General features: G+C 73.6%; 44 protein-coding genes and 3 tRNA genes (2 of these 47 running past the window's edge). 20 read left to right on the top strand and 27 right to left on the bottom strand.

Features of this window, described 5'->3' with window-relative positions:
- The 4 genes from ACIOHG_RS20545 to ACIOHG_RS20530 all read left to right on the top strand — a co-directional run.
- Positions 1-49 (top strand) — tRNA-Lys (locus tag ACIOHG_RS20545); it begins 125 nt to the left of the window's first position.
- 124 nt (positions 50-173) lie between these two features.
- Positions 174-247: transfer RNA gene (locus ACIOHG_RS20540), tRNA-Lys, on the top strand.
- A 241-nt stretch (positions 248-488) separates the two neighbouring features.
- On the top strand, positions 489-2,771 hold the full coding sequence (locus ACIOHG_RS20535) for a transglycosylase domain-containing protein (protein WP_400952524.1): 2,283 nt from the start codon (positions 489-491) through the stop codon (positions 2,769-2,771).
- A 40-nt stretch (positions 2,772-2,811) separates the two neighbouring features.
- Positions 2,812-3,822, top strand: coding sequence for an EamA family transporter (locus tag ACIOHG_RS20530; protein WP_400952522.1), 1,011 nt, complete (start codon positions 2,812-2,814; stop codon positions 3,820-3,822).
- Positions 3,823-3,836: 14 nt separating this feature from the next.
- Here ACIOHG_RS20530 and ACIOHG_RS20525 read toward each other — a convergent pair whose 3' ends face one another.
- The 3 genes from ACIOHG_RS20525 to ACIOHG_RS20515 all read right to left on the bottom strand — a co-directional run bounded on the left by ACIOHG_RS20525 (position 3,837) and on the right by ACIOHG_RS20515 (position 5,316).
- A complete protein-coding gene (locus tag ACIOHG_RS20525; protein ID WP_400952519.1) occupies positions 3,837-4,136 on the bottom strand; it encodes a YciI family protein in 300 nt (99 codons plus the stop codon).
- Positions 4,137-4,177: 41 nt separating this feature from the next.
- Positions 4,178-4,894, bottom strand: a complete 717-nt coding sequence (lepB, locus tag ACIOHG_RS20520; RefSeq protein ID WP_400952516.1) for a signal peptidase I — start codon at positions 4,892-4,894, stop codon at positions 4,178-4,180.
- 83 nt (positions 4,895-4,977) lie between these two features.
- Entirely contained in the window at positions 4,978-5,316 is a 339-nt protein-coding gene (locus ACIOHG_RS20515; RefSeq protein WP_400952513.1) for a chorismate mutase, read from the bottom strand.
- Between the two features lie 297 nt (positions 5,317-5,613).
- On the opposite strand from ACIOHG_RS20515, the gene ACIOHG_RS20510 reads away from it, so the two are divergent.
- Both ACIOHG_RS20510 and ACIOHG_RS20505 read left to right on the top strand, forming a co-directional pair.
- The gene (locus ACIOHG_RS20510; RefSeq protein ID WP_400952511.1) at positions 5,614-6,039 is read left to right on the top strand and encodes an OsmC family protein; all 426 of its coding nucleotides are present in this window, start codon (positions 5,614-5,616) and stop codon (positions 6,037-6,039) included.
- A gap of 442 nt (positions 6,040-6,481) precedes the next feature.
- A complete protein-coding gene (locus ACIOHG_RS20505; protein WP_400952509.1) occupies positions 6,482-8,281 on the top strand; it encodes a putative bifunctional diguanylate cyclase/phosphodiesterase in 1,800 nt (599 codons plus the stop codon).
- Here the strand turns inward: ACIOHG_RS20505 and ACIOHG_RS20500 are convergent.
- Positions 8,271-9,401 (bottom strand): LLM class flavin-dependent oxidoreductase, encoded by a 1,131-nt coding sequence (locus ACIOHG_RS20500; RefSeq protein ID WP_400952506.1) that lies wholly within the window; start codon positions 9,399-9,401, stop codon positions 8,271-8,273. The two genes, ACIOHG_RS20505 and ACIOHG_RS20500, sit on opposite strands and share 11 nt — an antisense overlap.
- 470 nt (positions 9,402-9,871) lie before the next feature.
- On the opposite strand from ACIOHG_RS20500, the gene ACIOHG_RS20495 reads away from it, so the two are divergent.
- The gene (locus tag ACIOHG_RS20495) at positions 9,872-10,480 is read left to right on the top strand and encodes a VTT domain-containing protein (RefSeq protein ID WP_400952503.1); all 609 of its coding nucleotides are present in this window, start codon (positions 9,872-9,874) and stop codon (positions 10,478-10,480) included.
- A gap of 246 nt (positions 10,481-10,726) precedes the next feature.
- Entirely contained in the window at positions 10,727-11,977 is a 1,251-nt protein-coding gene (locus ACIOHG_RS20490; protein ID WP_400952500.1) for a hypothetical protein, read from the top strand.
- Positions 11,978-12,007: 30 nt separating this feature from the next.
- On the opposite strand, the gene ACIOHG_RS20485 is transcribed toward ACIOHG_RS20490, so the two are convergent.
- The 6 genes from ACIOHG_RS20485 to ACIOHG_RS20460 are packed head-to-tail and all read right to left on the bottom strand — an operon-like array spanning position 12,008 to position 17,528.
- Positions 12,008-12,862 (bottom strand): alpha/beta fold hydrolase, encoded by an 855-nt coding sequence (locus ACIOHG_RS20485; RefSeq protein ID WP_400952498.1) that lies wholly within the window; start codon positions 12,860-12,862, stop codon positions 12,008-12,010.
- Positions 12,859-13,932, bottom strand: a complete 1,074-nt coding sequence (locus tag ACIOHG_RS20480) for a branched-chain amino acid ABC transporter permease (RefSeq protein WP_400952495.1) — start codon at positions 13,930-13,932, stop codon at positions 12,859-12,861. The genes ACIOHG_RS20485 and ACIOHG_RS20480 overlap by 4 nt, the downstream gene beginning before the upstream one ends.
- A complete protein-coding gene (locus ACIOHG_RS20475) occupies positions 13,929-14,795 on the bottom strand; it encodes a branched-chain amino acid ABC transporter permease (RefSeq protein WP_400952493.1) in 867 nt (288 codons plus the stop codon). Before ACIOHG_RS20475 ends, ACIOHG_RS20480 begins: the two co-directional genes overlap by 4 nt.
- Positions 14,792-15,523, bottom strand: coding sequence for an ABC transporter ATP-binding protein (locus tag ACIOHG_RS20470; protein ID WP_400952490.1), 732 nt, complete (start codon positions 15,521-15,523; stop codon positions 14,792-14,794). Before ACIOHG_RS20470 ends, ACIOHG_RS20475 begins: the two co-directional genes overlap by 4 nt.
- Entirely contained in the window at positions 15,520-16,287 is a 768-nt protein-coding gene (locus ACIOHG_RS20465; RefSeq protein WP_400952654.1) for an ABC transporter ATP-binding protein, read from the bottom strand. The genes ACIOHG_RS20470 and ACIOHG_RS20465 overlap by 4 nt, the downstream gene beginning before the upstream one ends.
- Entirely contained in the window at positions 16,284-17,528 is a 1,245-nt protein-coding gene (locus ACIOHG_RS20460) for a substrate-binding domain-containing protein (RefSeq protein ID WP_400952488.1), read from the bottom strand. Before ACIOHG_RS20460 ends, ACIOHG_RS20465 begins: the two co-directional genes overlap by 4 nt.
- A gap of 262 nt (positions 17,529-17,790) precedes the next feature.
- On the opposite strand from ACIOHG_RS20460, the gene ACIOHG_RS20455 reads away from it, so the two are divergent.
- Both ACIOHG_RS20455 and ACIOHG_RS20450 read left to right on the top strand, forming a co-directional pair.
- Positions 17,791-18,558 (top strand): CoA transferase subunit A, encoded by a 768-nt coding sequence (locus tag ACIOHG_RS20455; protein WP_400952485.1) that lies wholly within the window; start codon positions 17,791-17,793, stop codon positions 18,556-18,558.
- Positions 18,558-19,214, top strand: coding sequence for a 3-oxoacid CoA-transferase subunit B (locus ACIOHG_RS20450; RefSeq protein ID WP_400952482.1), 657 nt, complete (start codon positions 18,558-18,560; stop codon positions 19,212-19,214). Before ACIOHG_RS20455 ends, ACIOHG_RS20450 begins: the two co-directional genes overlap by 1 nt.
- Before the next feature lie 66 nt (positions 19,215-19,280).
- Here ACIOHG_RS20450 and ACIOHG_RS20445 read toward each other — a convergent pair whose 3' ends face one another.
- Complete coding sequence (locus ACIOHG_RS20445; RefSeq protein ID WP_400952480.1) at positions 19,281-19,991, bottom strand: uracil-DNA glycosylase; 711 nt, start codon at positions 19,989-19,991, stop codon at positions 19,281-19,283.
- Between the two features lie 361 nt (positions 19,992-20,352).
- Between ACIOHG_RS20445 and ACIOHG_RS20440 the strand changes: the two genes are divergently transcribed.
- The 6 genes from ACIOHG_RS20440 (at position 20,353) to ACIOHG_RS20415 (ending at position 26,753) form a co-directional block, all read left to right on the top strand.
- Positions 20,353-20,934, top strand: coding sequence for a hypothetical protein (locus ACIOHG_RS20440; protein ID WP_400952477.1), 582 nt, complete (start codon positions 20,353-20,355; stop codon positions 20,932-20,934).
- 40 nt (positions 20,935-20,974) lie between these two features.
- Positions 20,975-22,633: a WXG100 family type VII secretion target gene (locus tag ACIOHG_RS20435; protein ID WP_400952474.1), complete on the top strand. Its 1,659-nt coding sequence runs from the start codon at positions 20,975-20,977 to the stop codon at positions 22,631-22,633.
- Between the two features lie 108 nt (positions 22,634-22,741).
- Entirely contained in the window at positions 22,742-24,187 is a 1,446-nt protein-coding gene (gene mycP, locus ACIOHG_RS20430; RefSeq protein ID WP_400952471.1) for a type VII secretion-associated serine protease mycosin, read from the top strand.
- A 197-nt stretch (positions 24,188-24,384) separates the two neighbouring features.
- The gene (locus ACIOHG_RS20425) at positions 24,385-25,164 is read left to right on the top strand and encodes an HAD-IIA family hydrolase (RefSeq protein WP_400952468.1); all 780 of its coding nucleotides are present in this window, start codon (positions 24,385-24,387) and stop codon (positions 25,162-25,164) included.
- Between the two features lie 168 nt (positions 25,165-25,332).
- On the top strand, positions 25,333-25,593 hold the full coding sequence (locus ACIOHG_RS20420; RefSeq protein ID WP_400952465.1) for a hypothetical protein: 261 nt from the start codon (positions 25,333-25,335) through the stop codon (positions 25,591-25,593).
- A gap of 71 nt (positions 25,594-25,664) precedes the next feature.
- A complete protein-coding gene (locus tag ACIOHG_RS20415) occupies positions 25,665-26,753 on the top strand; it encodes a Gfo/Idh/MocA family oxidoreductase (RefSeq protein WP_400952463.1) in 1,089 nt (362 codons plus the stop codon).
- Positions 26,754-26,793: 40 nt separating this feature from the next.
- On the opposite strand, the gene ACIOHG_RS20410 is transcribed toward ACIOHG_RS20415, so the two are convergent.
- The 10 genes from ACIOHG_RS20410 to ACIOHG_RS20365 all read right to left on the bottom strand — a co-directional run bounded on the left by ACIOHG_RS20410 (position 26,794) and on the right by ACIOHG_RS20365 (position 36,522).
- Positions 26,794-27,849 (bottom strand): adenosine deaminase, encoded by a 1,056-nt coding sequence (locus tag ACIOHG_RS20410; RefSeq protein ID WP_400952460.1) that lies wholly within the window; start codon positions 27,847-27,849, stop codon positions 26,794-26,796.
- Positions 27,850-27,956: 107 nt separating this feature from the next.
- Positions 27,957-28,763 carry a hypothetical protein gene (locus ACIOHG_RS20405; RefSeq protein ID WP_400952457.1) on the bottom strand — a complete coding sequence of 269 codons (807 nt, stop codon included), beginning with the start codon at positions 28,761-28,763 and terminating at the stop codon, positions 27,957-27,959.
- Between the two features lie 127 nt (positions 28,764-28,890).
- Positions 28,891-30,195, bottom strand: coding sequence for a DUF445 domain-containing protein (locus ACIOHG_RS20400; protein ID WP_400952454.1), 1,305 nt, complete (start codon positions 30,193-30,195; stop codon positions 28,891-28,893).
- Between the two features lie 63 nt (positions 30,196-30,258).
- Positions 30,259-31,566, bottom strand: coding sequence for a nucleotide sugar dehydrogenase (locus tag ACIOHG_RS20395; protein WP_400952652.1), 1,308 nt, complete (start codon positions 31,564-31,566; stop codon positions 30,259-30,261).
- A 49-nt stretch (positions 31,567-31,615) separates the two neighbouring features.
- Positions 31,616-32,824, bottom strand: a complete 1,209-nt coding sequence (locus ACIOHG_RS20390) for a glycosyltransferase family 2 protein (protein WP_400952452.1) — start codon at positions 32,822-32,824, stop codon at positions 31,616-31,618.
- 96 nt (positions 32,825-32,920) lie between these two features.
- Complete coding sequence (locus ACIOHG_RS20385) at positions 32,921-33,889, bottom strand: ATP-binding cassette domain-containing protein (protein WP_400952449.1); 969 nt, start codon at positions 33,887-33,889, stop codon at positions 32,921-32,923.
- 22 nt (positions 33,890-33,911) lie between these two features.
- Positions 33,912-34,745 carry an ABC transporter permease gene (locus tag ACIOHG_RS20380; RefSeq protein WP_400952447.1) on the bottom strand — a complete coding sequence of 278 codons (834 nt, stop codon included), beginning with the start codon at positions 34,743-34,745 and terminating at the stop codon, positions 33,912-33,914.
- On the bottom strand, positions 34,738-35,538 hold the full coding sequence (locus tag ACIOHG_RS20375; RefSeq protein WP_400952445.1) for an ABC transporter permease: 801 nt from the start codon (positions 35,536-35,538) through the stop codon (positions 34,738-34,740). The genes ACIOHG_RS20380 and ACIOHG_RS20375 overlap by 8 nt, the downstream gene beginning before the upstream one ends.
- 117 nt (positions 35,539-35,655) lie before the next feature.
- Positions 35,656-35,958, bottom strand: a complete 303-nt coding sequence (locus ACIOHG_RS20370) for a GroES family chaperonin (protein ID WP_400717929.1) — start codon at positions 35,956-35,958, stop codon at positions 35,656-35,658.
- A gap of 213 nt (positions 35,959-36,171) precedes the next feature.
- Positions 36,172-36,522: a DUF3618 domain-containing protein gene (locus tag ACIOHG_RS20365; RefSeq protein WP_400952443.1), complete on the bottom strand. Its 351-nt coding sequence runs from the start codon at positions 36,520-36,522 to the stop codon at positions 36,172-36,174.
- 146 nt (positions 36,523-36,668) lie between these two features.
- On the opposite strand from ACIOHG_RS20365, the gene bcp reads away from it, so the two are divergent.
- A complete protein-coding gene (bcp, locus tag ACIOHG_RS20360; protein ID WP_400952441.1) occupies positions 36,669-37,142 on the top strand; it encodes a thioredoxin-dependent thiol peroxidase in 474 nt (157 codons plus the stop codon).
- Positions 37,143-37,213: 71 nt separating this feature from the next.
- Here bcp and ACIOHG_RS20355 read toward each other — a convergent pair whose 3' ends face one another.
- A complete protein-coding gene (locus ACIOHG_RS20355) occupies positions 37,214-39,583 on the bottom strand; it encodes a chitinase C-terminal domain-containing protein (RefSeq protein WP_400952650.1) in 2,370 nt (789 codons plus the stop codon).
- A gap of 290 nt (positions 39,584-39,873) precedes the next feature.
- Positions 39,874-42,195, bottom strand: coding sequence for a glycosyl hydrolase family 18 protein (locus ACIOHG_RS20350; RefSeq protein WP_400952439.1), 2,322 nt, complete (start codon positions 42,193-42,195; stop codon positions 39,874-39,876).
- 253 nt (positions 42,196-42,448) lie between these two features.
- On the opposite strand from ACIOHG_RS20350, the gene ACIOHG_RS20345 reads away from it, so the two are divergent.
- Positions 42,449-42,532, top strand: a tRNA-Leu gene (locus ACIOHG_RS20345).
- 83 nt (positions 42,533-42,615) lie between these two features.
- Here ACIOHG_RS20345 and rdgB read toward each other — a convergent pair.
- The 4 genes from rdgB to ACIOHG_RS20325 all read right to left on the bottom strand — a co-directional run bounded on the left by rdgB (position 42,616) and on the right by ACIOHG_RS20325 (position 45,024).
- On the bottom strand, positions 42,616-43,221 hold the full coding sequence (rdgB, locus tag ACIOHG_RS20340; RefSeq protein ID WP_400952436.1) for an RdgB/HAM1 family non-canonical purine NTP pyrophosphatase: 606 nt from the start codon (positions 43,219-43,221) through the stop codon (positions 42,616-42,618).
- Between the two features lie 26 nt (positions 43,222-43,247).
- The gene (locus ACIOHG_RS20335; protein WP_400952434.1) at positions 43,248-43,643 is read right to left on the bottom strand and encodes a hypothetical protein; all 396 of its coding nucleotides are present in this window, start codon (positions 43,641-43,643) and stop codon (positions 43,248-43,250) included.
- Positions 43,644-43,936: 293 nt separating this feature from the next.
- Positions 43,937-44,662, bottom strand: coding sequence for a ribonuclease PH (gene rph, locus ACIOHG_RS20330; RefSeq protein ID WP_400952431.1), 726 nt, complete (start codon positions 44,660-44,662; stop codon positions 43,937-43,939).
- A 128-nt stretch (positions 44,663-44,790) separates the two neighbouring features.
- Positions 44,791-45,024 carry a glucose PTS transporter subunit EIIB gene (locus tag ACIOHG_RS20325; protein WP_099899415.1) on the bottom strand — a complete coding sequence of 78 codons (234 nt, stop codon included), beginning with the start codon at positions 45,022-45,024 and terminating at the stop codon, positions 44,791-44,793.
- A 371-nt stretch (positions 45,025-45,395) separates the two neighbouring features.
- Between ACIOHG_RS20325 and ACIOHG_RS20320 the strand changes: the two genes are divergently transcribed.
- Positions 45,396-46,688, top strand: a complete 1,293-nt coding sequence (locus tag ACIOHG_RS20320; protein WP_400952428.1) for a PTS transporter subunit EIIC — start codon at positions 45,396-45,398, stop codon at positions 46,686-46,688.
- A gap of 223 nt (positions 46,689-46,911) precedes the next feature.
- Positions 46,912-48,096 carry the 5' portion of a PTS transporter subunit EIIC gene (locus tag ACIOHG_RS20315; RefSeq protein ID WP_400952426.1) on the top strand. 66 nt of this gene lie beyond the right edge of the window, so only the first 1,185 of its 1,251 coding nucleotides appear in the window; it begins with the start codon at positions 46,912-46,914; its stop codon lies off the right edge, out of view.

Here is a 48,096-nt window from a genome sequence, read left to right as displayed (position 1 = left end):
CAGCTGACTCTTAATCAGCGGGTCCGGGGTTCGAGTCCCTGGCGGCGCACAGACGGTCGAAGGCCCCTCGCGGAAGCGGGGGGCCTTCGGCGTTCCCGGGCCGGCCGGGCGGGCTCCCGGAAACCGGGTTTCACCGCAGGTCGGGGAGCGTGTAGTGTTCTCTCCGTCAGCAGGCGCCGCTAGCTCAGTTGGTTAGAGCAGCTGACTCTTAATCAGCGGGTCCGGGGTTCGAGTCCCTGGCGGCGCACAGACGGTCGAAGGCCCCTCGCGGAAGCGGGGGGCCTTCGGCGTTCTCCGGCCATGTCCCCGTGCGGGGTCCGCTCGTTGAGGAGGGGGAGGGAACGAAACCAAGCAGGATTTAAAGATCGTCTTAGGAAAAATGGGACATAGTTCCCTAACATCTGACAAGTCGATCAGTCAGGCTGGCGAGGTCCGTCGTCCTCGTCCCCCAGTGAGCAGCCCGTCCGGGGCCTGCGGGAAGGTCTCCGTTGCCTCGAAAACCGCGTGAGCGCAGGAAGCGGACCGGCTGGCGCAGGCTGATACCCACCTGGCGGATCACCCTGCTCGGCCTGGCCGGCTCGACGGTCCTGGGGATCGGGCTGTTCGTGCTCGGCATCACCCTGGTGAAGGTGCCGGACGCGCACGCCACGGCCACGGCGCAGTCCAACACCTGGCTCTACTCGGACGGCTCGCTGCTGGCCCGCACGGGGCAGACCAACCGGCAGAACGTCCCGCTGGACAAGGTCTCCCCCGCCGCGCAGCACGCCGCGCTGGCCGCCGAGGACCGCAACTTCTACTCCGAGGGCGCGGTCAACTTCAAGGGCATGGCCCGGGCCGCCCTCAACACCGCCTCCGGGGGCTCCACCCAGGGCGGGTCCACCATCACCCAGCAGTACGTGAAGAACGCGTACCTGAACCAGAAGCAGACCGTCACCCGGAAGGTGAAGGAGGTGTTCATCGCGTTCAAGGTGGACGCCACCGAGAGCAAGGACGACATCCTCTCCGCCTACCTGAACACCTCGTACTACGGGCGCGGCGCGTACGGCGTGCAGGCCGCGGCGCAGGCGTACTTCGGGGTGGACGCGAGCCAGCTGACCGCCGCCCAGGGCGCCTACCTGGCGACGCTGCTGAACGCGCCGAGCGCCTACGACGTGTCCTCGGCCACCGAGACCGGCAAGCAGCGGGCGGTGGCGCGCTGGAACTACGTGATGGACGGCATGGTCGCCAAGAAGTGGCTGGACCCGGAGGAGCGGCGCAACACCGCCTTCCCCGAGGTGCAGGCGCCGAAGTCCGCGCCGGGCCTGTCCGGGCAGGCCGGGTACCTGGTGGCCGCGGCCACCTCGTACCTGACCGACCGCGGCATCGTCTCGGACGCGCAGCTCGCCCAGGGCGGCTACACCATCACGCTGACCGTCGACTCCGGGAAGCAGCAGCAGCTGCAGGACGCGGTGCAGTCGCAGCTGACCGACAACCTGAAGCCGGACGTCCGCAAGGTGGACGCGGCGGCGCAGGCCGGCGCGGTCTCGGTGGACCCGGCGACCGGGCAGGTGCTGGCGCTGTACGGCGGCGCCGACGCCACCAAGCACTGGGTCGACAACGCCACCCGCACCGACTACCAGGCGGGCTCGACCTTCAAGGCGATCGCGCTGGCCGCCGCCCTGGAGTCGGGGGCGCGCACCCAGTACGGCGAGCGGATCACCGCCGACACCGTGTACGACGGCACCAACCGGCGGGCGGTGCGCGGCGCCAAGGGCACCCCGTACGCCCCGCCGAACGAGGGCGAGCGCTCGTACGGGCAGATCACCCTGCAGCAGGCCACCGACTGGTCGGTGAACACGGCGTTCGCCCAACTCGCCCAGGACACCGGACTGGAGAAGGTGCGGGCGACGGCGGTGGCGCTCGGCCTGCCCGCCGACACCCCCGGCCTCGGGGCCGTCCCGTCGATCCCGCTCGGCACCGCCACCCCCAGCGTGCTGCAGATGGCCGGGGTGTACGCCGCCCTGGACAACGACGGCCGGCAGATCACCCCGTGGCTGGTGAAGTCGCTGGCGCACGGCGGCGAGCAGGTCCAGCTGCCCGGGCACGAGGCCACCCAGGCGGTCTCCAAGGAGACCGCGCGGGCCACCACCGCGATCCTCCGCGGCGTCGTCGACGACCAGGGTGGCACCGGCTACCGGGCCGCCGCGCTGAACCGGCCGGCGGCCGGCAAGACCGGCACCTCGGACGAGTCCCGGTCGGTCTGGTTCGCCGGGTACACCCCCGAACTGGTCACCGTGGTGGGCCTGTTCGGCCAGGAGCCGGGCAGCGGCAAGCAGATCGGCCTGGACGGGGTCGGCGGCGCGGGCAACGCGGCCGGCGGCAAGTTCCCGGCCCAGATCTGGACGGCGTACATGAAGGCGGCGCTGGCCGGGCAGCCGGTCAACGACTTCGCCGGGCCGAGCCGCACCCCGTCCGCGGGGTCCTCGGCGAGCACGCCCAGCAGCCCGGCCGCGCCCAGCCAGAGCCCGTCCGCGGGCGACGGCGCCGACACCGCCACCGGGCGGCCCGGCGACGGGAGCACCGGCGCGGCCACCGGCACGCCCAGCCCGCGGCCCACCGGGGACGGTGCCGCCCGGCCGACCCGCAGCCCGTCGGCGCGGCCGACCGGGGGCCCGAGCCGGACGCCGAGCGCGCCGGCCGAGTCCGGGATCGGCGGGGTCGGCGGGGTCCTCGGCAACCAGCCGAACCAGCAACCGAACCAGCAGCCGAACCAGCAGCAAACCGCGGAATAGCACCTTACGGCGGAGGGGTCCGAGCTGGCACAATGCGGCGGTGCACAGCAGCTCGGACCCCTCCGCCGTTCCCGTGGACGTTCCCGTGGGCCTTCCCGTGGACGCCCCTGCCCCCTCCCCCGTCGCCACCGCGGCCGGCCCGGCCCCGGCCCGGCGGGCCGCCACGGTCGGGCTGGCGCTGGCGCTGGTCTCCGCGGTCGCCTTCGGCGGGTCCGGGACGGCCGCCAAACCGCTGATCGAGGCCGGGCTCTCGCCCGCCCACACCGTCTGGCTGCGGGTGACCGGCGCGGCCGCGGTGCTGCTGCCGGTCGCCTGGCGGCACCGGGACGCGGTGCTGCGCCGGCCCGGGGTGCTGTTCGGCTTCGGCCTGCTGGCCGTCGCGGGCGTGCAGGCCTGCTACTTCGCGGCGATCTCGCGGATACCGGTGGGCGTGGCGCTGCTGATCGAGTACCTGGGCCCGCCGCTGCTGATCGGGTACGTCCGGCTGGTGCAGCGCCGCCACGTCCCGCGCCGGGCGATGGCCGGGGCGGGCGTCGCGGTGGCCGGCCTGGCCTGCGTGGTCGAGGTCTGGAACGGCCTGGGCTTCGACGCGCTCGGCGTCCTGTTCGCGCTCGGCGCGGCCTGCTGCCAGGTCGGCTACTTCGTCCTCGCCGACGCGGGGCGGCGCGGCGAGCGCCCGGTCGACCCGCTGGCGGTCTCCGCGTACGGACTGCTGATCGGCGCCGTCCTGCTCACCGCGTTCACCCGCCCCTGGCGGGCCGACTGGTCCCTGCTCGGCCGCACCGTCACCATGGACGGCCACCAGCTGCCGGCCCTGCTCCCCGCGCTCTGGATGGTCCTGGTCGCCACCGTCCTCGCCTACCTCACCGGCGTGGTCTCCGTGCAGTACCTCTCCCCACCCGTGGCCGGCGTGGTCGCCAACCTGGAGGCCGTGGTCGCCACCGTCCTCGCCTGGTTCCTCCTCGGCGAACACCTCGGCACCCCCCAACTCCTCGGCGGCACCCTCGTCCTGGCCGGCGCCTTCGCCGCCCAGTCCGCCAGCCGGAGCTAACCGGGCCGGTGCCGTCAGGCCGGGAGGGTTTCGCGGTGCGGGGCGAGGGCGGGGCCGGTGGTGGTGGCGACGAACTCGGTGATGCGGTAGGTGGCGGCGGCGGCCGGGACGAAGGGGTCGGTGGCGGCGAGGGCCTCGACGGTGGGGCGGTCGGGGGCGACGGCGAGGATGATGCCGCCGTCGCGCGGGACCTTGCGGCCGGAGGCGAGGAAGGTGCCGTCGGCGTAGTGCTCGTCCAGCCAGGCGAGGTGGGCGGGCAGCAGGGCGTCGATCCGCTCCAGCGGGGCGGTGTAGGTCAGCTCCAGGATGAACACCCGATCATCGTACGCCCGGGCGGGAGCGGGCTGAGGGGGCGTCAGCGGCCGGTCCAGCCGAACCAGTCGAAGTGGCCGAGCGGCCAGACGACGGCGCTGGCCGGGCCGACCAGGTTGCCGACCGGGACGGCGCCGCCGTTGGCGTCCTCGCGGTGGTAGCGGGAGTCGGCGGAGTCGCTGCGGTGGTCGCCCTCGACCCAGACGTGGCCGGCCGGAACGGTGACCGGGCCGAAGTCCATGCCGGCGCAGGAGTCGTCGCCGGGGTGCAGGTAGGGCTCGGCGACGGTCCGGCCGTCCACCGTGAGGGTGCTGCCGTGGCAGGCGACGCGCTGGCCGCCGGTGGCGATGACCCGCTTGACCAGGTAGTCGTCGCCGGGCGGGAGCAGTCCGACCGCGGACAGGCCGGAGTGGAGCGCCCCGCTGACGGGGTTGCCGCCCTTCGGAGCGGGCGGCAGCCAGCCGCCCGGGTCCTTGAAGACCACGGGCTCGCCGGGCTCGGGCCGCCAACCGGTGTGGGCGGCGAGCTTGTTGACGGCGACCCGGTCGCCGACCTGGAGGGTGTTCTCCATCGACCCGGACGGGATCGAGAACATCTGGAACAGGAAGGTCTTGATCAGCACGGCGATCACCAGACCGACCGCGATCATCACGGGCAGCTCGACGTACCAGGGCCGGCGCCGGCGCCGGTTCTGCTCCCGCGCAGGCCCCTCGTGCACCGCGACCGCCACCGACACCGCCTCCTCCGGAAGAACCTGCACGCTAACCCGCCCGGGCGGCGGCGCGAAATCCGGTCTTTAACCGGAGCGGACAACCCGCGGGCGGAGCGGCCGGGGCCGGCGGGTCAGCGCTCGGGCTGGGCGTCGTTGGCGATGGCCTCGTGGTGGCGGATCACCTCGGCGATGATGAAGTTCAGGAACTTCTCGGCGAAGACCGGGTCGAGGTTGGCGCTGACGGCGAGTTCGCGCAGCCGGGTGATCTGGCGGCGCTCGCGCTCGGGGTCGGCCGGGGGCAGCCGGTGCTCGGCCTTGAGCCGGCCGACCTGCTGGGTGGCCTTGAAGCGCTCGGCCAGCATGTGGACGACGGCGGCGTCGATGTTGTCGATGGACTCGCGCAGGCGGTTCAGCTCGGCGCGCACGGCGTCGTCGATCCCCGCCGGGGCGGCGGTGGGCTGGTCCGTCATGTGGGGTGGCTCCGATGCGGGGTGCGGGTGGGCGCTCGGGCGCGGCGAACGGCCAATCTAACAGGGCGCACCGGCCGGACCGGCCCCGTTCGCGGGGGCGTTCCGGCATGTGGGACGCGGTGCGGCGGCCCGGTCGGGGCGGGCCCGCCGCGCGCCCCGGCGCACGCCCGGTCCGTGGCGCGGCGTTCGCCCACCCGGCCCGGTCGGGGGCCGTAGGCTGGGCGGGTCGCGGCCGGAAGTCCGGTCGCGGGCGCAGCAGTTCGACCGGCAGTTCCCCTCAACAGGAGGTACCTGATCGTGGCAACGACCCGCACCGCGCACACCGAGTGGGAGGGCAACCTGCTCGACGGCAAGGGCCTGGTGACCTTCGACTCCTCGGGCATCGGCGCGTACCCGGTGTCCTGGCCGGCCCGGGCGGAGACCCCGAACGGGAAGACCAGCCCGGAGGAGCTGATCGCGGCCGCGCACTCGGCCTGCTTCTCGATGGCGCTCTCGCACGGCCTGACCGGCGCCGGCACCCCGCCGACCGCACTGGACACCAAGGCGGACGTGACCTTCCAGCCGGGCACCGGCATCACCGGCATCCACCTGACCGTGGTCGGCACCGTCCCGGGCCTGGACGAGGCGGGCTTCGTGAAGGCCGCCGAGGACGCGAAGGCGAACTGCCCGGTGAGCAAGGCGCTGGCGGGCACCGAGATCACGCTGTCCGCGAACCTGGGCTGACCGTCCCGGAGCCGTCGGGTTGACGCTCCGTCACCCGAGGCCCCGTCCACTCACGTACCGCTACGGTGCGTGAGCAATGAGGTACGTCCCCGGCGGGCGCCGCCGGTGCCGCCGGGGGCGCCGTCCGGGATGTAGCGGACATCTGCGGACATTCCTCACGCATCACTCCTGCGGCGGTCGCGCACAGTCACAACGGCGGCCTATGATCGACAAGCGTGGCCCGAGGCCGCCGACAGCTCCCGGCCACCGGGGCCGCCGGACGGCGGGCCGCGGGGCCGGCCCGCCCGCGGGGGCAGCCGGTCCGACCAGTCGCAGCAGCGGACGGGAGCGTGCCGTGCCGGGCCGGAACCTCGGGACCGACGCACACCTTCGGGGTGGGCGGCCCGGAACGCCGCGCCCCGACACCGGTCCGCGGGAGGTCTGCGCGGCCTGCGGGCACCCGGTGGGCGGCGATCCCGGGCAGCTCGCCGAGGCGCTGCGGGCCAGCGAGTCCCGGTTCCGGTCGGCCTTCTCCGACGTCGGGATCGGCCTGCTGCTGGTCGGCACCGACAACCTGCTGATCGAGGGCAATCCGGCGTTCGCGGCGATGCTCGGCCGGGAGAGCGCCGAGCTCCCCGGCATGCACATTCGCGACATCATCGACCCCGAGGAGCCCTCCGGGCGGCGCTACCGCGAGCTGGTGCGCGGCGAGCGCGAGCGGATGAGCGCCGAGAAGCGGCTCAAGCACCGCGCCGGGCGCGAGGTCTGGGGCCGGGTCACCGCCTCGCTGGTCCGCGACGACCGGGGCGCCCCCTCCTACACGCTGGTCACCGTCGAGGACATCACCGAGCAGCGCAAGCTCGGCGACCGGCTCGCCTACCAGGCGCTGCACGACCCGCTGACCAGGCTGCCGAACCGGACGGCCTTCTACGAGCGGCTGGAGGCCGCGTTCAAGCCGGACGGCCAGGACCGGCCGGAGGCGGGCGAGGAGCGCCGGGTCGGTCTGTGCTACGTCGACCTGGACGGCTTCGCCGCGATCAACGAGACGCTCGGCCACCACGTCGGCGACCAGCTGCTGGTGGCGGTCGGGGCCCGGCTGGAGCGCGACTTCGGGCACGCGGACGGGCGGCTGGTGGCCCGGCTGGGCGGCGACGAGTTCGCGGTGCTGGTCACCGCGAGCGGCGGCGACCGGCAGCTGACCGAGCTGGCGGCGGCGCTGATGGCGGCGCTGGAGCGGCCGTTCGAGGTGGCCGGGCACCGGCTGACCGTCACCGCCTCGATCGGCGTGGTGGAGCGCCCGGTGCACGGCTCGACGCCCACCGACCTGATCCGGGACGCCGACTCCACACTGTACTGGTCGAAGTCCGACGGCCGGGCCCGCTGGACGCTGTACGACCGGGACCGCGGCGCCGACCAGCTGACCAGGCACCTGCTGGCGACGGCGCTGCGCCCGGCGGTGGAGCGCGGCGAGTTCCTGGTCGAGTACCAGCCGCTGGTGGGCCTGGCCGACGGCACCGTGCACGGCACCGAGGCGCTGGTGCGCTGGCGCCACCCCCGGCTGGGGCTGCTGTCGCCGGACCGGTTCATCCCGATCGCCGAGGAATCCGGGGCGATCGTCCCGCTCGGCAAGTGGGTGCTGGAGGAGTCCTGCCGGCAGGCCCGGCGCTGGCTGGACGAGTTCCCCGCGGCCGAGGCCTTCGTCTCGGTGAACCTGGCGGCCCGGCAGATCTGGGACTCCGACGTGGTCGCCGACGTCGCCGAGGTGCTGGAGCGCACCGGGCTGCCCGCCCGGCTGCTCCAGCTGGAGATCACCGAGAGCGACCTGCTGGGCCCGGGCGGGCGCCCGCTGCAGGCGCTGCAGGCGCTGGCCGACACGGGCGTGCGGATCGCCATCGACGACTTCGGCACCGGGTACTCCAACCTGGCCTACCTGTCCCGGCTGCCGGTGCACACCCTGAAGCTGGACGCCACCTTCGTCGAGGCGTTCCGGGAGACCACGCCGGGCGCGGACGGCCGGCGGGCCGCCGACGAGCAGATCGTCGGCGCGGTGGTGCAACTCGCGCACGCCCTCGGACTGACCGTCACCGCCGAGGGCATCGAGAACGCCGCCCAGGTCGAGCGGCTCCGGCAGACCGGCTGCGACACCGCGCAGGGCTGGTACTACGCCCGGCCCGGGGCCCCGGAGGCGATCACCGCGATACTGCGCGACCGGGGCCGGCGGGGGCCGGGCGGGCTCGACGGCCCCGGCGGGCTCAGCCGGTGAGGCCGTACGCCTCGGCGATCAGGCGGTAGGACTCCAGCCGGTTGCGGTGCCCGTGGATGTGCGAGGTGACCATCAGCTCGTCCGCGCCGGTGCGCCGGCGCAGCGCCTCCAGGCCGGCCGCGACCTCCTCGGGGGTGCCCAGCACCACGTTGGCCAGCCAGGAGTCCAGGAAGTCCTCCTCGACCATGGTGTAGGGGTGCGCGGCGGCCTCCTCCGGGGTCGGGATCGGGCCGGGCCGGCCCTGCCGCAGCCGGAGCATCGCCAGGCCCGCAGACCGGGCCAGCCAGAGCGCCCGCTCCCGGCTCTCGGCGGCGACGGCGCTGACCCCGATCAGCACGTACGACTCGGCCAGCACGGCGGACGGGGTGAAGCCGTCCCGGTAGAGGTCGAGCGCGGGGACGGTGTTGGCGGCGCTGAAGTGGTGGGCGAAGGCGAACGGCAGGCCGAGGCCGGCGGCGAGGCGGGCGCTGAAGCCGGAGGAGCCGAGCAGCCAGGTCGGCGGGCGGGAGGCCGAGCGGGGGACGGCCGCCAGCCGGGCGTAGGGGTGGCCGTCGGGGAAGTCGCCGTCCAGGAAGTGGATCAGTTCGGCGAGCCGGCGCGGGAAGTCCTCGGCGCCGTCGGTCGCGCTCTGCCGCAGGGCGCGGGCGGTGGCCTGGTCGGTGCCGGGGGCGCGGCCGAGGCCGAGGTCGATCCGGCCGGGGTGCAGGGCCTCCAGCATGCCGAACTGCTCGGCGATCGCCAGCGGGGCGTGGTTGGGCAGCATCACGCCGCCGGAGCCCAGGCGCAGCGTGGAGGTGTGCGCGCCGAGGTGGGCGAGCAGCACGGCGGGGACGGAGGAGGCGATGCCGGGCATGCCGTGGTGCTCGGCGACCCAGAACCGGTGGTAGCCCCAGCCCTCGGCGGCCCGGGCGAGCTCGGTGGTGGCGGCCAGCGCCTCGCCGGGGGTGTGGCCGGTGCCGATGGTGGCGAGGTCGAGGACGGAGAGCGGGGCGGGGGCGCCGCCGGAGGCGCGGCCGCGGATCCGGTCCCCGGGCTGCGGGGCGGGGGCGGCGGCCGGGACGGGGGCCGGGGTGGCGGTCTCGGCGGGCTGCGGGGCGGTCGGCTCCGGTGCGGTGCTCATGCGGTGCGTCCTCCTGGTGCCCCGGCCGGGCGCCCGGGCGTTCGTCGGGGGACAACCAGCGGGCCGCGGCGCCTTGTTCCCGGGCCCGGCGGCGGGGTGCCGGGGCGGGGGCGGCGGCGGGCTGACGGTCCGACAGCAGGCAACACTGCGTGGCGACTTCACGCCAGCGCGAGAACCCGCCAGGTGGAACGGCCGTCGCGGGCCGTGCGGTGCGGCAGGCTGGTGATCGGCGGGGAGCACGTACCGGCTCCGCGCACCTGCGACAGATCGGCGGGCTGGACCAGCGCCGTTCGATCCCACGAGCCCCCGGAGCGGCACCCCGCCCGGGGGCTCTCGCGTGCGCACCGCGCGTGTGCACCGCGCGTGTGCGGTGCACCACAGGGGGTGCTTCATGACATGAAATGTGCCCGCGCTAGCGTTGTCCCCCGTACAGTCGCCTCTCCCCCGGGCGCGCTGGAGGGAGAACCACCTTGGACGCCAATGCCGTGATCGGCCCCGCCTGGTACTGCGGGCTCGCCCTGGCCGCCGTCCTGGGCGACGCCTTCCTGCCGTTCCTGCCCAGCGGGACGCTGGTGATCCTGGCCGTGCTGAAGACCGGGCAGATGGGCGGCTCGCCGTTCCTGCTGGCGGCCGGCGTGGCGGTCGCCTCGTTCCTGGGCGACCTGCTGCTGCTGCACCTGGCCCGGCGCGGCGCCCCGGCGGTGCACCGCCGCCTGGCGCGCCGGCCCCGGCTGGCGGCCGGCGTGGAGCGGGTGCAGCGGGCACTGGCCGGGCGGGCGGGCCGGGCCGCGGCGGCGATCGTGATCGTGGCGCGCTTCGTGCCGGCCGGGCGGACGGTGCTGGACCTGGCGGTCGGCCACTCCCCGCACCGGCCGTGGACCTTCCTGCGCTGGTCGGCGGTGGCGGCCGTGGTGTGGGCCGGGTACATCGTCAGCCTGGGCTGGCTGAACCTGCACTGGTTCGACACCGCCTGGCTGAGCTTCGCGGTCTCCTGCGCGGCCGCGACGGCGGTCAGCTCCGTCGTGGTGCAGCTGGTGCGGCGGCGGCGCAAGCTCGCGGTGCTGGTCGAGGGCGCCTGAGCGTTCCCCTCCGGGGCGGCCGCTCTGTCCCAGGACAGCAACAAGGCGGGCTCCGCGGGAGCCGTTCCGGGCCCGGTCGCGTGATGAGTGGTTGGCGGGCGGGCGGGTTGGTACGCACCACCCCGGACGTGCCATCCTGGGATGGCGATACCGTCAAATTGTCCGATTTTGCCAGAAGTTGACCTCCGGGGCCGCGTGTCGGCCGCCGGAGCTTCTTTCGGCCGGGCCCACGCGGCAGGGGAGACCATGAGCACCATCTCGCGCAGGACAGTGCTGACCGCCACCGCGGCCACTGCGGCCCTCGGGGCCGTCGCCGCCTGTTCCAGCGGGGGTGGCGGCGGCAGCGGCTCGGACGCCGGGGGGACCGGCGGGGGCGGGGGCGGCAAGGGGGGCTCGGCGCAGCCCACCGTCAAGGGCACCCCGATCGGCGACGGATCGACCGCCGACACCGGCGCGCAGCCGAACCAGCCGGTGCCCGAGAAGCTCAAGCCCGGCGAGGCCCCGCCGCAGTTCGTGGTGCTGTCCTGGGACGGCGCGGGCGCCACCGACGACGGCCAGTTCACCCGCTTCCTCAAGCTCGCCGAGGAGCACAAGGCGACGATGACCTTCTTCCTGTCCGGCATCTACGCGCTGCCGAAGGAGAAGTCCTCGCTCTACCACCCGCCGAAGCACTCGGTCGGTGCCTCGGACATCCCGTTCCTGTCCGCGAACGCCGTCCGCAACACGCTGAAGCTGATCAGCCAGGCCTGGCTGGCCGGACACGAGATCGGCACCCACTTCAACGGGCACTTCTGCTCGACCCGCTCCGACGGCAACGGCGTCAACAAGTGGACGCCGGAGGACTGGGAGAGCGAGATCGAGCAGGCGGTCGGCTTCGTCACCCAGTGGCGGACCAACACCGGCTTCACCGACCTCGACCCGCTGCCCTTCGACTACAAGAAGGAGCTGATCGGCGGCCGCACCCCCTGCCTGGAGGGCCAGAAGGCGCTGCTGCCGACCGCCGCCAAGCTGGGCTGGAAGTACGACGCCTCCTCCCCCGGTGGCCTGCAGATCTGGCCGCAGAAGGTCCAGGACGGCAAGATCTGGGACTTCCCGCTGCAGGGCATCCCGTTCCCCGGCCACAGCTTCCAGGTGCTGTCGATGGACTACAACATCCTGGCCAACCAGTCCGGCGGCTCCACCAAGGGCGACGCCGGCAAGTACGGCCAGTGGCGCGACCAGGCCCGGGACTCCTACCTGGCGGGCTTCAACCGCGCCTACACCACCAACCGGGCGCCGTTCTTCATCGGCAACCACTTCGAGCAGTGGAACGGCGGCATCTACATGGACGCCGTCGAGGAGACCCTGAAGCAGATCGCCGGCAAGCCCGACGTCCGCCTGGTCTCCTTCAAGCAGCTGGTGGAGTGGCTGGAGGTGCAGGACCAGGCCGTGCTGCGCAAGCTCCGCACCCTGAACGTCGGCCAGGCCCCGGCCGGCGGCTGGCAGACCTTCGTCTGAGCCGGGCCGGGGCCCTCGGTGTGAAAGCGCTCAGTTGCCGAGCAGGAGCGCCGCCAGGCGGGGGGCGGCGATGATCGAGTAGTGGTTGGTGTCCGGCACGAGCTCGGTGGGGACGGCGAGGTCGGCCGCCGCCAGGCGCCGGGCGTCGTAGAGGGCCTGCGGTTCGTCGAGCAGGCCGCGGGCGGCGTACAGCAGGCGGGCGGGGACGGTGAGGCGGTGGATCGCGGCGGCGGCCTCCGGGTCCAGCAGGACCTGGGTGCCGTCGGTGTCGATCGCCGCGTGGACGCAGGAGGAGACCAGGGCGGGTTCGGTGCCGACCAGGTCGCGCTGGGTGTAGGCGTCGAGCTCGTCGGTCCACGGGTCGAAGGCGGGGTGGGCCTGCCAGAAGGCCCGGTAGGCGGCCCGGGACTCGAAGACGGCCGAGAGCCGGGCCAGCGCGGGGCCGAGCACGGCGGCGAGCGCGTCCTCGGGGCGGACCCCGGCCGGCAGCGGGAAGCTCACCGCCCCGTCCACCAGGGTCAACTCCCGTACCAGGGAGGGGTGGTGGACGGCCATCAGGGCGGCGACCCAGGCACCCATCGAATGGCCGACCAGCCGGACCGGGCCCGTGTCCAGGGCGGTGATCAGCGCGGCCGTGTCCTCGGCGTGCCGGGCCAGGCCGTACGGGCCGGGCAGCTCGCGGCTGGCGGCCCGGCCGCGCAGGTCGGGGGCGTACAGGGCGGCCCGGCCGTCGAGCAGCCGGGCCAGCGCGCCCCAGGCGAGCGCGTTGGCGGTGATGCCGTGCACGGCGACCAGCACGGGCGCGCCGGGGGCGGTCGCGGGCCAGTGCAGGACGGCGAGGTCGCCGCCCTCGACGGGGACGGCGAGTTCCTGAGGGGATGTCATGCGGCGCCTTCCGGGACGGCGGTGACGGGAGCGGCGGCCGACCGTGCGGTGCGGCCGGCCCGCAGGCGGGCGGGGAGCCGGGCGAGCCCGCCGGGGAGCAGGTACACCACGGCGACGAAGAGCGTACCGAGCAGGAACAGCGGCTGGGAGAGCGGAACCCGCAGCACGGCCGGGAGTTCGGCCACCGAGGCGGAGTTGGCGAGGTCGCCGAGCCGGTGCGCGGCCCAGGTGTAGAGGACGCCGCCGAGCAGCGGGCCCCAGCGGGTGCCGGAGCCGCCGAGCACCACCATCACCAGCAGCGCCAGGGTGGCGTCGGAGCTCGCGGCCTGCGGGGTCGCGCCGCCGGTGAGCAGCAGGTACACCACGCCGCCGGCCCCGGCGAGCGCGCCGGAGACGGTGAACGCGACCAGCTTGAAGCCGTACGGGCGCAGGCCCAGCACCTCGACGCGGCGTTCGTTCTCCCGGATGCCGGCCCAGATCCGGCCGGTCGGGGAGGCGACCGTCCAGTGCACCACGGCGAGCACCAGGACCAGGTAGCCGAGGGCGATCCAGTACAGGTTCGCGGTGTGCTGGATGCCGACCAGCGCGTCGGGCAGCCGCTCGGCGGGCGCGGAGCGGCCCTCCTCGCCGCCGGTCAGGCCGCCGGGGTTGCGCTGCACCAGGATCGCGCCGGCCTGGGCGAAGGCCAGCGTGACCATGGAGAAGCCGATGCCGGTGACCCGCAGCGACACCGAGCCGAGCAGCAGGGCGAGCGCCACCGAGCAGGCGACGCCGAACAGCGCGGCGGCGGCGAAGGGGAGGTGCAGTTCCAGCATGGCCAGGTCGGCGGTGTACAGGCCGGTGGCGAAGTACAGCGCGTGCCCGAAGGAGAGCAGGCCGGTGCGGCCCAGCAGCAGGTCGTAGCCGGTGGCGAGGCCGCCGTAGAGCAGGCAGAGCGCGAGCAGTTGCAGGCTGCCGGGGCTGCCGAGCGGCCCGTCCAGCAGGCCGGGCAGCGGCAGTGCGCTGTACGGCGCGGCGCACAGCACCAGCAGCAGGGCCAGCGGCCACCAGCTCTTGAGCAGGGGGGTCATGCGAGTCTCCCGGTGAGTCCGCGCGGCTTGACCAGCAGCAGGACGGCGAGCAGCACGACCACGGAGAGGTCCCCGAGGCCGGCGGTTGTGTAGTAGTTGGCGAACTGCTGGACCAGGCCGACGCCGACCGAGGCGAGGGCGGCGCCGGTGACCGAGCCCATGCCGCCCATCACCACGACGACGAAGGCGAAGATCAGCAGTCCGGTGCCCTGCGAGGGGTTGATCGAGCCGAAGTAGAGCCCGGCCAGCGCGCCGCCGAGCGAGGCGGCGGCCCCGCCGATCGCGAAGACCAGGGTGAACGCCTTGCGGACGTCGATGCCGAGGGCGGTGACCATGGCGCGGTCCTCGACGCCGGCCCGGACGATCAGGCCGTAGCGGGTCCGGGCCAGGAACAGCCGCAGCAGGAGCAGGACGACCGCGGCGGCGGCCATCAGCACGAAGCGGTTGACGGGAACGGTCGCGCCGAGCAGGTCGACGGTGCCGGCCAGCGCGGCGGGCTGCGGGAAGGGCCGGGCGTCGGAGCCCCAGACGCCCATCAGCAGGGCGGGCAGGGCGAGTCCGACGCCGACGGTGGCGAGGATCTGGTCCCGGGGGCGGGCGTACAGCGGCCGGATCAGGACGAGTTCGAGCAGCACGGCGGCGGCGGTGCCGACGGCGGTGCCGAACGGGACGGCCAGCCAGAAGCCGAGGCCGCCGTCGGTGGCGGCCCACCAGGCGGCGTAGGCGCCGATCGAGAGCAGCGCGCCGTGCGCGAAGTTGAGCACGTCCATCAGGCCGAAGATCAGCGACAGGCCGGAGGCGACCAGGAAGTACAGCGCGCCGAGCCCGAGTCCGGTGCAGGCGAGCAGGACGACGGTGTTCAACGGGGCGTCCCCCCAGGGGAGTCGGGTCGGTGGCTGCCGACGCCGAGCAGGCGGCGGGCGGCTTCCTCGTCGGCGAGCAGGGCGCGGGCGTCGCCCTGGTGGGCGGTGCGGCCGTCGGCGAGCACGGCGCAGCGGCCGGCCACCCGGCGGACCAGGGCGAGGTTCTGCTCGACCAGCAGGACGGGGACGGTCGCGGCGGCCCGGGCCAGCACGTCGGCGACCTCGGTGACGATCTTCGGGGCGAGGCCCTTGGTGGGTTCGTCCGCGATGATCAGCCGGTTGCCGTTGAGCAGGGTGCGGGCGATCGCCACCATCTGCTGCTGCCCGCCGGAGAGCGTCCCGGCGGGCTGCCGGTGCCGCTGCTTCAGCTCGGGGAACAGTTCGTGCACCAGGTCGTAGGCGGGGTCGGGGCCGCGTTCGGCGAGGCGGAGGTTCTCGGCGACGCTCAGGCCCGCGAACACGCCGCGGTCCTCGGGGGCGTAGCCGATGCCGCGGCGCACCACCAGGTGGGTGGGGAGCCGGGAGATGTCGGCGCCGTCGAAGGCGACGGTGCCGGTGCGCGGCACCAGGCCCAGCACGGCCTTGACGGTGGTGGTCTTGCCGGCGCCGTTGCGGCCGAGCAGGGCGGTGACGCCGGTGGCGGCGACGTCCAGGTCCACCCCGTGCAGGATGTGCAGGCCGTCGATCACCACCCGCAGGTCACGGACCGTCAGCAGGGCGTCGGTCACAGCGCCTCCCCGAGGTAGGCCCCCTGGACGGTGGCGTCGGCCATCACGGCGTCGGGGGTGTCGAGTGCGAGCAGGGTGCCGTGGTGCATCACGGCGAGCCGGTCGGCCAGGCCGAGCAGCACGTCCATGTGGTGCTCGACCATCAGCACGGTGCGGCCCTGTTCGCGGTGGACCGAGCGGATCAGCTCGACCAGGGCGGGCACCTCCTCGGCGCTGACCCCGGCCATCGGCTCGTCCAGCAGGATCAGCCGGGGGTCGCCGACCAGCAGCACGGCCAGTTCCAGCTTCCGCTTGCCGCCGTGTGAGAGCGAACCGGCCGGGTCCTCGGCGCGGTCGGCCAGGCCGGTGCGCTCCAGGGTCTCCTCGACCTGCTGCCGGTAGCGGCCGGCCCGCCGCCAGATCCGGTAGGAGGCGGCGGGGCCGGCGGCGGCCTGGGCGGCGAGGCGGACGTGCTCGGCGACGCTGAGGCCGGGCCAGAGCGAGGAGGTCTGGAAGGTCCGGCCGAGGCCCCGCCGGGCCCGGGCGGCCACCGGCAGGGTGGTGATGTCGGCGCCGTCCAGGTGCAACGACCCGTGCGAGGCGGGGTGGATGCCGGAGACCAGGTTGAACAGGGAGGTCTTGCCCGCCCCGTTCGGGCCGATGAAGGCGACGAACTCGCCCTCGGCGACGTCCAGGCTGACGTCCTGCACGATCGGGACGCCGCGCACCGACCAGCCGAGGCCGGCCAGCCGCAGGACCGGGGCGGGAGCGCTCACGGTGCTCAGCCCGCCGTCTTGACGACCGGCGGGGCGACCAGGTCGGCGTCCAGCACCTTCACGGCGGTGGGCTTGGCGGCGGCGCCGCTGCCGGTCAGCTTGACCTGGAACATCGGCTGCAGCAGCGCGTGGTCCTCGGCCCGGACCGTCAGCCTGCCCTTGACGCCGTCGAAGCTCCAACCCTCCAGGGCCTTCACCAGGGCGGCGGTGTCGGCGTCGGAGCCCTTGGTGGTCTCCAGCGCGTGCACCACCATCTGGGCGGCGGTGAAGCCGTCGGGGGTGAACAGGTCGGGCTTGGAGCCGGCCTTGGTGACGGCGTCGGTCATCGCCAGCTCGGCGTCGGTGCCGCCGGCCGCGCCCGCGAAGTAGTGGTTCAGGAAGTCGATCTTCTCGGCGGCGGGACCGAACAGCGGGTAGGAGGCGGCCACGTCCAGGCCGGTGACCACCTTGGTCGCGGCGAACACGTCCTGCTGGTTGAGCGAGGTCCACAGCGCGGCGGCGGTGTCGCCGGCCCAGGCGACGTACAGCAGGTCGGGCTTGGCGGCCTTCGCCTGGGTGGCGAACGGCGTCAGGTCGGTCGCGGACGGCGGGGCGAGCACCGCGTCCACGGTGGCGCCCTCGGCACCCAGGACGTCCTTGACGGCGGCCACGTTGGCCTGGCCGAAGGCGCTGTCCTGGGCCAGCACGGTGACCTTCTTGCCCTTGGCGTCGCCGATGAACGAGGCCGCGGCCCTGGTGTCCTGGTAGGACTGGCGGCCGGAGCGGAAGGTGTACTTGTTCAGGCCGGTGACCTTGTCGGCGGCGGCCGGGCCGGAGATGAACAGCACCTTGTTCTGGGCGGCGATCGGGCCGACCTGCAGGGCCACGCCGGAGGCCGTCGAGCCCGCCAGGATCCGGTAGTTCTTGCCGATCAGGTCCTTGGCGGCGGACACCGCCTTCGCCGGGTCGCCCGCGTCGTCCTGCTCGGCGAGCTCCACCGGGTGGCCGTCGACGGCGTTGCTGCCCTTGGTGGCGTACGCCAGGCCCGCCTTGAAGCCCTCCAGGTACTGCTTGCCGTAGGCGGCCAGCGGGCCCGTCTTCGAGTACACCAGGCCGACCTTGACCGGGCTCCGGTCACCGCCACCGCCACCGGCCTCGGCCGAGGTGCCCGCGGTGCCGGCCTTCGCGCAGCCCGCCGCGAGCAGCGCGCAGGTGGCCAGCGCGGCGAGCTTCCGGACGGGGCGTCTGGGGGTGGCGTCCGTGACTGACATGGTGGCGGGCTCCTGACGTGCCGGTGCTGGTGGGATGCCGGAACCGTAGAGAAGCCTTCCGGGCCGCGACATGTGACGGGCCGACGCATCGGCGGCCCGCACTGTGTGGTCCGCCGCCATGTCGGGCCGCCGGACCGGGCCGGGTGTGCGGCGCCCACACGGCGCACGCCCGCCCCGTGGCGCCGACCGCCATGGCGACGGGCGGGGCCCGCGGGGAGGGTGGGGCGGCAGTCAGCCCTCCTCTCCCCCAAGGCGGTCCCCGTTGGACAAGGTCCTGGACTCCCCCGCCCGCGCCGTCGCGGACGTCCCCGACGGCGCGGTGCTCGCGGTCGGCGGCTTCGGCCTGTGCGGCATCCCGTCCACCCTGATCGGCGCGCTGGTCGACGCGGGCACCACCGGCCTGCGGGTGGTCTCCAACAACTGCGGGGTCGACGACTGGGGCCTGGGCCTGCTGCTGCGGGCCGGCCGGATCGCCCGGATGACCTCCTCGTACGTCGGCGAGAACAAGGAGTTCGCCCGCCAGTACCTGAACGGCGAACTGGAGGTCGAGCTCACCCCGCAGGGCACCCTGGCCGAGCGGCTGCGGGCCGGCGGCGCCGGCATCCCCGCCTTCTACACGCCCGCCGGCGCGGGCACCCAGGTCGAGGAGGGCGGCCTGCCCTGGCGCTACGCCCCCGGCGGCGGCGCGGTCGCGCTGGCCTCCCCGCCCAAGGAGGTCCGGGAGTTCGGCGGCCGCCGCTACCTGCTGGAGGAGGCGATCACCGCCGACTTCGCGCTGGTCCGGGCCGCGGTCGCCGACCGGCACGGCAACTGCGTCTTCCACGCCGCCGCCCGCAACTTCAACCCGCTGTGCGCCACCGCCGGCCGGATCTCCCTGGTCGAGGCCGACCGGATCGTCGAGCCCGGCGAGATCCCGCCGGACGCCGTCCACCTGCCCGGCGTGTACGTCGACCGGATCGTGGCCGCCGACCCCGCCGACCGGCGGATCGAGCGCCGCACCGTCAACTCCCCTGCCCCGAAGGAGTCCTGATGACCGCCGCCGCTGCTGCCGCCGCCACCCTGCTCGACCCGCGGGCCGCGCTCGCCGCCCGGGCCGCCCGCGAGCTGCGCGACGGCGAGTACGTCAACCTCGGCATCGGCCTGCCCACCCTGATCCCCGACCACCTGCCGCCGGGCGTGCGGGTGGTGCTGCACTCCGAGAACGGCATCCTCGGCACCGGCCGCTACCCCGCCGAGGAGGACGTCGACCCCGACCTGATCAACGCCGGGAAGGAGACCGTCACCGTCGACCCCGGTGCGGCGTACTTCGATTCGGCGTTCTCCTTCGGCATGGTCCGCTCCGGCCGGATCGACGTCTCGGTGCTCGGCGCGATGCAGGTCTCGGCCCGCGGCGACCTCGCCAACTGGATGATCCCCGGGAAGATGGTCAAGGGCATGGGCGGCGCGATGGACCTGGTGCACGGGGCCCGCCGACTGGTCGTGGTGACCGAGCACACCGCCAAGGACGGCAGCCCCAAGATCGTCAACGAGCTGTCGCTGCCCGCGACCGGGCGCGCCGTCGTCCACCGGATCGTCACCGACCTCGCCGTCCTCGACGTCACCCCCGAGGGCCTGCGGCTGGTCGAACTCGCCGCGGGCGTCACGCCGGAGCGGTTGCGCGCCGCGACCGAGCCGCCGATCCTCTGACCCCCTCCGGACGTGCGGCCGGGCCCGGGGCGGCTGCTCCTCCCCCGGGCCCGGCGCACTGCCCCGCTACTTCTTCAGGTTCGGGATCTGCCAGTCGACCGGCTTGTCGCCGAAGCCCTCCAGGGCCTCGTTGATCTGCGAGAACGGCTTGCTGCCGAGGAAGAGCTTGGCCGACAGCGGCGACGGGTGCGCGCCCTGCACCACCACGTGGCGCGAGGTGTCGATCAGCGGGAGCTTCTTCTTCGCGTAGCCGCCCCAGAGCACGAAGACGCACGGCTCCTCGCGGGCCGACACCGCCTTGATCACCGCGTCGGTGAACTTCTCCCAGCCCTTGTTCTTGTGCGAGTTGGCCTCGTGCGCCCGCACCGTGAGCACCGCGTTCAGCAGCAGCACGCCCTGCTCGGCCCACGGCATCAGGTAGCCGTTGTCCGGCACCTGGAGGCCGAGGTCGGTGTGCAGCTCCTTGTAGATGTTGCGCAGCGACGGCGGGGTCTTCACCCCGGGCAGCACCGAGAAGCTCATGCCGTGCGCCTGGCCGTTGTCGTGGTACGGGTCCTGACCGAGGATCAGCACCTTCACGTCCTGGAACGGCGTCGCGGCGAGCGCCGAGAACTCCTGCCCGGCGGGCGGGAACACCTCGTGCTCGGCGCGCTCGGCGGCCAGGAACTCCATCAGCTGCGCGTAGTACGGCTTGCCGGTCTCCTCGGCGAGGACCCCCCGCCAGGACTCGGGCACTTCCAGGGCACCGCCCACGGACGTCTCCGCCTGCTCCGTCACGTCGTACCTCCCACACCGGCCGCGCCGCACGGCGGCCGCTCTCACTCGTCACGTTCGGCAGACCCGTCCCGGGCCTGTGCGGTGAACGCTACACAGTCGCGCCGACAGCCTGCCCCGGCTCCTTCCGCACCCCCCGGGCGGCCCGGGTTCCGGGGCGTCCGCGCTCCGCCGTTTCCCGCACCGGTCGCACGTGTCCGGAGGGACCCCTGCCCGAGGTCCGCCCCGGGCGCTAACCTTTCCCCTTGGCGCCCCACGGTCAACGGGAACGGGGCGGCCGGAGCCCCTCGGGGGCGGGCGTCCGGCAGAGAACACAGTGCGGTGGGTGCGGTGGGCCGCACCACGGGGGAAAAGGGGAACCGCGATGAACGAGGCCATGAACGACGCCGGGGACGGCGCCGTCGCCGGTGCGGCCGCCGGAGCCGTCGGCGGCGTGATCGGCGGCGCGGTCGCCGCCATGGTCGCGCAGACCGCCGCCCTGGTCGGCGCGGTCGGCGCGGGCGCGGTCAAGGTCGAGGTCGAGAACCTGCAGACCTTCAAGGCCCGGGTCGACGACATCCTGCGCGACCTGGACGGCTCCGCCGCGGGCCACGGGAAGATCTCCCAGCAGCAGTTGACGGCCGGTCAGCTCGGCCAGGACTTCGGCCAGGCCGGCGACCTGATGTCGGCCTACAGCACGGTGCACGCCAACCTGGAGCAGCTCTCCCGGACGCTGTCGCTCCAGATCGAGGCGATGAGCGCCAGCATCGACATGGCGGCCCGCGGCTACCAGAACGCGGACGCGGAGCAGCAGCAGAAGTTCCACTCGATCCTGAACCAGGCCGGGGCCCAGTCCCAGCTCCCGCCGGCCGGCGGACGGCCCGGCACCCAGCAGGTCGGGACGGAGCAGATCGGCCACCAGGCGCCGCCGTCCGGGCTGAGCGGCAACCAGCAGGGCTCGTACTGACGGCCGGTCCGTCCACACGACACACACGGGGAGAGACGAAATGGCCGAACTCGAAGAGGCGAGATTCGTCAGGCTGCAGCCGGGCGAGATCGGACGCTCCAGCCACGAACAACTGGTCGCCATGGTCCAGCACGCCGACCCGATCGGCGTCGCCATGGTCGGCGAGCAACTGCGCCAGGCCGCCCACCGGATGGACGAGATCAGCGAGGAACTGCACCGCCACATCAGCGGCCTCGACTGGCAGGGCGACGCCGCCGACAGCTTCAAGACCTGGGGCAGCCAGGTCTCCCGCTCCACCATGGACCTCGCCACCTACTCGCGGGACGCCGGCACCCACATGGAGAGCGCCGCCGCGACCCTCGGCAGCGTCAAGCTCGGCATGCCGGACGTCCCGCACCAGGACATCGAGACGGTGCGCCGCTACGAGGCCCAGGACAACACGGCGATGAGCATCGGCGGCGCCGTCGTGGGCAGCGTGCTGCTGCCGGGCGCCGGCACCGTCCTGGGCGGCATGTTCGGCGACAAGGTCGCCCACATGGTCAACTCCGACTGGGTCACCGAGGACCAGGCCCGGGCCGCCTCCGACCGGATCTTCGAGGCGCACCAGGAGGCCATCACGCAGATGGAGCGCCTCGGCCAGTCCTACGAGCACACCAGCACCCAGCTCAACTCGGCGCAGCCGCCGGTGTTCCCGCCGCCGCCGGGGGCGCAGGTGACGGGCTCCCGGCACGAGTACAACCTCCAGGACGTGCCGATCGGCGGTGGCGGCACCGGTGGTGGCGGGGGCGGCTACGGCGGTGGGGGCGGCGGCTACACCGGCGGTGGGGGCGGCGGCGGTGGGGGCGGCAGCAAGACCCCGATGCCGACCTGGACGCCGCCCACCCTGCAGCCGGCCCCGCCGCCCGGCCCCGGGCCGGTCATGCGGCCGCCCGAGGCCGTCTTCCACCCGGGCCTGCCCCGCCGGGACCCGATCGTCCCCGACCCCGGCCCGCTGCGGATCGACCACGTGCCGACCGCGCCGGCGCCGCCGAGCCCGACGCAGCCCGGCCCGGTCGGCGGTGGCGGTGGCGGCCTGCCCGGCGGTGGCGGTGGCTACGGCGGCGGTGGTGGGTACGGCGGTTCGGGCGGCGGTGGCGGCTACGGCGGGGGCGGGTTCCCCGGCGGCGGCCTGCCCGGTGGCGGCGGCTACAGCGGCGGTGGCGCGGCCGGTGGCGGCCGCCCCGGCGCCCCCGGTGCGGGTGGCACGACCGGGACGGGTGCCCGGGGCGGCGCCGGCGCTCCCGGGTCCGGCACCGGTACGGCGGGCGCGGCGGGCCAGTCCGGCCGCCCCGGCGCTCCCGGCGCGGGCGGTGGCGGTGGCGGCATGCCGCACGGCGGTGGCGGCGGGGGTGCCGGTGGCGCCCGCGGCGGGGCCGGCGGGGCGCGCGGCAGCGGGCTGGTGAGCCGCCCGGGCGGCGCCGTCGGCGGGAGCCGCGGCACCGGCGGGCGCGGCGAGTTCACCCCGGGCGGGAGCGGCCTGCGCGGCCGGGCCGAGCGGGGCGCGGACGGCCGGGCCGGGAACTCCTTCGGCGGCGGCATCGGCGGCGGCAGTGCGAACCGCAAGTCCAAGGCCAAGGGCAACCGCCCGGACTACCTGAACGAGGACGAGGACACCTGGACCTCCGGCATGGGCCGGGCCAACCCGAATGTGATCGAGTAACGACCGGTTCGACGGCCCGGTCGCGGGAGTTGCGGCTCCCGCGACCGGGCCGAACCGTGTGACGGGGCGCGCCCCGGGCGAAGGCGACGGAGCACGAAGGAGAGTGGGATGCGGCGAACGGGCAGGACAGGACACGGACGGCGGTTCGCCGCGGCGGCGGCCGTCGGCGCCGTGCTGTGGGGATGGTCGGCGGGGCCCGCGTCCGCGGCGGACTCGATCCGGGCGCAGCAGTGGCATCTGGACGCCATGCACGCCGACGAGATGTGGAGGACCAGCACGGGCCGGGGCGTCACCGTGGCCGTGATCGACAGTGGTGTGAAGGGCGACGCCCCCGACCTGGAAGGGCAGCTCCTCCCCGGCAAGGACCTCAGCGGCCAGCCCGGGGGTGTGCTGTCCGACCCGATCGGTCACGGCACCCACATGGCCACCGACATCGCCGGCACCGGCAAGGGCCTGAACGGCCAGGGCGCGTACGGTCTCGCGCCGGGCGCGAAACTCCTCCCGATCAAGACCGGCGACACGTCCGCCAACTCCTTCGCATCGGGCGTCGAGTTCGCGGACGAGGTCTCCCAGGGCATCACCTACGCGGTCGACCACCAGGCCAAGGTCATCAACATCTCCATGGGCATCGCGGCCACCTCGCTGCAGCCCGCGAGCGTGGACAAACTCAAGTCGGCCATCGCCTACGCGGGTTCGCACAGCGTGCTGATCTTCGCCTCGTCCGGCAACAGCGGCGACAAGGGCAACGCCCTGGAGTACCCCTCCGGCCTGGCCGGAGTCGTCGCGGTGGCGGCCACCGACCGCGACGGCAAGGTCACCGCGGAGTCGGAGCACGGCCCGCAGGTGGCGCTGGCCGCCCCCGGCGACAACATCTACGGTGCGTGCACCGGGCCGTCGGGCTACTGCAACGGCCACGGCACTTCGAGCGCCGCCGCGCTGGCCTCCGCCTCCGCCGCGCTGATCTGGTCGGTGCACCCGGACTGGACGGCCAACCAGGTCCTGCGGGTGATGATCAACACCGCGACCAACCCCAAGGAGCGCAGCGAGTACCTGGGCTACGGCGTCATCCGCCCCCGGATCGCGCTGACCGAGCCCGGCGACCCGGGCCCGGCGGACGTCAGCCCGCTGGCCGCCGCCGGTGGTGCTGCCCCGGCCCCGACCAAGTCCGGTGCGGGCAGCGCCCCGACGAGCGCGCCCGCGACCGACCCGGCGGGCAACGCGCCCGGCACCGCGGCGCCCGTCGCACAGCCGCAGACCCCCTCCGGCTCCGACGCGAGCAGCAACCTCCCGCTGATCGTCGGCGGCACGGTGGCGGGCGTCGTGGTGCTGGGCCTCGCCATCGCGCTGATCGCCCGCCGCAAGCGCCCCGCCGCCCCGGGGCCGGTCCCGCCGCCGCCCTACGGCGCTCCGCCGCAGCAGCAGCCCTACCCGCCGCAGGCCCAGCCGCCGTACGGCCAGCAGCCCTACGGACAGCAGCCGCCGTACGGCCAGGCCCCGCAGCAGCCCCCGTACCACCAGCCGCAGCCCCCCGGCGGCAACCCGTACGCGAACTGACGGCGCGTCGGCACCGGGGGCGTCCACTCCCGCACCCCTCACGGGGACGACGGGGACGGACGCCCCTGCGTCGGGCGGGGGCGGGCGACTAGGCTGGCCGGCGTTGGGGCAGCCTGTGGCGCCCGGCCGGCCAGTGGTGTCCGGTCGGAGCGATCACGAAGATCGTTCGACCTGTGCAAGACCGAGGAGACACCCACGTGGCAGACCGCAAGCCCATCGAGACCTGGCTGACCGACATGGACGGAGTCCTCATCCACGAGGGCGTGCCGATCCCGGGGGCCGACGCCTTCATCAAGCGGCTGCGTGAGTCCGGAAAGCCCTTCCTGGTGCTCACCAACAACTCCATCTACACCCAGCGCGACCTGCACGCCCGGCTGTCCCGGATGGGCCTGGACGTCCCGGCCGAGCACATCTGGACGTCGGCGCTGGCGACCGCGAAGTTCCTCTCCGACCAGCGTCCGAACGGCACCGCCTACGTGATCGGCGAGGCCGGCCTGACCACCGCGCTGCACGACGTGGGCTACGTCCTGACCGACAGCGACCCGGACTTCGTGGTGCTCGGCGAGACCCGCACCTACTCGTTCGAGGCGATGACCAAGGCGGTCCGGCTGATCGACGCGGGCGCCCGCTTCATCGCCACCAACCCGGACGAGACCGGCCCGTCCGCCGAGGGCGCGCTGCCCGCCACCGGCGCGGTGGCCGCGCTGATCACCAAGGCCACCGGCGTCGAGCCGTACTTCGTCGGCAAGCCGAACCCGCTGATGATGCGGGCCGGCCTGAACGCGATCGGCGCGCACTCGGAGAACAGCGCGATGATCGGCGACCGGATGGACACCGACATCGTCTCCGGCATGGAGGCCGGCATGTCGACCTTCCTGGTGCTGACCGGCCTCACCCAGGCCGGTGACGTCGACCGCTTCCCGTACCGCCCGACCCGGGTGGTCGACTCCATCGCGGACCTGGTCGAGCTGATCTGACCGCACCCGGGAGCACGCCCGAGGGCCCCGGAGCGTCGTCGCCGCTCCGGGCAGCCTCAACGTCGGCTTAAGCAGCCCGTAACTACCCTGACGTACCGTCAGATCCGGTGCCAGCACTGGTTAGCGTCCCGGACAAGTCCTCTCCGCACGACGCAAGGGAGCACGCCGATGGCCTCCGCCCGCCGCCCCGCCGTCCTGTTCGCCGCGGCCGTCCTGTTCGGGGGTCTCGCGGTGGGGCCCGCCGCGGCCGCGCCGGCGGACGGCCGGCCGCTCGCCCGGAGCAACGGCGGCGACACCGGCAGCAGCACCGACGCCGGCGGCCACGGCGACGACAGCGCGAACGGCGTGCTGGTGTCGCTGGGTTCGGTGCTGCTGCTGACCGGCGCCGCGGCCGCCGTCCTGCGCAACAGCCGCCGGGTGCGGCCCTGACCGGGCCCGGCGGCCCGACGGCCCGGGATGCCTCCGTCACCGCGGCGGCCCGGGATGGTTGAGTTGAGGGCATGAGCAGCACGCCCTCCGCCCCGTTCCGCGTCGGCCTGATCGGCTACGGCCTGGCAGGTTCCGCCTTCCACGCGCCGCTGATCGCCACCACTCCCGGCCTGCGGCTGGACGCCGTGGTCACCGCCAATCCCGACCGCCGCGAGCAGTTGCACCGCGACCACCCGGACGCCCGCGCCCTCGACACCCCCGAGCAACTGTTCGAGGACCGGGACCGGTTCGACCTGGTGGTGATCGCCTCCCCCAACCGCACCCACGTCCCGCTGGCCCGCACCGCCCTGCTGGCGGGCCTGGCCACCGTGGTCGACAAGCCGCTCGCGGCGAGCTCCGCCGAGGCCGCCGACCTGTGCGAGTTCGCCGAGAAGTCCGGCCTGCTGCTGTCGGTGTTCCAGAACCGGCGCTGGGACGGCGACTTCCTGACCGTCCGCCGACTGGTCGAGGAGGGCCGGCTCGGCCGGGTGCACCGCTTCGAGTCCCGGTTCGAGCGCTTCCGCCCGAAGCCGAAGCCGGGCTGGCGCGAGCTCTCCGACCCGGCCGAGGTCGGCGGCACCCTGTACGACCTCGGCAGCCACCTGGTCGACCAGGCGCTCACGCTGTTCGGGCCGGTCGAGACGGTGTACGCGGAGATCGACGTCCGCCGGGACGGCGCGGTGGTCGACGACGACGCCTTCCTCGCCCTCACCCACACCGGCGGGGTCCGCTCCCAGCTGTGGACCAGCGCCCTCGCCCCGCTGGCCGGGCCGCGCCTGCGGGTGCTCGGCGACCGGGCCGGCTACGTGAAGTTCGGCATGGACCCGCAGGAGGCCGCGCTGCGGGCCGGGCAGCGCCCCGGTCCCGACCTCCGCTGGGGCGACGACGACCCGGCCGCGTACGGCCTGCTCGGCAGCGACGGCGACGGCAGCGGAGACGGCGGCACCGAGCCGGTGGCCACCGCCCCGGGCGACTACCCGGCCTACTACGCGGGCGTCGCCGCCGCGCTGGCGGGCCGGGCCCCGGTGCCGGTGGACCCGCGGGACGCCGTGGCCACCCTGGCCGTCCTGGAGGCCGCCCGGGCCTCCGCTGCCACCGCCTCGGTCGTCCGGCTGCCCTGAGCCCGGCCCCCGCCCGCCGGGGACCGGGGCCGGCGGGCCGTCAGCCCTTCGGCCAAGCCGCCAGGTGGGCGTCGATCTCGCCGGTCAGCCGGCGCTTGCCCGCCGGGTCGAGGAAGGACGCCTCGACGGCGTTGCGGGCGAGCGCCGCGACCCCGGCCTCGTCCAGGCCGAGCAGCTTCGCCACCACCGCGTACTCGGTGTTGAGGTCGGTGCCGAACATCGGCGGGTCGTCGCTGTTGACGGTGACCAGCAGGCCGGCGTCGACCATCTGCCGGATCGGGTGCTCCTCGATCCGCTCGACCACCCGGGTGGCCAGGTTGGAGGTCGGGCAGACCTCCAGCGGGATGCGGTGCTCGCCCAGGTAGTCGACCAGGGCGGGGTCCTGCACGGACCGGGTGCCGTGGCCGATCCGCTCGGCGCCGAGCTCGCGGATCGCGTCCCAGACCGTCTCGGGCCCGGTGGACTCGCCCGCGTGCGGGACGCTGTGCAGGCCGGCCGCCCGGGCCCGGTCGAAGTAGGGCTTGAACTGCGGGCGCGGCACGCCGATCTCGGGGCCGCCGAGACCGAACGAGACCAGGCCCTCGGGGGCCAGGTCGAGGGCGAGGCGGGCGGTCTCCTCGGCGGAGGCCAGCCCGGCCTCGCCGGGGATGTCGAAGCACCAGCGGAGCACCACGCCGAGGTCCTGCTCGGCGGAGCGCCGGGCGTCCTCGATCGCCTCCATGAAGGCGACGTCGGGGATGCCGCGGCGCACCGACGAGTAGGGGGTGACGGTCAGTTCGGCGTACCGGATGTTCTGCCGGGCCATGTCCTCGGCGACGCCGTAGGTCAGCGAGCGGACGTCCTCGGCGTCGCGGACCAGGTCGACGACGCTCAGGTAGACCTCGATGAAGTGCGCGAAGTCGGTGAAGGTGAAGTACTCGGCGAGCGCCTGCGGATCGGTCGGGACCTTGCTCCGCCCGGCGTGCCGGGCGGCCAGTTCGGCCACCACCCGCGGCGAGGCGGAGCCCACGTGGTGCACGTGCAACTCCGCCTTCGGCATCCCCGCGATGAACGCCTCGATCCCCTGGACACCGTTCCCCTGGACACCCTCGGCCACGGCACGCTCCCGTCTACTTCTCACCCGGACCCGGACAGACCTCGCATGCTAACCCGCGCCGGGCCGGGAACGATCACCGCCGGGCCGGGGCCGTCACCCGGCCGCCGTCACCAGCGGGCGGCGAGCTTGGCCAGCGCCTCGCGGGCCAGGCTGCGGCCCTCGAAGCTCTGCCGCTCCGGGTCGCCGTCCACGAACACCGAGATCGTCACGGCGCCCTTGCGGGCGATGATGTAGGTGTAGGGGCGCTTGTCGGTGCGCCCGCCCTCGGTGGTGTCGTAGACGCCGAGGCCCTCCTCGGTGTAGACCTCGTCGGCGCCGGGGACGGTCGGCGACTCGGCCTCGTGCGCGGTGCTGAAGGCGTTGTGGCTCTCGGTGTCGGTGTAGTTCTGGCAGCGGGCGATGTTGGCCTTGTACTCCGCGATGTCCTGGTGCGCGGCGTCGGCGCCGGAGAAGACCGAGACCTCGGTGTTGGCGAAGGTGGTGTCGCTCTCGTGGTCCTGCCGGACGAACCGGCTGGTGGTGGCGGTCATGCCCTTGACGGTGCTGCCGTCGGCGGTGGACTTGCAGGACTTGTCCATCACGTAGTTGGACCGGTCGGTGTCGTCGTCGCCGTCCGCGACGAAGCCGTGGTCCCAGTCCTTCGCGGTCAGCGCGAGCTTGGCGGTCCTGGCCTGCGCGGTGGCGTCCGCGGCGGCCCCGCCGGTGGGCTTGGCGCTGCTCTTGCCGCCGTTGGCGGGCTCCTTGGCCTTGGCCTTGCCGGTGGCGCTCGCGGACGGCGCGGCCGCCGGGTGCGAGGCGGCGGCGGTGTTCGCGGCGGTGGCCGCCGGGTCGTCGTCGTTGCAGGCCGTCAGCAGCAGCGCGGCGGCCGTCAGGGCCGCGGCCCGCAGGGCCATCTGTCGTGCACGCACCGTCATTCCGGTCAACTCCCCCGTGGCAGGACGGCTCCGACCCCCCTGGTCGGGCCGGTCGACACCCTACCCAAGGGTCCGGACGGCGGACGGCCGGGTTCCGGGCGGCGGCCCGCCCGGCGCCGACGGTCCGTCAGCCGCCCAGCGCGGTGCTGACGGTGTGGATCAGCAGGCCGGCCAGCGCGCCGACCACGGTGCCGTTGATCCGGATGAACTGCAGGTCACGGCCGACGTTGGCCTCGATCTTGCGGGAGGCGTCGGCGGCGTCCCAGCCGGCCACCGTCTCGGAGATCAGCGAGGTGATCTCCTCCCGGTAGGTGGAGACCACGTACTCGGCGGCGTCCAGCAGCCAGCCGTCGGTTTTTGCCTGAAGTTTGCCGTCGGTGGCGAGCCGGCGGCCGAACGCGCGCAGGCCCTCGGTGATCCGGCGGCGCAGTTCGCTGTTCTCGTCCTCGGCGGCGTTCAGCACCAGGCCGCGGACGGCCGCCCAGGAGGAGGCGATCAGGTCCTGCACCTCGGGGCGGGCCAGCAGGTCGGCCTTGGCGCGCTCGACCCGGGCGATGGTCGCGGGGTCGTCCTGGAGCTCGGTGGCGAAGTCGGCGAGGAAGTTGTCCAGGGCGCCGCGGGCGGGGTGCGCGGGGTCGTCGCGGACGTCGGTGACGAAGCGCAGCAGTTCCTTGTAGACCCGCTCGCCGACCTGGTGGTCGATGAACTTGGGCGTCCAGCCGGGGGTCTTGGCGGTGATCCGGGCGACCACGTCGGTGTGGTGGTCGAGCAGCCAGTCGTGGGCCCGGACGGCGACCAGGTCGACCACGCCGCGGTGGCCGCCGTCGGCGACGATCTTCCCGAGCAGCCGGCCGGCGGGTTCGGCGACCGAGGTGGCGGCGGCCCGCCGGGTGACCGCCTCGGCGACCACGGCCTGCACGTCGTCGTCGCGGAGCACCGCGAGGACGCCGCGCAGCGCGGCGGCGGCCTCCCGGGTGACGCGTTCGGCGCTGCCGGGCGCGGCCAGCCACTCGCCGAGCCGCCGGGCCACGCCGATCCGCCCGAGCCGGGCCCGGACCACCGGCGCGGACAGGAAGTTGTCGCCGACGAAGTCGCCGAGCGAGCGCCCGAAGGCGTCCTTCTTGGTCGGGATGATCGCGGTGTGCGGGATCGGCAGCCCGAACGGGCGGCGGAACAGCGCGGTGACGGCGAACCAGTCGGCGAGCGCGCCGACCATGCCGGCCTCGGCGGCGGCCGCCACGTACCCGGCCCAGGCGCCCGCGCCGGCCACCTTCGCCCAGGTGGCGAGGGCGAACACCAGCGTGGCCGCGGCGAGCAGGCCGGTGGCGACGGCCTTCATCTTCCGCACGCCGCGGCGCTTGGCCTCGTCGGCGGCGGTGAACCTGACTCCGGCTGCGGTCTCCTCCACACTCACCCCGCCAGACTCGCACACCGGGCCCGCCGAACGGCCCCCGCCCCGCGAATCCGCCCCGCCCGGGGTCGACCCGACGGACCGTCAGCCCGCCGCGGCGCCGCTCCCCCCGCCGCCGAGGACGATCCGCCGGACGCCCTCCCAGCGGGCCGGGTCGGTGACCCGGCGGCCGTCGAGCAGCACCCGGACGCCGGGGAAGTCGATCGCGCCGAGGTCCCGGTACTCGGGGTGGTCGGCCTGGACGACCAGCGCGGCGGCGGGCTTGCCCTGGTCGGGCGGCAGGCCGAGCGCGGCGAGCTCGTCCGGCGGGTACAGCGGGTCGCTGACGCCGACCTCGGCGCCGGCCGCCCGCAACGCCTCGACCAGCGGGAACACCCCGGAGCGGGCGGTCTCCTTGACGCCGCCCCGGTAGGCGGCGCCGAGCACCGTGACGGGCACCCCGTCGAGCGGGCCGAGCGCGCCGGTGAGCAGGCCGACGGCGTACGCGGGGACCTGCTCGTTGGCCTCCCGGGCGGCCCGCACCACGGTGGCGTGCGGGTCGTTCCACAGGTAGAGCCGGGGGTAGACCGGGATGCAGTGGCCGCCGACGGCGATGCCGGGGCGGTGCAGGTGGCTGTAGGGCTGCGAGTTGCAGGCGTCGATCACCTCGGCGAGGTCGACGCCGACCCGGTCGGCGAACCGGGCGAACTGGTTGACCAGCGCGATGTTGACGTCCCGGTAGGTGGTCTCGGCGAGCTTGGCGAACTCGGCGGCCTCCGCCCCGGACATCGCCCACACGCCGTTGCCGCGCGGGAGTTCGGGGCGCGGGTCGAAGTCCAGCACGGCCCGGTAGAACGCGACGCCGCGCCGGGTGGACTCGGCGTCGATGCCGCCGACCAGCTTGGGGTAGCGCCGCAGGTCGGCGAAGACCCGCCCGGTGCGGACCCGTTCGGGGCTGAACACCAGCGCGAAGTCCCGTCCGGCGGCCAGCCCGGAGCCGGCCTCCAGCCGCCGGGCGAAGCGCCCGCGCACCGAGCCGACCGGCAGCGTGGTCTCGTAGCTGACCAGCGTCCCGGGCCGGAGCCCGGCGGCGACCGCGTCGGTGGCGGCGTCGAGCAGCCCGAAGTCGGGGTTGCCGTCGGCGTCGGTGAGCAGCGGGACGACGACCACCACGGCGGCGGCGCCGGCCGCGGCGGCCGCGGTGTCGCCGGTGGCCCGCAGCCGCCCGGCGGAGACCGCCTCGGCGAGGCGCTCGTCGAGGTGCGCCTCGCGCGGGAACGGCGGGCGCCCGGCGTTGACGGCGGCGACCACCCCGGGGGCGGTGTCGACGCCCGTCACCAGGTGTCCCTTGGCGGCGAACTGGACGGCCAGCGGCAGTCCGATCTTGCCGAGTCCGACCACGCAGATGTCCAGGGCCCGTTCCACCGCTCCGCCTCTCTCCGGTTCCGCCACCACGTCCGTCTCAGCCCCGCAGTGCGGCCACCAGGCCGCGGACCCGCCGCCGGGCGGCCCGGCGGGCCCGCCGCAGCGGGGCGGGCACCAGCCGGCGCCAGCCCCGGGGGCCGGGGGCGGGGCCGATCTCGAACAGCGCGTCGGGCAGGGCGCGCCGCCGCTCCCGGAACATCGGGTAGGCCGCGTACAGCCGGCCCCGGCGCCGGACCTCGGGCGGCGCGCCGTGCTCCCGCTCGTGGCCGATCAGCTCGCACAGGCCGGGGAGGTCGCCGCGCCGGGCCAGGGCCAGCCGGAGCCGGACCGGCACCGGCAGGTCGGCGAAGACCAGCGCCGGGCAGTAGCGGTCGACGAGTTCGCCGATCTCGCGGGCGATCCGGGCCTGCAGGGCGGGCGGCTCGGCCAGGAAGCCCTCCTGGAGCAGTTGCGGGACGTCCCAGCTGAAGAAGCGCTCCCGGATGGCCCGGTGGGCGGGCCGCTCGGCGTACCCGGCCAGCACCTCCTGGGAGGCGCGGAAGCCGCGCAGCCGGTCCAGCGGCCCGGCCCGGTGGGTGACGTTGGAGCGGTCCTGCCGGGACACCAGGTGGTAGTAGTCGTAGTCGGCGAGCACCGAGACCTTGCGGGCGTGCATCAGCGCGCCGATGGTGAACGGCTGGTCGGAGTGGATGACCAGGTCCTCGCGCCGGCGCAGCCCGTGGGCGACCACCAGTTCGCGGCGGAACAGCTTGGTGTCGCCGAGCGCCCAGGCGAGCGCGGAGTCGGTGAAGGTGACCTGCTCGGCGGTGCGGTCGAAGATGCCCTGCGGGACGATCCGCCCGTTCTCACCGACCTGCTTGGGGATCAGCACGTCGGAGTGCCAGCGGTCGGCGGCGTCGACCATCCGCCGCAGCGCCTCGGGGCCGAGCCAGTCGTCCGCCCCGAGGTAGAGCAGGTAGCGGCCGCGGGCCAGTTCGGTGCCGCGGTTGGTGGGCTTGGCGGGGCCGCCGGAGGCGGGCTGCCGGACGGTGCGGAACAGTCCGGGGTGGGCGGCGGCGAAGCGGGCGAGCTCCTCGGTGCTGCCGTCGCTCGACCCGTCGTCGACGGCGACCACCTCCATCCGCGCGGGCCCGATGGTCTGTCCGACCAGCGAGTCCAGGCACGCGGTCAGGTACGGCATGGTGTCGTGGACGGCGATCACCACGCTGACGTCCGGTCGCGGCCCGGTCCCTGCTTGCTCGGTCACGTGGTGTCAACTCCCGTACCGGCCGTTCGGTCACCTCCATCACCCGATCGAGGGACGGCGCCGGTGTGTCGGCCGGGGCCGGGGCCCGACCCGCCGTCAGGTGACCGGCGCGGCGGCCGTCCCGGCGTAGATCCGGGCGATCACGTCCTCGATCGCGGGCTCCCGGATCGACAGGTCGACCAGCGGGTAGCGCTCGGCGACGGCGGCGACCACGGGGGCGGCGCTCTGGTCGGCGGGGAAGGCCAGCCACTGGCGCGGGCCGTCGACCCGGTCGACCCGGACGCCGGGCAGCTCGATCGGCGGCCGGGCCTCGGCGAGGTCGACCACCAGGGTGCGCTCGCTCCGCCCGGCGGCGTGCAGCCGCTCCAGCGGGCCGTCCAGGACCAGCTTGCCGTGGTCGACGACCATCACCCGGCCGCACAGCTGCTCGATGTCGGTGAGGTCGTGGGTGGTGAGCAGCACGGTGGTGCGCCGCTCCCGGTTGGTCTCCCGCAGGAAGGCCCGGACCTTGGCCTTGGAGACCGTGTCGAGGCCGATGGTGGGTTCGTCCAGGTACAGCACCTCGGGGTCGTGCAGCAGGGCGGCGGCCAGGTCGCCGCGCATCCGCTGGCCGAGCGAGAGCTGCCGGACGGGGACGTCCAACAGGCCGCCCAGGTCGAGGAGTTCGACGCACCTGTCGAGGTTGGCCCGGTACCGGGCGGCGGGGACGCGGTAGATCCGCCGGGCCAGTTCGTAGCTGTCCCGCAGCGGCAGGTCCCACCAGAGGGTGGTCCGCTGGCCGAACACCACGCCGATCCGGCGGGCCAGCGCGGTGCGCCGCGCGGCGGGGTCGACGCCGGCCACCCGGAGCCGGCCGCCGCTGGGCACCAGGATGCCGGTGAGCATCTTCACGGTGGTGGACTTGCCCGCGCCGTTGGGCCCGATGTACCCGACGCACTCGCCCTCCTCGACGCTGAACGTCAGCCCGTCGACGGCCCGCACCTCGCGCTTCTCCCGCCGCCAACGGCCCGTGCCGGTGCGGACGGTGAAGCTGCGCCGGACGTCCTCGACCTCGATCACCGCCACGGGTGCCTCCTTCTCCTTCGGTTCAGCTTCCGGTGGACCGGTAGGCCCGCAGCCCGGCCCGCCAGGCGACGGCGGCGGCCAGCACGCACAGCGCGGCGGCCAGCGGCGCGGCGAACCGGAACGCCCCGGGCAGGCCGAGCGGGTCGGGGCGGTCCAGCACGTACAGCGCGGGCAGCCAGTTGACGAAGGCCAGCGGCACGCCGAAGACGGTGCCGGCCACGATCTCCTTGGCGAACACGGTGGGCGGGTACTGCAGCAGGGTGGCGCCGCCGTAGGTGACGGAGTTCTGCAGCTCGGCGGCCTCGCCCCACCAGAACTGGACGCAGGAACTGCCCACGAAGACCGCGCAGAAGATCACCGTGCCGCACAGCAGCAGCGCGGGCACCATCAGCGCCCGGCCCCAGGTCCACGGCACGTGGAGCGCGGTGAGCGACCAGCCGAGCACCGCGAGGGCCTGCACCGTCCGGCCGATCCGGCGCAGCGAGAAGCGTTCGGCGGCGAGCTGGGCCAGCACCGGGACGGGCCGGACCAGCATGGTGTCCAGCGTCCCGGCGCGGACCCGTTCGCCGAGCCCGCCGACCGACCCGACCAGCACGTTCGCGGCGCCGAGCGCCATCGAGGAGGTGCCGTACAGGAACCCGGTCTCGGGGAGCGTCCAGCCGGCCAGCTGCCGGGTGTGCCGGAACATCAGGATCAGCACCGCGAAGTCCAGGAAGGTGATCAGGACGTTGGCGGCCAGCGTCAACAGGAAGGACGCCCGGTAGGAAAGCGTGGAGCGGGCCCACATCGCGGCGATCAGCCACCAGCCGCGCACCGCCCAGCCGGCCCGGGCGGCGAGCCCGGCGTCCTCAGCCACCCTGGACCACCACCTTGCGCACCGCGAGCGCCTGGCCGACCCGGCCGAGCGCCAGCAGGACGGCCGCCCAGGCGAGTTGGAAGCCGTAGAGGTGCAGCAGGCCGAGACCGGTGGCCCGCCGCAGCAGCACGTCCGCGGGCAGTTGCACCATCGCCTGGAAGGGCAGCAGGCGGGCCAGCTCGCCCAGCGGGCCGGGGAAGAGCGGGATCGGCAGCAGCGTGCCGGAGAAGAACATCGCCACCACCATCATCGCGGCCCGCACGCCCTCGGCGTCCTGCAGCCAGAACCCGGTCAGCGAGGCGAGGAAGCGCAGCCCGAAGCTGACCGCCAGGCCGAGCGCCGCGGCGAGCAGGAACTCCGCCCACACCAGCGGGTCGGCGGGCAGGCGCAGCTCGAACAGCAGTGACCCGGCGAGCAGCGGCACCGCGCCCCGGGTGAGCAGTTGGAACCCGGCCCGCCCGGCGTCGGTGGCCAGCCACCAGCCCTGGAAGTCCACCGGCCGGTACAGGTCGACGGCGATGTCCCCGCTGCGGAACCTGGCCTGCACGTCGTCCTGGAAGCCGCCGCCCCAGACCGCGACCGTCACCAGCAGGGCCTGGCTGATCCAGGTGTACGTCACGGCCTGCTGCGCGTCGTACCCGCCCAGCCCCGGCCGGGCCCGCCACAGCGCCAGCATGGTCGAGGCCAGGATCACGCCGAACACCGTGTTGGTGACCGCCCCGGCGACGGTCGCCGCCCGGTACGTCGAGTACCGCCGGAACGCGCCGCGGGCCACCGACAGGTACACCCCCATGTGCGTGTCCCCTTGTCGACATGCCGCCCGGACCGGTCCGGCCCACCACGGTATGCCCGGCACCCCCCGGCCCGCACCCGATTTATGACACCCCGTCAGCGGCGGGGTCCGCCGCCCCTACAGGTACAGCCCCGTCGACCCCTCGTTGTCGCCGAACCGCCCCGCCGCGACCGCGTGCAGGTCGCGCTCGCGCAGCAGCACGTACGTCGCGCCGCGCACCTCGACCTCCAGCTTGTCCTCGGGGTCGTACAGCACCCGGTCCCCGGGCTCCACCGAGCGGACGCTCTGGCCGACGGCCACCGCCTCGGCCCAGGCGCAGCGCCGGGAGAGCTCGGCGGTGGCGGGGATCAGGATGCCGCCGGTGGAGCGGCGCTCGCCCTCCCCGGCCTCCGTCCGGACCAGTACCCGGTCGTGCAGCATGCGGATCGGGAGCTTCTCCCCGAGCCGGTCGTGCGGTCCTCGGTCGCCGGCTCCGGCCGTGCCCTGCGTGTCGTTCTCGCTCACGCCCCCGACCGTACCCCGCCGGGTACGGCGGCGGGGCCCCGGGCACCCGCCCGAGGCCCCGCCGTCCGGTCCGCGGACCGGTCACGCCTTGAACTACTCGGCCTGTGGACCGCCCGGCCCTCGGACCGCTCAGCCCTTGCGCCGGCGCCGCACCGCGGCGACCAGCAGCACCGCGCCGACGCCGACCAGCGCGACCGGCACCACCCGTTCCGCCCGCAGCCGGCCGTCCTCGTCGACGAACTTCGCCCGGGTCTGCTCGACGGCGCCGCTCGCGGCGACGTACGCCTGCCCGGCCTTCTGCTCGACCGCGGCGCGCAGCCGGGCCTTGGTCTGGGCGGCGACGGTGGCCGGGTGGACGCGCATGGCGAGTTCGTCGAGGGTCGCGGCCAGCCGGTCCCTGGTCCCGGCGATGTCCGCCTCGATCTGGGCCGTCGTGCGTGGTGCCGACGTGTCCTTGCCGCTCGCTGCCACTGGGGCCACCCCTCTCCTCTGCTACCGCTGGGTACTTCCTTCTCCACCGACAGTCTGTCAGCTCGGCGCCGCGCTCGCGCAGCGCCACCCACCAACGGGAGTAGGTTGGCGGGCAGTACCAGCACCGGCCCAGTTCCAGAGGAGAACCCAGCACCGTGAGCGAGCGCCTGCAGGCGGGCGACACCGCCCCCGCCTTCACCCTGTCCGACGCCGACGGCCACCAGGTGTCGCTGGCCGACCACCTGGGCCGCAAGGTGATCGTCTACTTCTACCCGGCCGCGCTGACCCCGGGCTGCACCAAGCAGGCCTGCGACTTCACCGACAACCTGGCGGTGTTCGAGGGGGCCGGCTACGACGTGATCGGCATCTCGCCGGACAAGCCGGAGAAGCTCGGCAAGTTCCGCGAGACCGAGAACCTGAAGGTGACGCTGCTGTCCGACCCGGACCACGCGGTGCTGGAGGCGTACGGCGCGTACGGCGAGAAGGTGAACTACGGCCGCACCTACCAGGGCGTGATCCGCTCCACGGTGATCGTGGACGAGCAGGGCAAGGTCGAGCGGGCGCTGTACAACGTCCGGGCGACCGGCCACGTGGCGAAGCTGCTGAAGGACCTGAAGGTCGGTCAGTAGCCCGCGGAGCGCAGCGGTGGCGGCCGACCCCCCGACCGGGTCGACCGCCACCGCCGTTCATGGGCTCGGGATCAGCAGGCCCCGAGGTCCGTCCAGACGCCCCAGGCGCCGCTCAGCGAGGGGTCCTCGCCCGCGGTCCACCACTTGTTCTGGTAGTAGTGGCCCTTCCACGACACCTTGGTGACGGTGGCGTAGGTGGTGCCGGCGCTCCAGCTCGGCGCGCCGGAGCAGGTCCCGACGGTGGCCGACGCGGACGGCGAGGCCGACTGGGTGGCCGACTGCGAGGGGCTCGCGGAGGCCGAGGCCGAGGGCGACGCCGACTGCGAGGCAGAGGCGGAGGCGGAAGCCGAGACCGAGGCGGACGGGGACGGGGACGGCGAGGAGGTGCTCGCGGTGGTGCCGCGGGTGTAGTCGCCGGTGATGCCGTACAGCGTGCCGCCGACGTTCACGGTCCAGTTGGCGGGGGTGGAGACCGGCAGGTAGTAGACGAAGGCGACGTCCACCGAGGCGCCGGGCGCCAGGGTCTGCCAGGTCGGCAGCTTCAGCGAGACCCGGTTGTAGGTGCCCTTGAGGCCGCCGACGTTGCTGCCGGTGTGGTCGGCCCGGATCACCTTGGAGCCGAAGCCGGACTGGTCGGCGGCGTTGCCGGGCGCGGAGACCGAGTAGTCGAACTGGAACTCGGTGCCGCCCGGCAGGGTGACCGTCGAGTTGTTGACGATGTGGATCTTCGGGTTGATCGGGTAGTTGTTGTCGCCCAGCGCGAACTGGGTGAACGACACGTCGATCGGCAGGGTCTGCTGCGGCAGCGCGATGGTGGAGCGGGTCGCGCCGTACGCGGAGGCGGACTTGAACTTGTCGTAGAGCAGCGAGGTCATGGTGCTGCCCTGGACGTACTCGCCCTTGCCGCCGTTGGCGGTGGCGTCCCACTTGTAGTCGCCCGCGAGCTCCCAGATCATCGCGCCGCCGACGCCCTGGTTGACCACGTAGTCGGCCTTGGCGCCGATCGACTGGTCGTCCTCGGTGGAGAGGAACACCTTCTTGCTGTCGTTCCACAGCCACGGCGCGACCAGGGCCGAGCTGTAGTTGCGGGTGTAGGTGCCCTTGAGCGCGGTGTCGGTGACGCCGTACTTGGCCAGGTAGTCCGGCACGACGCCGGCTTCCAGGTTCTTGGCGTGCCACATCGGGTTGGAGCCGGCCGGCGACTCCTTGCCGTTGGTGTCCAGGTCGTGCCAGATGTTGTCGATGCCGACGGCGCCGTCACCGCAGGTCGTCAGGCCGGAGCCGGCCGGGCAGTTGGTGGTGGAGGAGGTGCCCCACAGGCCGTTGGTGCCGCCCTGGACGTTCTGGAAGCCGCGGGTGTAGTACGGCACGCCGAGGTTGATCCGGCCGGCCGGCATCGCGCCGCGGAAGTAGTGCACGGCCCAGTCGGTGTTCAGGTAGCCGATGCCGCCGTACTGCGAGGTGCCGTACACGTTGACGGCCGCCAGCTCGGCGTCCTTGCCGTCGTCGTACAGCGAGGCGTTCGGGCCGACGTACTTGTTCCAGGCGCCGTGCAGGTCGTACGACATGATGTTGACGTAGTCCAGGTACTGGGTGACCTGGAAGGTCTCCATGCCGCGCAGCAGGTAGCCCGAGGACGGGGCGGCGACCGACAGCAGGTAGTACTTGCCGTCGGCGGCGGAGGCCCGGTCGAGCTTCTCCCGCATGGTCTTCATCAGCGCGGCGTAGCCCTTCATCAGGGAGGCGCGCTTGGCGTTGGAGAGGGTGTAGTCGAGCGGGTTGCCCGCGTCCTTCATCGAGGTCGGGTACTCGTAGTCGAGGTCGACGCCGTTGAAGCCGTACTTCTTGATGAAGGTGACGGCGGAGTCCGCGAAGGTGTTGATGCCGGCCTGGTTGACCGACCCGTCCGCGTTGACGGTCATCGAGTAGAAGCCGCCCGAGCCGACCCGGTTGCCGGAGTCGTCGAAGTAGCCGCCGGTCTCGGCCCAACCGCCCACCGAGACCATGGTCTTGACGTTCGGGTACTGCTTCTTGAACTTGCTGAGCAGGTTGAAGTGGCCCTTGTACGGGTACGCCGGGTCCATCTCCGCGCCGGCCACGCCGGGGAAGGTCATCCCGGTCGAGGCGTTGTTCGGGCCGTCCGTGCCGACCGACAGCGTGTTGTCGGAGGCGACGTGCGCGAACGCGTAGTTGAGGTGGGTGACCTTGTCCCAGGGGATGTTGTTCACCAGATAGGCGGGGGTGCCGTCCTTGCCGGTGCGCCAGCTGGTGAAGTAGCCGATGACGCGGCGCTGGTGGTCGGCGCCCATCTGCTCGCGGCCGCTGCTGTCGTAGACGTTGCAGTAGGGGACGTCGACGCCGGGCGTGGTGTACATCCCGTCGGGACGACACGCCTGGTTGTCGACGGCGGCGGCGGACGGGGCGACGCCGAGCGTGCCCATCAGCAGGCCCGCCAGCCCGGCGGCCGCGGTGACGGCGAACGCCGCCTTGCGGCCGGTCTTCTGACGGCCGGCAGCGGTGGGGCGCTGCGCCGTCGCAGGTCGGATCAACACTCGGTCCTCCAGGAGAGAGTGTCGGGTGTGCGCCTGTGGGAGGGCTCACACCTGTGGGGGAAGTTCCGCCGAACTTAAAAGGTCTGGACCACCCGCGTCAACAGGTCTGTACCAACTTGGCCGGAAAGGCCGGACCGTCCGCACTCGGACGATCCGGCCTTCCCCAGGGCGGCCTGACGCTACTTCATGCTGCCGGCCATCGCGTTGACCAGCGTCCCGGACGGGTCGTCGGCCTCCAGCGAGTAGGCGAAGACGCCGCCGAGGCCCTTGGCCGTGGCGTACGCGCCGCGCGCCGCGATCGCCTGCGGGGTGTCACCGGTCCACAGCGTGGTGCCGTCGTAGATCCACGAGCTCTGCGTGGTCGGGTCCCAGTGCACGGTCGCCCCCGAGGTCTTCCCGGCCGCCGCCAGCTCCTTCCAGAACGCCACGCCCGCGGTCTGGCTGGTCCCCTGCGCCGCGGACGGCCCGGTCGCGGCCCGGTAGAGGCCGTAGTTCGCCCCGGCCTGGACGCCGGTCCAGCCGCGGAAGTAGAACGGCACGCCCAGCACCAGCTTGCCCGCCGGGAACCCGCCCTTGATGCCGTACGCCGGGGCACCGTTCAGGAAGGCGTTCACCGCGTTGTCCACGGTGTACTTCTGGGTGCCCGGCGCGACCGGGTTGGACGGGTCGTTCGGGCTGTCGTACAGCGGGTCCTGCAGATTGGTCGGACCGGTCGCGTCCCAGGCCCCGTGCATGTCGTAGGACATCACGTTGCCGTAGTCCAGGTACTTCCCGATCTGGTCGGTCTGCAGCAGCGCGATCTTGTCCTGGCCGGACGGCAGCGCGGCGGTCAGCAGGTACTTCTTGCCGACGGTCTTCCCGTACGCGTCCAACTGGTTGCGGAACTCGGCCAGCAGCGCGGTGTAGTTGGCGGTGTCGGCCGCCGACCAGTGGTTGCCGGTGTGGCCGCCCGCGGAGGCCGGGTACTCCCAGTCGATGTCGATGCCGTCGAAGATCCCCATCGCCGCGGCGGCCCCGCCGGTCGCGTCGCCCTGGATCGAGGGCAGGTTGCCCTTGATGAACATGTCCAGGCAGGAGGAGACCAGCTTCTTGCGCGAGGCGTCGGTCGCGGCCGCGTCCGAGAAGTACTTGGAGTACGTCCAGCCGCCCAGCGACATCGTCATCCGCAGGTTCGGGTACTTCGCCTTGAGCTCGCGCAGCTGGTTGAAGTTGCCCTTCAGCGGCTGGGTCCAGGCGTCCGTGGTGCCGTCCACCGCGATGTCCGCGGTGTAGCCCTTCTGGTAGTCCGCGAACGCGTCGCCCGCCCCGTCGCCGGCGTTCGGGTTGTTGTCGTTGGTGTCGGCCGCCTTGATCGTCTCGAAGCAGCTCAGCGTCGACGGGTCGATGTTGGCGAACGCGTACGTCATGGTGTTCAGCCCGGCGGCCGCGCCGGTCGCCGCCATCGTGGACGGGTAGTACTTGTTCCCGTAGATCCCCCACTGCGCGAAGTACGCCGACTTCAGCGCGCCGGTCGGCGCCGCCCCGGTGGTCACGGTCACCGGCGCCGAGAACCCGCTGCTGTGCCCGTCCTTGTCGTAGCCCTGCACGGTGAAGCTGTACGAGGTGTTCGGCAGCAGCGAGGAGACGGTCACCGCGGTGCCCATCGAGGTCGCGGTCTGGGTCGTGGTGCCGGTGAAGATCCGGTAGACCGCGCTGTTGCCGTTCTGCGCGTTGTCGGCCGAGGCGTTCCACTTCAGCGTCACCGCGGTGCCCGCCACGCTCGCGGTCAGCCCGGTCGGCGTGGTCACCACCCCGTCGCCGCCCGGCGTCCCGCTCTGCGAGGCACTGGCGGACGGCGAGGCGCTCTGCGAGGGCGAAGCCGAGGCCGAGGTGGACGGCGAAGCGCTCGCACTGGCACTGGCGCTCGCGCTCGAACTCGCGCTCGCCGAGGGGCTGCTGGAGCCCGACCCGCCGGGGCCGGTGAGGACCAGGTCGTCCGCGTAGTAGGTGCCCTGGCCGTACCAGCCGTGGGTGTAGACCGTCACCGAGGTGGTCGAGGCACCGGTGGTGAAGGTGGTGCTCCGGTTGGCCCAGTCGGCGCTGGAGCCCCAGGTGTTGGTGTCGGTGGTGCCCGTCCCGGTGACGCCCAGGTAGGTGTAGTTGCCCTTCAGCCAGCCGCTCAGGCTGTAGGTGGTGCTCGGGCTGACCACGACGGTCTGCGAGCACTGCGCGCTGTCCGAGGCGGAGGCCGCCGCCTGCAGCGCCTTGCCGCCGCCGTGCGGGGCGGTGCCGGTGATCGAGCCGAGGCCGCCGGAGCAGGTCCAGCCCGCCAGGGTGCCGGTCTCGAAGTCGCCGTTGGCCAGCAGGTTGACGGTGGCGGCCGAGGAGGCGCCGCCGATCACGGTGACCAGTCCGGCGGCCCCGGCCACCAGGGCGGTCGCGGTCGCCAGCGCGGTGCCGGCCTTCAACGGACGCCGCCCGGGGCGGGCGGCGGAGCGCGCGGTCGTGGCGCGTTCGGGCATGAGGTCGCTCCAATGCTCGCGCCCGGCAGGGGGACCGGGCGCCGTGGGGGAGGAATGACGTGCCGGGGCCCGGCCGTTGCGCACCGGCGGGGCCCGATTTTCCGCGGATCGGCGCGAACGTATGTGGTCTGGACCACTCGGGTCAATAGGTCCATACCAATTCTTGAACAAGCCGAACCGGCCCCGAGCACCGCCCGAAAGGGTGGTGCACGCCCGCGTGACGGGCAAGTAGCATGGCGGGAAGTCACTGTCGGCGGTCTTGGCGGAATTGGCAGACGCCCGGGTTTTAGGTGCCCGTGAGAGAGATCTCGTGAGGGTTCGAGTCCCTCAGGCCGCACAGGGGTCCACCACGTGAAGAGGCCCGTCCGGACACCTCCGGACGGGCCTCTTCGCACAGCTGACGGCTGCGCTGACGGCGGGTCAGCCGAGCAGGTCGGCGACCACGGGGGCGAGCGCCCGGAAGGCCTGCCCGCGGTGGCTGATCGCGTTCTTCTCCTCGGCGGTCAGCTCGGCGCAGGTCCGGCTCTCGCCGAGCGGCTGCAGGATCGGGTCGTAGCCGAAGCCGCCGCTGCCGGCCGGCTCGGTGCGCAGGGTGCCGAACAGCCGGCCCTCGACGACCCGCTCGGTGCCGTCGGGCAGGGCGAGCGCGGCGGCGCAGGCGAAGGAGGCGGCGCGGTGCCCGGCGTCGATGTCGGAGAGCTGGGCGAGCAGCAGGTCGAGGTTGGCCTTGTCGTCGCCGTGCCGCCCGGCCCAGCGGGCGGAGAAGATCCCGGGCGCCCCGCCGAGCACGTCCACGCACAGGCCGGAGTCGTCGGCGACGGCGGGCAGCCCGGTGGCCTTCGCCAGTGCGTGCGCCTTCAGCAGCGCGTTCTCGGCGAAGGTCACCCCGGTCTCCGGCACGTCCGGCACCTCGGGGAAGGCGTCCGCGCCGACCAGTTCGACCTCCAGTCCGGCCGCGCCGAGAATGTCGCGCAGCTCGGCGACCTTGTGCTGGTTGCGGGTGGCGAGAACGAGTCGCTTGGTCATGCCCCCAGCGTAGTGACCCCGGGCGGTCAGCCCGTGCAGACCTTGCTGATCTGGCCGGCCGCGCTGCCGAGCGGGCCGAGGTCGGGGACCTGGTTGCTGTCGACGGCCTTCTGCACCTTGTCGACCTGGGTCTGCAGGTCGTTGATCGCCTTGGTGACGTCGACGTCGTTGGAGTTGCGCCCGAGCTTGTCCATGTCGGCCTTGAGGTGCTGCAGCGCCTGCCCGGCGGCGGCCGGGTCCTGCTGGGCGTTGTTGTAGGCGCTGCCGACCTGGGCGACGTCGGTGGAGATCTGCACCGCGGTGTTGGCGCAGTCCACGGCCTTCTGCGCGGCCGAGCAGCTGACCACGCTCAGCGGCAGCACCAGGACCAGCGCGGCGACGGAGAGCGCGGCGGTGCGGTTGATGCTCAGCGACTGCTGCATCGGCGAGTCCTCCAGAGGGATGTGCGGGCCCACAGCGAACGTTAAGGGCGGACCCGCGCGCCTGTACAGCACACGCGGGTCACCTGCCGTTTCTGACGGCCTTTCGGCCCACACCGGTTCCCCGGGAGGGCTAGTGCCGCGTCAGGCAACCTTTGCCGTCAAGGAGCGGCGGTCGGTGCGTGCTCTCGGCGTGCCGGGCGGAAGCCCTCGTACTGGGTGTACTTGGGTTTTCGGCCGGTGCGGCGAGAGGGCGTGCCGGGCGCCGCGACGGGCGAAGGTTGCCTGGCGCGGCACTAGAGCTCCAGGGCCTTGCGCTGGATCTCGTCGAGCTCGGCGCAGCCGAGGCTGCCCAGGTCGAGCAGCCGGTCGAGCAGTGCGCGGTCGAAGGGGGCGCCCTCGGCGGTGCCCTGGACCTCGACGAAGCGGCCGTCGGAGGTGCAGACGACGTTCATGTCGGTCTCGGCCCGGACGTCCTCCTCGTAGCGGAGGTCGAGCATCGGGACGCCGTCGATGATGCCGACGCTGACGGCGCTGACGCCGCCGGTGATCGGCTGTCCCTTGGCCCGGAGCAGCTTCTTGTCGCGGGCCCAGGAGACGGCGTCGACCAGCGCCACGTAGGCGCCGGTGATCGCGGCGGTGCGGGTGCCGCCGTCGGCCTGCAGCACGTCGCAGTCGAGCACGATGGTGTTCTCGGCCAGCGCCCGGTGGTCGACCACGGCGCGCAGCGAGCGCCCGATCAGCCGGCTGATCTCGTGGGTGCGGCCGCCGATCTTGCCGCGGACCGACTCGCGGTCGCCGCGGGTGTTGGTGGCCCGGGGCAGCATGGCGTACTCGGCGGTGACCCAGCCCTCGCCGCTGCCCTTGCGCCAGCGCGGGACGCCCTCGGTGACGCTGGCGGTGCACAGCACCTTGGTGTCGCCGTAGGAGACCAGGACGGAGCCTTCGGCGTGCTTGCTCCAGTTCCGCTCGATGGTGATCGGGCGGAGCTGTTCGGGGGTGCGGCCGTCGATGCGTGACATGCGAACGAGCGTATCGGGTCCGGGCCGCCGCCCCGGCCCGGCGGACGCGCGACGGCCCGCCGGCCGGGGCGTCCGGCGGGCGGGCCGTGCGGATGGAGCGGGTGGAGCGGGCCTGCGGGAGGCTCAGCTCACATCATGTCCTCGATCTCGGCGGCGATCGGGTCGGCGTCGGTGCCGATGACGACCTGCACGGCCGTCCCCATCTTCACCACACCGTGGGCACCGGCGGCCTTGAGCGCGGCCTCGTCGACCTTGGAGGCGTCGTGGACCTCGGTGCGCAGCCGGGTGATGCAGCCCTCGACCTCGTCGATGTTCTCGATCCCGCCGAGACCGGCGACGATCTTCTCAGCCTTGCTGGCCATGGTCTTTCTCCCTCTGTATCGGCGCTTCGGCGGTCGGCCGCCGGGTGCCGTACTGCGTGTGCGGTGGTACCGGCCGGAGGTGACGCGGGATCAGTCTGCCGCGCCTTCCGACGGCGCGACCAGCATCACCCGATTTCGGACGATATGCCACGTTAGTCCACTTTCGGGCTATCTCCGCGCGCGGCCCGTGCCGGGGGCACCGGAGGATGGCGACCATCGGGCTCTCGAACCCGCGGACCGCCACTGCCCCACAAATGGTCTACACCAATTCTAGGTGTACCCGGGACAACGCAGGACGGTCCGCCGGTGTTCCTGGCCCCACGCACGGATGAAACCCGGAGACGTACGGGCACGGCAGCGGAGGGCCGACGATGAGTTCACCAGGCGCCACGGCGCACCAGTCCACGTGGTGGCACACCTTCTACGGCGGCCTGCAGAAGATGGGCCGGAGCCTGCAGCTGCCGGTCGCCGTCCTGCCCGCCGCGGGCCTGCTGACCCGGCTCGGCCAGCCGGACATCTTCGGCAAGGACGGTCTCGGCTGGGACAAGGTCGCCTCCGCGATCGGTGCCGCCGGCGGCGCGCTGCTCGACCCGGCGCTCGGCCTTCCGCTGCTGTTCTGCATCGGCGTGGCGATCGGCATGGCGAAGAAGGCCGACGGATCGACCGCGCTCGCCGCGGTGGCCGGCTTCCTGGTCTACTACGCCGTCCTGCGGGCCTTCCCGAAGGACTGCCCGGCCGGCACCGCACTGCACGAGACGGTCTGCATCGACTTCGACGCCAAGACCGCGGTGAAAGTGGACTTCCAGAACCCCGGCGTGCTCGGCGGCATCCTGATGGGCCTGTTCTCGGCCTGGCTGTGGGTGCGCTACCACCGGGTCAGGCTGGTCGACTGGCTCGGCTTCTTCAACGGCCGCCGTCTGGTCCCGATGATCACCGCCCTGGTCGGCCTGCTGTTCGGCTCGCTGATGGTGTGGATCTGGCAGCCGATCGGCAGCGGGCTGGCCGACTTCTCCAAGTGGCTCTCCGACCTCGACTCCCTCGGCTCCGGCATCTTCGGCCTCGCCAACCGCGCGCTGCTGCTGATCGGCATGCACCAGTTGCTGAACACCTTCGTCTGGTTCCAGTTCGGCACCTACACCGACCCGGTGACCCACAAGTCCGGCACCGGTGACATCGGCCGCTTCCTGGCCGGCGACCCGACGGCCGGCCAGTTCCTGTCCGGCTTCTTCCCGATCATGATGTTCGCGCTCCCGGCCGCCGCGATGGCGATCGCCGCCTGTGCCAAGCCGCACCGGCGCAAGGAGATCTACGGCCTGATGACCTCGGTCGCACTGACCTCCTTCGTCACCGGCGTCACCGAGCCGATCGAGTACTCCTTCGCCTACGTGGCCCCGCTGCTGTACGGCATCCACGCCGTACTGACCGGCGTCTCGATGGCCGTCACCTGGGCCCTGGGCGTCCACGACGGCTTCAGCTTCTCGGCGGGCCTGATCGACTACCTGCTCAACTGGAACCTGGCCACGAAACCCTGGCTGATCATCCCGATCGGCCTCTGCTTCGCGGCGGTCTACTACTTCCTGTTCCGCTTCGTCATCGTCAAGTTCGACCTGAAGACACCGGGGCGCGAGGACGACGACGAGGTCGAGGACGTGACCAAGGCCTGAGGGCCGGTTCGGCGCGCCCCCGGCGGGAGACCCCTCCCGACCGGGGGCGCGGCGCTGCCGGGGTGCTGACCGGACGTCAGGCGGGGAAGGTTTCGATTCGGTGGCGCTTGCCCGCGACCCGCCGTGAGAGGGTTCCGGAGCCCGATCGGCGCGTGCTAGAAAACTGGACAGGACCGCCAGTGGTCTAGACCAGGATCGCGCTGCCGTGAGGAACCCGCCCGCTATGAGTACGACCGCGCAGAACTCCCCGTCCGCGGCGGCGCCGGGCGGCCGGGGGCCGCGCTCGCGGGTCTTCCCGGCCCTGCAGAAGATCGGCCGCAGCCTGCAGCTGCCGATCGCCGTGCTGCCCGCCGCGGGCATCCTGCTGCGGCTCGGCCAGCCCGACGTGTTCGGCGCCGACGGGCTGCGCTGGACCAAGGTCGCCGAGGTGTTCTCCGCCTCCGGGCACGCCGTCTTCGACTGGATGCCGCTGCTGTTCTGCGTCGGCATCGCCATCGGGTACGCCCGGAAGGCCGACGGCTCGACCGCGCTGGCCGCCCTGGTCGGCTTCCTGACGTACCACCAGGTGCTCACCGCCTTTCCGAAGAGCGAGTACCGGCCGCTGCCCGGCCTGGACGCCCCGGCCACCTACCAGGACCCGGGCGTGCTCGGCGGCGTGGTGGTCGGGCTGCTCGCCGCGCTGCTGTGGCAGCGGCTGCACCGGGTCCGGCTGGTCGACTGGCTGGGGTTCTTCAACGGGCGGCGGCTGGTGCCGATCGTGATGGCCTTCGTCGGCACCGGGCTCGGCATCCTGTTCGGCCTGTGCTGGGGGCCGGTCGGCTCGGCCGTCGACAGCTTCAGCAACTGGGTGATCGGCCTCGGCGCGCTCGGCTCCGGGATCTTCGGGGTGGTCAACCGCGCGCTGCTGCCGTTCGGGCTGCACCAGATCGCCAACGCCTTCTTCTGGCAGCAGGCCGGCAGCTTCGACGCGGCCGGGCAGATCGTCCACGGCGACCAGAACCGGTTCTTCCAACTCGACCCGAGCGCCGGACAGTTCATGTCCGGCTTCTTTCCCGTGATGATGTTCGGGCTGCCCGCCGCCGCGCTCGCCATCGCGCACTGCGCCCGCCCCGAGCGCCGCCGCGCCGTGCTCGGCATGATGTTCTCGCTCGCCCTGACCTCCTTCGCCACCGGCATCACCGAGCCGATCGAGTTCGCCTTCGTCTTCATCGCCCCCGCGCTGTACGCGGTGCACGCCCTGCTCACCGGGCTCTCGATGGCCGTCACCTGGGCGCTGGGGGTGCACCACGGCTTCACCTTCTCGGCGGGCGCGATCGACTACGTGCTGAACTGGAGCTACGCCCGACAACCCTGGCTGATCGTGCCGATCGGGCTGGCCTTCGCGGCGGTCTACTACACGGTCTTCCGG

The sequence above is a fragment of the Kitasatospora sp. NPDC088134 genome (genome assembly GCF_044741705.1).
Taxonomy (GTDB): domain Bacteria; phylum Actinomycetota; class Actinomycetes; order Streptomycetales; family Streptomycetaceae; genus Kitasatospora.
This window is presented reverse-complemented; position numbering and strand designations above follow the sequence as displayed.

Excerpts from the sequence above, each read along its gene's own strand:
- ACIOHG_RS20515 (WP_400952513.1), bottom strand. The coding sequence starts at position 5,316 with ATGACGGACCAGCCCACCGCCGCCCCGGCGGGGATCGACGACGCCGTG.
- ACIOHG_RS20500 (WP_400952506.1), bottom strand. The coding sequence starts at position 9,401 with ATGAGCACCGCACCGGAGCCGACCGCCCCGCAGCCCGCCGAGACCGCC.
- ACIOHG_RS20490 (WP_400952500.1), top strand. The coding sequence starts at position 10,727 with ATGAGCACCATCTCGCGCAGGACAGTGCTGACCGCCACCGCGGCCACT.
- ACIOHG_RS20485 (WP_400952498.1), bottom strand. The coding sequence starts at position 12,862 with ATGACATCCCCTCAGGAACTCGCCGTCCCCGTCGAGGGCGGCGACCTC.
- ACIOHG_RS20480 (WP_400952495.1), bottom strand. The coding sequence starts at position 13,932 with ATGACCCCCCTGCTCAAGAGCTGGTGGCCGCTGGCCCTGCTGCTGGTG.
- ACIOHG_RS20460 (WP_400952488.1), bottom strand. The coding sequence starts at position 17,528 with ATGTCAGTCACGGACGCCACCCCCAGACGCCCCGTCCGGAAGCTCGCC.
- ACIOHG_RS20450 (WP_400952482.1), top strand. The coding sequence starts at position 18,558 with ATGACCGCCGCCGCTGCTGCCGCCGCCACCCTGCTCGACCCGCGGGCC.
- ACIOHG_RS20440 (WP_400952477.1), top strand. The coding sequence starts at position 20,353 with ATGAACGAGGCCATGAACGACGCCGGGGACGGCGCCGTCGCCGGTGCG.
- ACIOHG_RS20435 (WP_400952474.1), top strand. The coding sequence starts at position 20,975 with ATGGCCGAACTCGAAGAGGCGAGATTCGTCAGGCTGCAGCCGGGCGAG.
- mycP (WP_400952471.1), top strand. The coding sequence starts at position 22,742 with ATGCGGCGAACGGGCAGGACAGGACACGGACGGCGGTTCGCCGCGGCG.
- ACIOHG_RS20420 (WP_400952465.1), top strand. The coding sequence starts at position 25,333 with ATGGCCTCCGCCCGCCGCCCCGCCGTCCTGTTCGCCGCGGCCGTCCTG.
- ACIOHG_RS20415 (WP_400952463.1), top strand. The coding sequence starts at position 25,665 with ATGAGCAGCACGCCCTCCGCCCCGTTCCGCGTCGGCCTGATCGGCTAC.
- ACIOHG_RS20405 (WP_400952457.1), bottom strand. The coding sequence starts at position 28,763 with ATGACGGTGCGTGCACGACAGATGGCCCTGCGGGCCGCGGCCCTGACG.
- ACIOHG_RS20375 (WP_400952445.1), bottom strand. The coding sequence starts at position 35,538 with ATGGGGGTGTACCTGTCGGTGGCCCGCGGCGCGTTCCGGCGGTACTCG.
- ACIOHG_RS20370 (WP_400717929.1), bottom strand. The coding sequence starts at position 35,958 with ATGCTGCACGACCGGGTACTGGTCCGGACGGAGGCCGGGGAGGGCGAG.
- ACIOHG_RS20355 (WP_400952650.1), bottom strand. The coding sequence starts at position 39,583 with ATGGGCACGCTCGGCGTCGCCCCGTCCGCCGCCGCCGTCGACAACCAG.
- ACIOHG_RS20350 (WP_400952439.1), bottom strand. The coding sequence starts at position 42,195 with ATGCCCGAACGCGCCACGACCGCGCGCTCCGCCGCCCGCCCCGGGCGG.
- rdgB (WP_400952436.1), bottom strand. The coding sequence starts at position 43,221 with ATGACCAAGCGACTCGTTCTCGCCACCCGCAACCAGCACAAGGTCGCC.
- ACIOHG_RS20335 (WP_400952434.1), bottom strand. The coding sequence starts at position 43,643 with ATGCAGCAGTCGCTGAGCATCAACCGCACCGCCGCGCTCTCCGTCGCC.
- rph (WP_400952431.1), bottom strand. The coding sequence starts at position 44,662 with ATGTCACGCATCGACGGCCGCACCCCCGAACAGCTCCGCCCGATCACC.
- ACIOHG_RS20325 (WP_099899415.1), bottom strand. The coding sequence starts at position 45,024 with ATGGCCAGCAAGGCTGAGAAGATCGTCGCCGGTCTCGGCGGGATCGAG.
- ACIOHG_RS20320 (WP_400952428.1), top strand. The coding sequence starts at position 45,396 with ATGAGTTCACCAGGCGCCACGGCGCACCAGTCCACGTGGTGGCACACC.